This is a genomic window from Curvibacter sp. GW821-FHT09D12 (genome assembly GCF_059416245.1).
In genome coordinates this window covers 406030-462819 of sequence record NZ_JBWKOU010000004.1, presented here as the reverse complement: position 1 = coordinate 462819, position 56790 = coordinate 406030, and the positions used below count along the sequence as shown (strand labels likewise).

52 protein-coding genes, 3 tRNA genes, 1 other RNA gene and 1 pseudogene (1 of these 57 only partly in view) are annotated in these 56790 nt (G+C 63.1%); 25 read left to right on the top strand and 32 right to left on the bottom strand.

The genetic code is table 11. The features are described from left to right. On the bottom strand, positions 1-571 hold the 5' portion of the coding sequence (locus tag AC07PT_RS09330; RefSeq protein ID WP_494656513.1) for a sodium-dependent bicarbonate transport family permease. 455 nt of this gene lie to the left of the window's left edge; 571 of the gene's 1026 nt are visible here — the first part of the coding sequence; its start codon is at positions 569-571; the stop codon falls past the left edge of the window. Positions 572-657: 86 nt separating this feature from the next. On the opposite strand from AC07PT_RS09330, the gene AC07PT_RS09325 reads away from it, so the two are divergent. The 3 genes from AC07PT_RS09325 to AC07PT_RS09315 all read left to right on the top strand — a co-directional run bounded on the left by AC07PT_RS09325 (position 658) and on the right by AC07PT_RS09315 (position 2432). Then, positions 658-1614, top strand: a complete 957-nt coding sequence (locus AC07PT_RS09325; protein ID WP_492347038.1) for a LysR family transcriptional regulator — start codon at positions 658-660, stop codon at positions 1612-1614. Positions 1615-1700: 86 nt separating this feature from the next. Beyond that, positions 1701-2051, top strand: a complete 351-nt coding sequence (locus AC07PT_RS09320) for a hypothetical protein (protein ID WP_492347037.1) — start codon at positions 1701-1703, stop codon at positions 2049-2051. A gap of 63 nt (positions 2052-2114) precedes the next feature. After that, positions 2115-2432 carry a hypothetical protein gene (locus AC07PT_RS09315; RefSeq protein ID WP_492347036.1) on the top strand — a complete coding sequence of 106 codons (318 nt, stop codon included), beginning with the start codon at positions 2115-2117 and terminating at the stop codon, positions 2430-2432. A 60-nt stretch (positions 2433-2492) separates the two neighbouring features. Here AC07PT_RS09315 and AC07PT_RS09310 read toward each other — a convergent pair whose 3' ends face one another. Together AC07PT_RS09310 and AC07PT_RS09305 are read right to left on the bottom strand one after the other, a co-directional pair. Then, on the bottom strand, positions 2493-3023 hold the full coding sequence (locus AC07PT_RS09310) for a hypothetical protein (RefSeq protein ID WP_492347035.1): 531 nt from the start codon (positions 3021-3023) through the stop codon (positions 2493-2495). Positions 3024-3210: 187 nt separating this feature from the next. Then, entirely contained in the window at positions 3211-4389 is a 1179-nt protein-coding gene (locus tag AC07PT_RS09305; protein ID WP_494656512.1) for an NAD(P)/FAD-dependent oxidoreductase, read from the bottom strand. A 123-nt stretch (positions 4390-4512) separates the two neighbouring features. Between AC07PT_RS09305 and AC07PT_RS09300 the strand changes: the two genes are divergently transcribed. From AC07PT_RS09300 to AC07PT_RS09285, 4 genes and pseudogenes are all read left to right on the top strand, one after another. Then, on the top strand, positions 4513-5139 hold the full coding sequence (locus AC07PT_RS09300) for a helix-turn-helix domain-containing protein (protein WP_494656511.1): 627 nt from the start codon (positions 4513-4515) through the stop codon (positions 5137-5139). Between the two features lie 171 nt (positions 5140-5310). After that, positions 5311-5544, top strand: coding sequence for an antitoxin (locus AC07PT_RS09295; protein WP_492347032.1), 234 nt, complete (start codon positions 5311-5313; stop codon positions 5542-5544). Next, entirely contained in the window at positions 5541-5942 is a 402-nt protein-coding gene (vapC, locus tag AC07PT_RS09290; protein ID WP_492347031.1) for a type II toxin-antitoxin system tRNA(fMet)-specific endonuclease VapC, read from the top strand. The genes AC07PT_RS09295 and vapC overlap by 4 nt, the downstream gene beginning before the upstream one ends. Positions 5943-5974: 32 nt before the next feature. Further along, positions 5975-6256 (top strand): annotated as a pseudogene (locus tag AC07PT_RS09285) (cupin domain-containing protein); the annotation flags it as partial. A 181-nt stretch (positions 6257-6437) separates the two neighbouring features. Here the strand turns inward: AC07PT_RS09285 and AC07PT_RS09280 are convergent. From AC07PT_RS09280 to AC07PT_RS09250, 7 genes are all read right to left on the bottom strand, one after another. Next, positions 6438-7460 (bottom strand): type II toxin-antitoxin system HipA family toxin, encoded by a 1023-nt coding sequence (locus AC07PT_RS09280; protein ID WP_494656510.1) that lies wholly within the window; start codon positions 7458-7460, stop codon positions 6438-6440. Next, the gene (locus AC07PT_RS09275) at positions 7411-10698 is read right to left on the bottom strand and encodes a helicase-related protein (RefSeq protein ID WP_494656509.1); all 3288 of its coding nucleotides are present in this window, start codon (positions 10696-10698) and stop codon (positions 7411-7413) included. Before AC07PT_RS09275 ends, AC07PT_RS09280 begins: the two co-directional genes overlap by 50 nt. Before the next feature lie 575 nt (positions 10699-11273). Then, on the bottom strand, positions 11274-11483 hold the full coding sequence (locus tag AC07PT_RS09270; protein ID WP_494656508.1) for a hypothetical protein: 210 nt from the start codon (positions 11481-11483) through the stop codon (positions 11274-11276). Between the two features lie 697 nt (positions 11484-12180). Further along, entirely contained in the window at positions 12181-13125 is a 945-nt protein-coding gene (locus tag AC07PT_RS09265) for a hypothetical protein (protein WP_494656507.1), read from the bottom strand. Between the two features lie 57 nt (positions 13126-13182). Continuing rightward, positions 13183-14088, bottom strand: a complete 906-nt coding sequence (locus AC07PT_RS09260) for a hypothetical protein (RefSeq protein WP_494656506.1) — start codon at positions 14086-14088, stop codon at positions 13183-13185. A 69-nt stretch (positions 14089-14157) separates the two neighbouring features. Then, positions 14158-14343 carry a hypothetical protein gene (locus AC07PT_RS09255; protein WP_494656505.1) on the bottom strand — a complete coding sequence of 62 codons (186 nt, stop codon included), beginning with the start codon at positions 14341-14343 and terminating at the stop codon, positions 14158-14160. A 459-nt stretch (positions 14344-14802) separates the two neighbouring features. Beyond that, positions 14803-15342, bottom strand: coding sequence for a hypothetical protein (locus AC07PT_RS09250; protein WP_494656504.1), 540 nt, complete (start codon positions 15340-15342; stop codon positions 14803-14805). 111 nt (positions 15343-15453) lie between these two features. On the opposite strand from AC07PT_RS09250, the gene AC07PT_RS09245 reads away from it, so the two are divergent. After that, positions 15454-16116 (top strand): recombinase family protein, encoded by a 663-nt coding sequence (locus AC07PT_RS09245; RefSeq protein WP_494656503.1) that lies wholly within the window; start codon positions 15454-15456, stop codon positions 16114-16116. A gap of 17 nt (positions 16117-16133) precedes the next feature. On the opposite strand, the gene AC07PT_RS09240 is transcribed toward AC07PT_RS09245, so the two are convergent. The 6 genes from AC07PT_RS09240 to ompA all read right to left on the bottom strand — a co-directional run bounded on the left by AC07PT_RS09240 (position 16134) and on the right by ompA (position 20919). Then, positions 16134-16670: a hypothetical protein gene (locus AC07PT_RS09240; RefSeq protein ID WP_494656502.1), complete on the bottom strand. Its 537-nt coding sequence runs from the start codon at positions 16668-16670 to the stop codon at positions 16134-16136. After that, positions 16667-18271 (bottom strand): tyrosine-type recombinase/integrase, encoded by a 1605-nt coding sequence (locus AC07PT_RS09235; RefSeq protein ID WP_494656501.1) that lies wholly within the window; start codon positions 18269-18271, stop codon positions 16667-16669. Before AC07PT_RS09235 ends, AC07PT_RS09240 begins: the two co-directional genes overlap by 4 nt. Before the next feature lie 105 nt (positions 18272-18376). Beyond that, positions 18377-18753: a transfer-messenger RNA gene (gene ssrA, locus AC07PT_RS09230) on the bottom strand. A gap of 13 nt (positions 18754-18766) precedes the next feature. Then, positions 18767-19438 carry an HAD family hydrolase gene (locus AC07PT_RS09225; protein WP_494656500.1) on the bottom strand — a complete coding sequence of 224 codons (672 nt, stop codon included), beginning with the start codon at positions 19436-19438 and terminating at the stop codon, positions 18767-18769. Between the two features lie 20 nt (positions 19439-19458). After that, positions 19459-20193: a bifunctional 2-polyprenyl-6-hydroxyphenol methylase/3-demethylubiquinol 3-O-methyltransferase UbiG gene (ubiG, locus tag AC07PT_RS09220; protein ID WP_494656499.1), complete on the bottom strand. Its 735-nt coding sequence runs from the start codon at positions 20191-20193 to the stop codon at positions 19459-19461. 72 nt (positions 20194-20265) lie between these two features. Beyond that, positions 20266-20919, bottom strand: coding sequence for an outer membrane protein OmpA (gene ompA / locus AC07PT_RS09215; RefSeq protein ID WP_494656528.1), 654 nt, complete (start codon positions 20917-20919; stop codon positions 20266-20268). A 224-nt stretch (positions 20920-21143) separates the two neighbouring features. Here ompA and gyrA point away from each other — a divergent pair, with 224 nt between their 5' ends. From gyrA to AC07PT_RS09165, 10 genes are all read left to right on the top strand, one after another. Further along, positions 21144-23798 (top strand): DNA gyrase subunit A, encoded by a 2655-nt coding sequence (gyrA, locus tag AC07PT_RS09210; RefSeq protein WP_494656498.1) that lies wholly within the window; start codon positions 21144-21146, stop codon positions 23796-23798. A 73-nt stretch (positions 23799-23871) separates the two neighbouring features. Further along, a complete protein-coding gene (serC, locus tag AC07PT_RS09205; protein WP_494656497.1) occupies positions 23872-24978 on the top strand; it encodes a 3-phosphoserine/phosphohydroxythreonine transaminase in 1107 nt (368 codons plus the stop codon). Positions 24979-25003: 25 nt separating this feature from the next. Next, positions 25004-26110: a prephenate dehydratase gene (gene pheA, locus AC07PT_RS09200; protein WP_492347013.1), complete on the top strand. Its 1107-nt coding sequence runs from the start codon at positions 25004-25006 to the stop codon at positions 26108-26110. Between the two features lie 30 nt (positions 26111-26140). Further along, complete coding sequence (locus tag AC07PT_RS09195) at positions 26141-27019, top strand: prephenate dehydrogenase (RefSeq protein WP_492347012.1); 879 nt, start codon at positions 26141-26143, stop codon at positions 27017-27019. Next, positions 27019-29031 (top strand): bifunctional 3-phosphoshikimate 1-carboxyvinyltransferase/cytidylate kinase, encoded by a 2013-nt coding sequence (locus tag AC07PT_RS09190; RefSeq protein ID WP_494656496.1) that lies wholly within the window; start codon positions 27019-27021, stop codon positions 29029-29031. The genes AC07PT_RS09195 and AC07PT_RS09190 overlap by 1 nt, the downstream gene beginning before the upstream one ends. A 196-nt stretch (positions 29032-29227) precedes the next feature. Next, positions 29228-30913: a 30S ribosomal protein S1 gene (gene rpsA, locus AC07PT_RS09185; protein ID WP_492347010.1), complete on the top strand. Its 1686-nt coding sequence runs from the start codon at positions 29228-29230 to the stop codon at positions 30911-30913. A 79-nt stretch (positions 30914-30992) separates the two neighbouring features. Then, positions 30993-31301 (top strand): integration host factor subunit beta, encoded by a 309-nt coding sequence (locus tag AC07PT_RS09180; RefSeq protein ID WP_027477601.1) that lies wholly within the window; start codon positions 30993-30995, stop codon positions 31299-31301. A gap of 82 nt (positions 31302-31383) precedes the next feature. Then, entirely contained in the window at positions 31384-31710 is a 327-nt protein-coding gene (locus AC07PT_RS09175) for a LapA family protein (protein ID WP_492347009.1), read from the top strand. Beyond that, positions 31700-32857, top strand: a complete 1158-nt coding sequence (lapB, locus tag AC07PT_RS09170; protein WP_494656495.1) for a lipopolysaccharide assembly protein LapB — start codon at positions 31700-31702, stop codon at positions 32855-32857. The genes AC07PT_RS09175 and lapB overlap by 11 nt, the downstream gene beginning before the upstream one ends. A 142-nt stretch (positions 32858-32999) precedes the next feature. Beyond that, positions 33000-33335 (top strand): ComEA family DNA-binding protein, encoded by a 336-nt coding sequence (locus AC07PT_RS09165; RefSeq protein WP_494656494.1) that lies wholly within the window; start codon positions 33000-33002, stop codon positions 33333-33335. A gap of 60 nt (positions 33336-33395) precedes the next feature. On the opposite strand, the gene pcp is transcribed toward AC07PT_RS09165, so the two are convergent. The 4 genes from pcp to AC07PT_RS09145 are packed head-to-tail and all read right to left on the bottom strand — an operon-like array spanning position 33396 to position 39033. After that, a complete protein-coding gene (gene pcp, locus AC07PT_RS09160) occupies positions 33396-34037 on the bottom strand; it encodes a pyroglutamyl-peptidase I (RefSeq protein WP_494656493.1) in 642 nt (213 codons plus the stop codon). 15 nt (positions 34038-34052) lie between these two features. Then, positions 34053-37745, bottom strand: a complete 3693-nt coding sequence (locus AC07PT_RS09155; RefSeq protein WP_494656492.1) for a hydantoinase B/oxoprolinase family protein — start codon at positions 37743-37745, stop codon at positions 34053-34055. 2 nt (positions 37746-37747) lie between these two features. Then, the gene (locus AC07PT_RS09150) at positions 37748-38479 is read right to left on the bottom strand and encodes an aspartate/glutamate racemase family protein (protein WP_492347004.1); all 732 of its coding nucleotides are present in this window, start codon (positions 38477-38479) and stop codon (positions 37748-37750) included. Between the two features lie 5 nt (positions 38480-38484). Beyond that, positions 38485-39033, bottom strand: coding sequence for a winged helix DNA-binding protein (locus AC07PT_RS09145; RefSeq protein WP_492347003.1), 549 nt, complete (start codon positions 39031-39033; stop codon positions 38485-38487). 147 nt (positions 39034-39180) lie between these two features. Here AC07PT_RS09145 and AC07PT_RS09140 point away from each other — a divergent pair, with 147 nt between their 5' ends. From AC07PT_RS09140 to AC07PT_RS09125, 4 genes are all read left to right on the top strand, one after another. Next, the gene (locus tag AC07PT_RS09140) at positions 39181-40173 is read left to right on the top strand and encodes a TRAP transporter substrate-binding protein (RefSeq protein ID WP_494656491.1); all 993 of its coding nucleotides are present in this window, start codon (positions 39181-39183) and stop codon (positions 40171-40173) included. Further along, positions 40173-40706 carry a TRAP transporter small permease gene (locus AC07PT_RS09135; protein WP_494656490.1) on the top strand — a complete coding sequence of 178 codons (534 nt, stop codon included), beginning with the start codon at positions 40173-40175 and terminating at the stop codon, positions 40704-40706. Before AC07PT_RS09140 ends, AC07PT_RS09135 begins: the two co-directional genes overlap by 1 nt. Before the next feature lie 30 nt (positions 40707-40736). Then, entirely contained in the window at positions 40737-42047 is a 1311-nt protein-coding gene (locus AC07PT_RS09130; RefSeq protein ID WP_492347000.1) for a TRAP transporter large permease, read from the top strand. A 161-nt stretch (positions 42048-42208) separates the two neighbouring features. After that, complete coding sequence (locus tag AC07PT_RS09125; RefSeq protein WP_494656489.1) at positions 42209-43855, top strand: methyl-accepting chemotaxis protein; 1647 nt, start codon at positions 42209-42211, stop codon at positions 43853-43855. A gap of 8 nt (positions 43856-43863) precedes the next feature. Here AC07PT_RS09125 and AC07PT_RS09120 read toward each other — a convergent pair whose 3' ends face one another. Both AC07PT_RS09120 and AC07PT_RS09115 read right to left on the bottom strand, forming a co-directional pair. Beyond that, the gene (locus AC07PT_RS09120) at positions 43864-44817 is read right to left on the bottom strand and encodes a M14 family metallopeptidase (RefSeq protein WP_494656488.1); all 954 of its coding nucleotides are present in this window, start codon (positions 44815-44817) and stop codon (positions 43864-43866) included. Positions 44818-44853: 36 nt separating this feature from the next. Continuing rightward, positions 44854-46107: an MFS transporter gene (locus AC07PT_RS09115; protein WP_157443661.1), complete on the bottom strand. Its 1254-nt coding sequence runs from the start codon at positions 46105-46107 to the stop codon at positions 44854-44856. Positions 46108-46204: 97 nt separating this feature from the next. Here AC07PT_RS09115 and AC07PT_RS09110 point away from each other — a divergent pair, with 97 nt between their 5' ends. After that, positions 46205-47068: an LOG family protein gene (locus AC07PT_RS09110; protein WP_492346997.1), complete on the top strand. Its 864-nt coding sequence runs from the start codon at positions 46205-46207 to the stop codon at positions 47066-47068. A gap of 55 nt (positions 47069-47123) precedes the next feature. Here the strand turns inward: AC07PT_RS09110 and AC07PT_RS09105 are convergent, their stop codons facing one another. From AC07PT_RS09105 to AC07PT_RS09080, 6 genes are all read right to left on the bottom strand, one after another. Beyond that, the gene (locus AC07PT_RS09105) at positions 47124-48287 is read right to left on the bottom strand and encodes an MFS transporter (protein WP_494656487.1); all 1164 of its coding nucleotides are present in this window, start codon (positions 48285-48287) and stop codon (positions 47124-47126) included. Next, a complete protein-coding gene (locus AC07PT_RS09100; RefSeq protein WP_492346995.1) occupies positions 48284-49660 on the bottom strand; it encodes a DNA recombination protein RmuC in 1377 nt (458 codons plus the stop codon). The genes AC07PT_RS09105 and AC07PT_RS09100 overlap by 4 nt, the downstream gene beginning before the upstream one ends. A gap of 10 nt (positions 49661-49670) precedes the next feature. Further along, positions 49671-50654 (bottom strand): 2-hydroxyacid dehydrogenase, encoded by a 984-nt coding sequence (locus tag AC07PT_RS09095; protein WP_492346994.1) that lies wholly within the window; start codon positions 50652-50654, stop codon positions 49671-49673. Between the two features lie 92 nt (positions 50655-50746). Further along, the gene (gene pncB, locus AC07PT_RS09090; RefSeq protein WP_492346993.1) at positions 50747-51916 is read right to left on the bottom strand and encodes a nicotinate phosphoribosyltransferase; all 1170 of its coding nucleotides are present in this window, start codon (positions 51914-51916) and stop codon (positions 50747-50749) included. Positions 51917-52132: 216 nt separating this feature from the next. Beyond that, positions 52133-52594 (bottom strand): acyl-CoA thioesterase, encoded by a 462-nt coding sequence (locus tag AC07PT_RS09085; protein ID WP_492346992.1) that lies wholly within the window; start codon positions 52592-52594, stop codon positions 52133-52135. After that, positions 52591-53520 carry a histone deacetylase family protein gene (locus AC07PT_RS09080; protein ID WP_492346991.1) on the bottom strand — a complete coding sequence of 310 codons (930 nt, stop codon included), beginning with the start codon at positions 53518-53520 and terminating at the stop codon, positions 52591-52593. The genes AC07PT_RS09085 and AC07PT_RS09080 overlap by 4 nt, the downstream gene beginning before the upstream one ends. Before the next feature lie 180 nt (positions 53521-53700). Between AC07PT_RS09080 and AC07PT_RS09075 the strand changes: the two genes are divergently transcribed. Beyond that, a complete protein-coding gene (locus AC07PT_RS09075; RefSeq protein ID WP_492346990.1) occupies positions 53701-54255 on the top strand; it encodes a phasin family protein in 555 nt (184 codons plus the stop codon). 162 nt (positions 54256-54417) lie between these two features. On the opposite strand, the gene AC07PT_RS09070 is transcribed toward AC07PT_RS09075, so the two are convergent. Beyond that, complete coding sequence (locus tag AC07PT_RS09070) at positions 54418-55365, bottom strand: patatin-like phospholipase family protein (RefSeq protein WP_494656527.1); 948 nt, start codon at positions 55363-55365, stop codon at positions 54418-54420. A 189-nt stretch (positions 55366-55554) separates the two neighbouring features. Between AC07PT_RS09070 and AC07PT_RS09065 the strand changes: the two genes are divergently transcribed. Further along, positions 55555-56313 carry a 3-hydroxyacyl-CoA dehydrogenase gene (locus tag AC07PT_RS09065; protein WP_494656486.1) on the top strand — a complete coding sequence of 253 codons (759 nt, stop codon included), beginning with the start codon at positions 55555-55557 and terminating at the stop codon, positions 56311-56313. A 177-nt stretch (positions 56314-56490) separates the two neighbouring features. On the opposite strand, the gene AC07PT_RS09060 is transcribed toward AC07PT_RS09065, so the two are convergent. The 3 genes from AC07PT_RS09060 to AC07PT_RS09050 all read right to left on the bottom strand — a co-directional run bounded on the left by AC07PT_RS09060 (position 56491) and on the right by AC07PT_RS09050 (position 56788). Beyond that, positions 56491-56567 (bottom strand) — tRNA-Asp (locus AC07PT_RS09060). A 48-nt stretch (positions 56568-56615) separates the two neighbouring features. Beyond that, a tRNA-Glu gene (locus tag AC07PT_RS09055) sits at positions 56616-56691 on the bottom strand. Positions 56692-56712: 21 nt separating this feature from the next. Next, a tRNA-Ala gene (locus AC07PT_RS09050) sits at positions 56713-56788 on the bottom strand. Positions 56789-56790: the final 2 nt, after the last annotated feature.

Below are 56790 nucleotides of genomic sequence, written 5' to 3'. Positions count from 1 at the left end.
CGGTGAAAGACTCGTGCAGCAGGTGGCCGATGCGATGGCCCGGTGCCCCACCCTGGCCGCCCCAGCCCCCCGCGCTGAGGCTGGCGGTACCGCCCCCATTGAGCTGCACCGTGGCGGCGGTGCGGCCTTGGCGCAGGTGGTTGGCCATCAGCACGGCCAACACGATGGCCGGCGACTCCATCAAGGCCATGGCGGCGGCCATGTGGCCGCCATAGGGCAGGCCATTGCGCTCCAGGTAGGCCACGGCGGTGATGAAGGTCACCGCGCTGACCGAACCATAGGTGCTGGCCACGGCCAGGGCATCAAAGGGCTTCAGCAGGCGGCGCAACACCAGGTAGCCGAGCGCCGGCACGGCCAGGGCCAGCAGCACGGCACTGAGCAGGCTGGCCAGCACCTCGCCACTGAAGCCCGAGTGGGCCAGCGCGAAGCCGCCCTTCAGGCCCAAGGCCATCAGCAGGTAAAGCGACAGAAAACGCGACACCGCCGCCGGGATCTCCAGATTGGAGCGCACCAGGCCGGCCATCACCCCGAAGACAAAAAACAGAATGGCTGGATCCAACAGGTTTTGCATGAATGACTCCTCAATGCAGCGATGTTAGAAAAGCCAACCCATTAAGTAAAATCAGTTTTAAGGCCATCAACCATCGATAAAACCCTATGCATGTCAGCTTTCGGCAGCTTCAATTGTTCTTGGCCCTGGCCGAGCAGGGCAGCATCAGCGCCGCCGCCCGGGCCTGCCATGTGACCCAGCCCACGGTGTCGATGCAGCTCAAGGAGCTGAGCGAATCGCTGGGCCTGCCCTTGTACGAACAGGTGGGCAAACGCCTGTTTCTGACCCAGGCCGGCGAAGAGCTGGCGCGCAGCGCGCGCAACATGGTGGATGAGTGGAGCGGCCTGACCCAGCGCATCGACGCCATGAAAGGCCTGCAGCGCGGGCGCCTGCGCGTGTCGGTGGTGAGCACCGCCAAGTACTTTGTGCCGCGCATGCTGGGCGCCTTCTGCCAGCGCCACCCCGACATCGACATCGCCCTGCAGGTGCTGAACCGGGACGGCGTGCTGCAGCGCCTGCGCGACAACCTGGACGACCTGTGCATCATGTCGATGCCGCCCACCGACCTGGACATCGAACAGCAGGTGTTCATGCCCAACCCCCTGGTGGTGATTGCCCCGGCCTCGCACCGGCTGGCTGGCGTGAAACGGATCGAACTGAGCGAACTGGCCCACGAGCGCTTCATCTTGCGCGAGCGCGGCTCGGGCACCCGCCTGGCCGGCGACGCCCACCTGAGCCGGCTGGGCTTTCAGCCCCAGGTGCGGCTGGAGCTGGGCAGCAACGAGGCCATCATGCAGGCCGTGGCCGGCGGGCTGGGCCTGGCCCTGGTGTCGGAACACGCCCTGGGCGAACACCGGGTGGACGAGGCCCTGACCGTGCTGGACGTGAACGGCTTCCCGATGCACGCGCACTGGTACATGGTCTACCTGAAGGGCAAGCGCCTGTCGCCGCTGGCAGCCGCATTCCACAGCTACCTGGGCGCCCAGGCCGCGGCGCAGCGCGCCGCGCAAGCCGGTAGCGCGCCAGGCGCTGTGGCCGCAGGCGAGATTTCGTCGCCTTCTTGACGGTTCGGGCTGGCAAGTGTCACGCAAGACTGGTAATTTGAGACCGATAGCCGTTCAATTAACACCTTTAACCGCTCGTACCTCTGATGACCTTGAAACACATTCCCGATCCGACCGACACCCGCAGCCAGCGCATGGTTTACGCGCTCAAGCAATTGCTGCAGTTCAAGCCGGCCCAAGAACGCGAAATGGCCATCCATGTGCTGAGCGGCGTGGTCGTGACCCCGCTGGACGACCCCCAGCGCGAAGGCCACGGCCTGCTGAACCTGAGCTTTCCGGGCGGGCGCAGCGAAGCCGTGATGGGCGACGCCTACCTGAAGCTGCAGATGATCGAGCACTGCCGGCTCGAACGTGACGGCCTGGAGGGTGAAGGCCCGGTGGCCGCGCGTGTGCAAGACCTGGCCCAGAAGCTGGCCCAGATCTACGAACTGGGCTGAGCCCCGGCCGGCCCTGCCCGGCCCGCGCCCAACCGCATCCCCCCAACTGACCGGAGCCCGACCATGAGCCAGCCACTGTCAATCGACGACATGCTCAAGATGCCCAATACCTTGCTGTACGACCCGGTGAGTGAGGTGGGCGCCGCCTACGACGGCCTGCACCGCCTGATCACAGAAAAAGCCAGCCACGCACTGGTGCACTACGCCCTCAACGACGGCTATCAGGATGCCCCCTGGGACCCCGCCAAACACGACCCGAACGGCGACTGGAACCCCCTGCCCTCGTGGCTGCAAGGCGAGGCGCTGCACCGCTGCGTGCTGTACTGGATCAAGAGCGGTGACGAAACCGACGAAGACCTGCTGAAGATCCCCGCGGCTTGAAACGCCCGCGTGAAGTGACCGCGTGAGGTGACCGCGTGAAACGATCGATCGGCAGCCCGCTCAGGGCTTGCCGACCGCCACCGGGGCCATGGTGACCCGGGGCATGGGCTTGAAGTCTTCCAGAGCCGTGACGCTGAACCCCACCCGGCCGTTGTCCCAACCCCGGTTGGGCGTGAAGCCCACACGGGTGACACGGCCCAGGTTGCCGATCACCTTGGGCGGTACATCCACCAGGCGGTCGTAATCCACAAAGGCATAGGCCCGCCAGGTCATGCCGGCCTTGGGCAAGGGCTCGTTGGACAGGTTTTCGGCCACCCAGGCATCCTGCACCCAGCATTGGGGCCCGGGGCGGATGGGGTCGATGATCTCGGTGACCACCTGCATCTCATCGCGTTTTTCACGCTCTTCCTTGAGCGTGCGGGCCGTCGTGAAGCGGATCACACCATCCAGCACCAGCGTGCCGCGCGCATCGGGCCCGACCGGCGTGTTGGCATCACGGCACAGGCGCACCTGGCCCGACTCGCCCCGCGCCTGCACGCCACCGGCCGCCAACAGGGCCGACACACACACCACACCGATCAGAAACTTCATGGGAACCCCTCAGCGGCCTGGGCCTGCCCCCGTCTTGATCAGGGGCCCAGCCTGGCACATCGATTATTTGTAACTGGCTGGCATTTCATCACAAATCGCCCAGGCAGAGCCACCGCTGCAACGCCCAGGGCGGACTTGTTGCACATGAGCGGGGGAGAAATTTCAGGCCAGGCCCCAGCGCCTGCTCTCAGCCCCCGACCGGCCGCAGCCGGGCCGGTGACAGCATCTCGGCCGTCAAGCCAAACCCGGCCAGCCGCTCGGGCAAGGGCAGGCCCCGCGCCAGTGCCGCACAGGCCTCGCCCATGGCGGCCGAGGTTTGAATGCCATAGCCCCCCTGCGCCGCCACCCAGAAGAACCCCGGCAGCTGCGCATCAAAGCCGCCCACCAGATCGCCGTCGGCCACAAACGAGCGCAGCCCGGCCCAGGTGCGCGCCGGTCGGCGGATGCTCAGGGTGGTGGCCTCTTCGATGCGGTACAGCGCCAGGGCAATGTCCATCTCTTCGGGCTGCACGTCTTGCGGCGGCACCGGGTCGGCATTGGCCGGCGAGCCCAGCAACATGCCGGCATCGGGCTTGATGTACCAGTCTTCGCCGGCCCCGATCACCGCCGGCCAGGCCGCCACATGGGCACCCGCAGGCGCCGCAAAGGTAAAGGCCGAACGCCGGCGCGGCTCCAGCCCCAGGGGCTGCGCCCCCGCCAGGGCCCCCAGCACATCGGCCCAGGCGCCCGCGGCATTGAGCACCACCGGAGCCTGGTAGACCACGCCACTGGCGCGCACCTGCCACACCGAACCCACACGCTGCAACTGGTCCACCTCGGCGTTGCACACCAGCTGGCCGCCCGCCTGGCGCATGCTGCGCAGGTAGCCCTGGTGGATGGCGTGCACATCCATGTCGGCGGCATCGGGCTCGTAGACCGCACCCACCACCTGCTCGGGCCGCAGCGCGGGCACCATGGCACAGGCCTGCTCGGGGCTGAGCTGGCGCGCATTGGGCGCCATGGCCTGCAGCACCGCCCAATGCGCCGCCAGCTCAGCCTCTTGCCCCGGGGCCGCCACAAACAGCACGCCGCGCGGGCTGAGCAAGGGGTGCTCGCCAAACGCGGCCGGCGGCTGCTCAAAAAACGCCCGGCTGGCCAAGGTGAGCGCCCGCACCTGCGGCGTGCCATAGCTCTCCATGAACAAGGCCGCCGAGCGGCCGGTAGAGTGGTAGCCGGGCTGGTCTTCGCGCTCCAGCACGATCACCTTGCCATGCGGCGCCAGCCAATGCGCCACCGAGGCGCCCGCAATGCCGGCCCCCAGCACCAGAAAATCGGCATGCACCGGGGAGGAAGGGCTTGAGGACGATGAAGAAGTGGGGGTAGTCATGGCGCCCAGTCTAGGCATAAATTTGCATATACGCAAATTTTCAAGCCAAAGACAAGGCACAACGGCACCCACCGTGCACCACTAGCCCCTGGCAGAATCACCGCACAACCACCCCCACCCACCATGCCCGCCCCCGCACAACAAAACGCCCTGGACCGGGACACCTTTGGCCAACGCCTGCGCCAGGCCCGCAAACAAAAAGGCTGGACGCTGGCCCAGGTGGCAGAGCGATCGGGCGTGTCGATCACCACCATCTCGCGCGCCGAGCGCGGCCAACTGGCCCTGGGCTACGACAACTTTGCCGCCCTGGGCCAGGCCCTGCAGATGGACATGGGCTCGATGTTCTCAGACACCCAGCACCCGCCCCCCAGCCCCTTGCAACAAGGCCCCGTGCTGACCCGCGCCGGCCAGGGCGTGGTCTACCAGGGCCCCGCCTTTGCCTACGAGTTTCTGGGCACCCAGGCCGTGGGCAAAAAGATGATCCCCACCCTGGGCACCGTTCACGCCCGCCGCATCACCGGCCCGCAAGACTTTGCCCGCCACCCCGGCGAAGAGTTTGTCTACGTGCTCTCAGGCGCCATCGAAGTGCACTTTGAAGACGGCCAATGCCTGCCCCTGGGCCGCGGCGACTCGCTGTACTTCGACAGCCGCCTGGGCCACGCCTACATCAGCGTCAGCCGGCAACTGGCCAAGGTGATTGGGGTGGTGACGGATGAGAGTGGGTTGATGAGGGAGGCGCGGGGGGAGTGAGGGGCATTCGGCGCTCTCCACGGTGCTTTGAATCCCAGGCGACTCGGGGCAGAAGCCCTTTTGGAGAGACGCAGGAGGCGATTCCACCCGCTGCAGTGAGGCCGCCGGCATCCTGCTGGACAACGCCGCCGAAGGTACCTACCATTGATCATTACCATCAAGGAGCCCTTTATGGACACCGCACGCCTCTTTCAATCTGGCCGCAGCCAAGCCGTACGGCTCCCCAAGGCATACCGCTTCGCAGGCACCGAAGTCGTGGTAAAGCATTTTGGCAACGGGGTACTGCTGCTGCCCGCAGACGACCCCTGGCAAACCCTGCAAGCCGGGCTGGCCACGTTTGAGCCTGGCTTTGAACTTGTTCGGGAGCAGCCTGAAACCCAGCAGCGGGACGAGATTGGCCCATGATCCTGCTGGACACCAACATCTGTATCTACATCATCAACGCCAAGCCCCCTGCCGTATTGGCGCGTTTTCAGCAGTACCGCATGGGCGATGTCGGACTGTGCAGCGTGGTCGCGGCCGAACTGGCATTTGGTGTGGCCAAGAGCGGCTCGACCCGCAACCGCCAAGCGTTGGAGATGTTTTTGGCCCCACTCTCCATCCTGCCGTTTGACGACGCAGCGGTGTGGGCCTACGGCGATCTGCGTGCAGACCTCGAACGGCGTGGCACCCCCATTGGGGCGCTGGACACCATGATTGCCGCCCACGCCCTGAGCCAGCAGGCCCTGCTGGTCACCAACAACACCCGAGAATTTGCCAAAGTGCCAGGTCTGCAGCTAGACAACTGGGCCGCCGCCACCTGATTGTCAGATCGAGGTCGCCACAAGCCCCTCCGGGCACCGTGCAGGCCCGCCGCATCACCGGCCCGCAAGACTTTGCCCGCCACCCCGGCGAAGAGTTTGTGTACGTGCTCTCAGGCGCCATCGAGGTGCACTTTGAAGACGGCCAATGCCTGCCCCTGAACCGAGGCGACTCGCTGTACTTCGACAGCCGCCTGGGCCACGCCTACGTCAACGTGGGCCGGCGGCTGGCCAAGGTGATCGGGGTGGTGACGGATGAGAGCGGGTTGATGAGGGAGGCGCGGGTGGGGCAGAACCCAGCGCACCACGAGCACTGAAAGCTCGCAATATCGAGATTTTGGTAAGTTGCGAAAGCCACGGCGCGAGCCCAAACCGGGGATTGACAGCCCCAAAGCTGCGGACGCTCGATGCCGTCGTGATCTCCGGTGGGTTGGCCATAGGGCTATGAAACCGCTGCTGACTCCATTGCCATTTGCGAAATCAAACCCGCGTCCGCATTCAGTCAGGTGCAGCACTGCCATCGTCCGGTTGGGTGAGCCGCCGAATCGTCAAAGCGCAGCGCTGCTCAATCAAGACATTGATTTGCTCAACCACGGCGTTTCCGGCAAAACCGTGCCCAGAGTCAGACTGGAGCTTGCGTGCCATGGCTGGCAGCGACTTAGCCAACTCCAAAATGCGCCTTCTGGCCAGCGCTTTGGTCAGCCCGACGCTTTCAGCGAACCGCTCCCAATGCCTGGCCTGGATCTCGCTGAATTTGTATTTGCCTCCGATCTTCATCGCCATCTTGGGCGTCAGCGTTGGATATACCGCGGTCGAAAGTGTGTCGTAGAACGGTGCCAGAACAGGGGCCTTGCCTGAATACAGCAGCGAGAAGTTTTTGGCGTGCGCATCATGATTGCCGATCAACGCATTGAAAATCACGCAGTCGAGCAGTCGCAGGATCTGCGGCGCACTGGGCCGCGTCGCGCGGCGAACAAAATCAAAGCACTGGGCCAGATCCGGGCCCCCCTCATTCTGGTACTTCATCTCTGGCACCACCCCCAGTGCCTGGCAGAAATCCTCTTGATGAAGGCGTTGTCGGTACCCTTGGCCATCGATGAGTCGGTCGTAGCGCTCAACGAGCAGAAACGAGCGATCCAGCACCCGATGCACTTTTGATTTCGCTGGTTTGAGCTGCATGGCCTCAGCCAGTGCCATGCAGAATCCCTCGTTGATCACGCTATCTTGAACGGCGTGAATGGCGGGTTTCAGGATGTGAGAGCTGGGCGCGCCGCCCATCGGCAGCCCGATACGGGCACCATCAAAAACCACCGGCAGCTTGTCTTGGGCGCCAGCCAGTGAAAGTCGCAACCCGTCTTTGCCCGCCAGCATGGGGCGGCGAGGTAATTCATCCAGGATGGCAATGACTTCGTCGTCGCTCAGCCATTGAACGTCATCGTTACCCGTCGCCGCAGGCAAGGCCTGCCCGGGCTCAAGCAAGGTCACGGCTCCGGCGCACTCGCCGCCAATGTGGTCCAGCAAGGCAAAGTCGTTCTGGCCGGACACCCGTGCCGGGCAAGATCACCATATAGGCCAGCACCTCGAAGTCATTGGAGCCCGCGAACTCGCCCTTCATAGCGTGTGTGCCGCCCGGCGAAAACAGGCTGGCCACGGCGCGTTCTTCAGACTTGCCGACGATGGATGCCACGCTGGCGGACAACAGCTTTTGGGCGTGGCGCATGTCTTCGCCATACTTGGTGGCACGGTCGAATCGAGCGCAGGCAGAAGCGTCTGGAAGGTCGCGCCCCAAGGCCATGCGCTTGAGTCGGTCGAGCGTGGTTTTTGCCTGGGTGTAAGGCAGCAATACTATGCCTTCGTCACTGGCGTGCACCAAGTAGTGCGGGGCCAAGGGGTAGCTTGGGTCGATGGCCTTCTCGGCCGCAGCGTCTTCAGCGCGCAAGCAGAAGATCACGCCAGGTGGGATGTCCACATCGTTGCTCGTGGTAACGGCAAACGCACCCATGGGCAGGCCGCCGAGCTTGCCGGGGTGCAGTTTGTTGAACTCGGCCAAGTCGATGCGGAAGTCGGTCAGTGTCAGGTCGGTGATGGCTACGCCGCTGGAAAGGTCTTCCAAATCAATGACGCTGTCTTGCATCCTCAACAACTGGTTGCGGCGGTATTCCAGATCGTTCATCTGGTTGCCAGACTGTTGTTCGATGATGTTCTCTTCGCCAGTGGCTGAGATGTCCAAGAGCACCATGCGGCCACTAACGCGCTGCTCCAAGTTGATGTATTCCTCCAGCTCCATGTTGGGCCAGAAGTTCACCAGTTGAATGCAGGTGTTGCGCGAGCCGATGCGGTCAATGCGCCCGAACCGCTGGATGATGCGAACGGGGTTCCAGTGGATGTCGTAGTTCACCAGCCAGTCGCAGTCTTGAAGGTTCTGGCCTTCGCTGATGCAGTCGGTGGCTATCAGCAAGTCCAACTCGCCTTCGTGTGCCAAGTCTTGCGGGCGCTCCTTCGAGCGGGGGGAGAAGGCCGTCAAGATGCTGCTGAGGTCGCGGCGCAGTGGCAATGTCGATTGGTTGCGGCCCGAACCAGTGACCAAGGCACTTTCGATACCCAACTCAGACTTGGCCCAGCCAGACAGTTGCTCGTAGAGGTAAGTGGCCGTGTCTGCGAACGCGGTGAAGATGATGACCTTGCGGTTGCCCGCATTGATCGGGTTCCTGCACTTGTTGGCGATCAGGTCACGCAGGCGGAGCAGCTTGTCATCGCGCGCGGCGCTGACTTGTTCTGCAGCCGCATACAGGGTGGCAAGCCGGTTGCGGTCCTCGATGAGGTCTTGTTTCCAACGTACCAAGTCCACGTCACTGAGTAGCACCTTGACCTTACGGCCCACGAGCAAGGATTCAAAGGTGGGGTCGTCAACGTCCACATCGGCGATGTCAAGTTCTTCGATCTCTGCAGGGTGCGAATCGATGCGGGCCAAAGTGGCTTCCACATCTTCCAGCTGGCGATGTACCGTGAGTGCGAAAGACGAGACGGCGCTTTCCATGCGCTTAAGCACGTTGACGCGCAGCAGGTGAATCAAGCTCTCTTCACGGTCAACTTGCCGGAAAAAGCTTTCGCCACCGCGAATCTGGGTGCTGTACTTCTGGTCATAGGCCTCCTGCTTGTGTGGTAGCACGTAGCGCAGCGGAGCATATGCGGCAAGGTTGAGGCGGCGAATCTCAAGGTTGATTTCGCGGATGGATCGGAACTCGCCTGCGCGGTCCACGTCTGCCTTGATGTTGATGGGAGGCAGTCGATCCGGGAATCGGCCGGTTTCAGACGTGCCGTAGTACCGCTCGATGTGCCTGCGTGAACGGGCAATGGTCAGGTGGTCGAGCAAGGCGAAGTAATCGAAGCCCAGCATTTCGACCAATAGCGCGGGTGTCTTTTCTTCGTTGGGCAGCTCCAACCAGCGGTTGAAGGCCTTTTGTGCGCGGCGGGTGGTGCTGTCAATGCTGGCAATGCCGTGGTCAAACAAAGCGGTATCGTCGCCTTCTGTGACGAATGCAATCTGGTTCTTAAGGTCAGCCAGACGGTTGTTGACTGGGGTGGCTGACAGCATCAGCACACGGGTCTTCACGCCTTCGCGGATGATCTTGCGCATCAGGCGGTCATAGCGCGTTTCGGTGCCCTGGCGTGGGGATTTCTTATTGCGGAAGTTGTGGGATTCGTCGATGACCACCAGATCGTAATTGCCCCAGTTCACGTGGGACAGGTCGATGTCGCCTGACAAGCCGCCGTCTCGCGATAGGTCTGTGTGGTTTAGAACGTCGTAGTTAAAGCGGTCAGACGCCAGGACGTTGCGCTTGTCGTTGGCTTTATAGAGCGTCCAGTTATCGCGCAGGCGTTTGGGGCAGAGCACCAGCACGCGGTCATTGCGCAGCTCACAGTACTTGATGATGGCCAAGGCCTCGAAGGTCTTGCCCAGGCCAACACTGTCGGCAATGATGCAGCCGCCGAAGCGTTCCAGCTTATCGATGGCTCCGACCACGCCGTCACGCTGGAACTTGTACAACCTCTTCCAGACCACCGTGTTGCGGATGCCCGTGGCGGATTTGACGATGCGCTCTTCGTCCATACCTTCACCGTTAGAGGCAAAGAGATGCTGGAGCATGAGCGTGTAGACGCTGGTAGCATCCCGATGTGTGCTCAGCTCCTTGACCGATGCGATCAATGCGGTCTTGGCTTCGGGCTGGTCGTTGAGGGCTCCCCACTGAGTGTCGAACCATTGGCTCAGCATCTGGGCTTCTGCCGCGCTCTCGGAAGTCTGAATCAGGCTCAGCGGGTTGCCGGGCGTAATTCCAAGGCCTTCTGTGCTGAAGGCGAACGAGCCTAACACTGCTTGCTGTGCAGTACCTTGGTCATCGCGCAAGACCATGGTGCCTTGGGGAATGGCACCAGATGCATGCCGAACCTGTGCCTTGGCATCAAGCCAAGCAGCGAACTTACGGGCGAGCCACGGGGCCTGAAGCTTGTTGCGAGTGGCTCGGTCTGCCTTGCTGCCCAGCAGTTCCAGCTGTTCGTGAACACTGACCGAGCCTTCTTTGGGTCGATGCGCGGGAACGACCAAACGTGCATTGGCGAGGCGAGGCACGTCTGCGAGGATTTCGGCGAATGCGAACAGCGAGAAGGACGGCGACACCACATCCAATTGGTGGTTGGGCTTCAGCCAAGGGCGAACCAGGTCAACGACACGATCTGTGCCCGCATTACTGACGAACTTCATGTATCGATCCCCTCCCCGAAGCTTTTTACAACATTATCTGCGCCGAGCTACTCAATCATCCCGAGGGCAACGAAACTATTTGAGTGCGCCAACCGCATTGAATCCGAGTCAAAGAAAAACCGGGGATTCAACCACCTTCAGGACATATCGAATGACATGGGGTGTTTCGAGGAAAACATGCCGAGGACAAGGAGAACGATCACGGACAAATGCAGTAAAGCCAACCAGGCGGCCACGCAGTGATGCTGACACACACCGAATCGCCCCCATCGAGAGCAAACACAGGCCAAAAGAAAACGCCCGCCAAAGTGACAACTTTGGCGGGCGTTAGTGCATCTGGTGGAGCTGGGGGGAAGCGAACCCGCACCATCCACCCCAATAAAATCAATGACTTAGAGAGCTTTCTTGCACAAGACGGCACACCTGGACGGCACACCGCGACGGAAAGCCCGATCCTATCAGGTGCCGGTGTCATCTGCGGATTTGAACCCGCGTCCGCAACCTGAATCAGAGGTGCCGCGCAAGCTCATCAGCACGGCCCTTCCTCAGAACTGCTCGGGGCAGGTGTGGAGCGCTTAAGCGGTCTCCAACTCAGCGGGGTAACGCTTGAGGCGCTTAAGCACTCCGTCAGTCTTGACCCGATAGACAGCGAGGACACTGCTGACATTGCGCAGCACCACGTAGTCCTTTCCGGCCACCGTAGCCGGCCCGGACATGCTGGCCGGTTGCTCCGTGCCTCCAGTTTTCAAGTAAGCAGCAAATGCGCGACGTGTCAGGTCATCCATGTTTTTCTCCAATGTCAGCTTTAGAAGCTCATATTGTAGTGATCAGATTCTTATTTTGAGATCAGGCCAAGTGACATGCGCCGGTAGCCTGATCAGGGGTGCCGCGCAAGCTCAGAACGGCCTCACAACCGCCTGAACTGCTCGGGAAATGCTTGGGCACCGGGATGCCTCTTCAGGCGGTTTTGAGGGCTTCTGAGGCGCCCTGCCTGGCCCGGCGTGGCGCTCCTATAAGGTTCGCCAAAATTTCCCCAAAAATATTGAACGGTATCCCTTCGAGGGGTCGCGATTTTTCTAGGACTTCGATGTCTGAGGGGGGGGCTCATCCCGACCCGTTCACCTGGGCAACCTGGCGGAAGCCTGGTTGCCGGTGTCGTTCGTCATGGGGATGGTGTCATGCGGGCGCCGATGCGGCAGATTGGCAAGTCCGCTTCGCTGAAGCCGCTTGCGGCTTTGGCGCGGTCATGCCGTCTTGCCTCATGGCCTGTCTTTGGGTTGCGTCTCGACCTTGTGCATCAAGGCGAGCAGCGCGAGCCGTTGGCTTCGCTTCTTTCGTTTTGTATGCTCTGCTTCACCATGAAGTAGGTTACACATTCTGAAAGGTGAGTGCCCTTCCTCCTCATTATCAGAAGGTGCCCGCAAACCCGCATGAAACCTAGATTCTTGCAATTTCCGCGCACGCAAAAATGTTCCATTGCGCTCAGCGCGCCCAGGCCTTTGAAAGTTTCGCCAACCCAAGCCGAGCGGCTTCAGTCAGCGCCCGGTCTTGGACAACCGATGGCCGGTGTTCGTTGAGGCCCGGTCGGTATCGACCAACGGCCTTTGATGACCGGCGTCTGAACTGCCCTGGTGCGCCCAACTGGCGACCAGACCAGAAGCCGCGCTCATGGTTCAGCGCATGCGCAACCGCTGGGGGCAGATCGTCTCTGAGCTTCGCGAACCGGAACAACCGCGCCAGCGATCCGAACCCATCGGCGCACATCTGCTCGACCGATGACCAGGGCAGGCCCAAGCCCTGCAACGTCACCTCAAACCTTGCCCGCCACGCACTGGCCTTCAACTGCTCGGGTTGCCGGGTGAGTCGGCTCACTTGGTTGCTCACCTTGATGTAGGCGTGCGCCCTGACTGGCGGGTGCCTTGCCTTCTGAATGTCTGTCAGTTGCCAGCCGTCCGCAAGGCGGCGGCGCAGATCGCGCAGGCTCAAGCGGTCAGGGCTGAAGTCGGGGCCGTCCGTCACGGGCGCGTCTGCATTCAAGGCGAACGCGCCTTCACCTTGTCGGCGGTACAAGTGCCACGCGCCAGCGGGTTGAGCTTGCCAGAATCGGTACATATCGGCAGCAACCCGCGCCAGCTCGGGCACTGTGTTTTGACCATCGGCGCGGCTGACATCGAAGGCGACTTCGAGCAGGGATAAACGCCCGTGCCGCTGGTCACGCTGGACAAAGTGCGGGTCAGTAAGCATGCCTTTCACCTGGCTGGGCAGCGGGTCCTGGATACGGATGCTGAAGTGCCGCCCCGCCGCATCAAGCGGGGTCACATCGGCCTTGATGTCTGGGAACCGTTCGCGCACATGGCGGGCCTGTGTCGGTGCGACGGTGAAGACTTCGACGGTGAGGCAGTCAATAACAACTTGTTTGCTATACAATTTGTAGCGATACTTGTTTTGCCGCCGCTGGTCTTGTGCCTGCTGGCGGCATTTCTTTTAGTGGGTCGGGGCACGGTACACCGTGCGCCAGGTAGCCCCATCGTCATCTGACGCCTCGATCACTGCGAACTCGTCCATGTCAATCGGAGCGTAGGCTTCGTAGTCGTGCGCACTTGAGTGATGCTGATGCATCCATCCCGCATACCCGAACCGCATCCAACGCCCCGAGCCATCATCAGAGCCCGCAACAAGGTGAACCGCGCCAGCACCTGGCACCTGATCGGTGAAACGGGTGACTGGGCGAGGGGTGATTCTGCCGTCTTGAAGGTAGGTCTGCGCCTCACGGCGCGAGACATAGTGCCACTTCGGCGGCATGGCCTCGATGCGCGGTGCCTTTGGGGCTTTGCCGCCTTGAATGAGTTGCCAGGATGCCCCGTTGTCCTGGGTGACTTCGATCAGGCAATGGCGCACATCAATCGGTTTGTCAGCAACCAGATAAATGTTTCGCGTCCAGTAGTCCAGAACCTTCAAGTCTCTTGGAGGCAGGCCCCGCGCATCTCGCCAGACCTTTTCCAGCGTAGCCCCGAGCGTCAGGCTTTCCCACTTCGAAGTGTCGGGCTTCAGCAGGAGGATTGCAGGGTATCCGAGCCTGGCCCATTGACCATCGGCCTTTGCCACCTGGTGTGGGGCATTGACCAGGGTTGAACTCAAGTCTGTTGACGTGGTGAAGAAGGCCCATTCCGGTTCATGTCGGCGGGCCGCAATGTCGGCGGGCTGAGGGAGCAGAAAGCCGGATTCGACCAGGTCGCCCAATCGGCAAAGCGGGGTGTAGTGCCACGCCACAGCCCCATCAGGGAAGTCCGTTGCTGGCTTTGCTTGGGTGAAGTCAAAGCCTGCCGGGTTGTTCGCCGCGTTTTGATAGGCGAAGCACAGGGAGGCGACGGAATTTGCAGAAGGCAACATGAATCAGTCAGCAGTTACTTACTTTGAAGACGGCAAGGGAAGGTTCAAACCTTGCCTTGCTGCCCTCTATCAGTTGGGCAGGCGCGCCACGAAGTGATCCCCCTGTACCTCGTTGGCATCGCTGATCAAGATGAATTCCTTGCCGTGCTGGTCAACGCCGAACGTGACGCAAAAGCGGGGGCTGACCAGGTTCAGGCTTTGATCAAGGGCGTCTTCGAGGATGTCTGCGGCCTGGCTGAAAGTGATGCGCTGCAAGTGAAGGTTCTCCAATGATTGGGGCGGAATCGAACCCCGCCGCCCTGGTCGGGGATATGTGATCTCAGTGCGCCAGCGAATGACTGGGCAGCGCAAAGCCGATGGCCCGCCGTGCCCACGCGATGGGATGGCCGTTGCGGTCGAACTTCTGGACTCGCCAGCCCATGCCTGGGACCAGTGCCAGCGTCTTTGGCTTGATGCGAGTTGGCCCCGCCGTGGGCTCCAGCCGCTTAACCCGGAGAACGAATGTGGCAATGTCGGCTTGTGAGTACAGGGGCCGGAGGTGGCCCGTTCTGTCCACCTGGCGGGCGCAAGGCATGAGCTTCAAACCCCTGAAGGTCTGATGCCCGCGAATGCAGTCAGCCAGAAAATCACCCCATGCCCTCAAGGGGCCGAGCTTGGCAAACAGGATGACCGCGGCCTCTTGCGCGGTGACGGTTTGGGTATCGACTCGCATGCTCAACCCCCCTTCGCCAGGAACAGGTGAAGCCCGCCCTTCAGGCGGTTCTCAATGCACACGAACGCCCCGCCGCCAAAGCTCTTAGCCCGGCGGCCAACGATCAGCGTGAAGCCCTCGAAGCTGTCATCCCTGCTGACGATTTCCGCGCCCTCAAGCTCAGCGGCAAGGGTTTCGTCATTCAGGCGGTGATACCCATCGCCGATGATAGGGTGCCACTCGGGAAGCTCTGCGGGGCCTGATACGGCCTCACCCGCCAGCGCCTGGAACTGCTCAGCCATGAGCGCATCAGCAAGGGCAAGGCGGATTGCCGCCGTCTTGCTCATTGCACCAGGCCTTGCCTCGATTGCCTGAGCGGCCCACTGGGGCCATGTCATGTTCGCCCTGGTGGCAACCAAGTCGATTGCCGCCCAAGTCTCACTATCGAACCGAAAGGACGTGCGCCCGGTGCCGCCGATGACCGCCGCCCTGGTCTTCAGGACTTGCTCAGCGACGTCTGCAAGCACTTCAGTCCGCTGCTCAGAAGGTGTCTGTTTGTTCATGTCAGCATTAGAGCATAACAAAGCATAATTGTAAATGCTTTTTTATGTTTCGAGGTATACTGTGTCAACTCTAAACGGTCGTATAGACCTGACACACCGGAGCAACCGCACATGAAACAAGTCATCTCTTACCGCCGCGTCAGCACTGACAAACAAGAGCGCTCAGGCCTGGGCCTTGAGGGACAGGCGCAATCAATCACCCGCTTTGCTGAGGCTGAGGGGTTTGAACTGGTGGCCGACTACCAGGACGCAGCCAGCGGGGGCGCCCCACTTGAAGAGCGCCAGGGGCTCAAGGCCGCGCTTGCACACGCAGCCAAGCTCAAGTGCCCAGTGATCGTGTCAAAACTGGACCGGCTGAGCCGCGATGTGGCATTCATCAGCGGCCTGATGGCAAAGGGTGTGCCGTTTATCGTGGCAGAGCTTGGGGCCGACGTGGACAGCTTTGTTCTGCACTTGTATGCCGCTCTGAGCGAAAAGGAGCGCCGCCTTATTGGTCAGCGCACCCGCGATGCGCTGGCGGTTAAACGCGCTAGCGGCGTGAAGCTGGGCAACGCGACAAACCTCAAAGAGGCTCAGGCCGAAGGGAATCGAAGAATGATTGCGGCCTCTCGGGCATTCTCCGAGAAAGCCGCGCCATTGATTCGCCACCTCCAGGCAACCGGCATGAGCATGAACCGGATTGCTCAAGAGTTGAACAACAATGGAATGCCCACCATGCGCGGAGGGAAATGGACAGCAAAGGCAGTTATTCGAGTTATCGAAAAATCAAACTAATAGCTCAGACAACAAGGTCATTCAGCTTTCTTCTTCAAGGAGTTCAAAAACGCCTTCGCATAATCACCATCAATTCTAAACGTCATATAGTCACCATTACCCTCCACTTTAAACTCAACCTCTTTCTTCTTGGAATATCTTACAAGGTCAGCCTCAGTGACGTTCAAGCCAAAGACCTCATTGTACAAACACTCTCCACCCCCACGGCAAGACTCGACATTTCTATCAATACCTGAAAAACCCAAAAGACGTCCGCCATCATCATACCCACGAGAATATCTAATATATCTACTCGAAGTGTAGTGGGTATCGACATAAATTTGAATCCATTTTAGGCGCCCACCTGCCTTAGTGGCACGCAAAAGTATCTCATGCCAATAATAATTTCCCGGCCTCATCACTCGAATAGACGATCCTGTGTATTTCGTCTCTTGCTTAAATTTATCGAACTCAACATCAATCCCCGCCTCATAGTCCGACACAGACTCAGCTAGAGCCGATACGCTAGCGCAAAGAACAAAAAAACCAAAAAAAGCAGAAAACAAAGCCCTCATTTAGCTACCCTCCTATATCGAGACTCAACAAACGAAACATCTTCAATAGCCGGTATCAGCGCCAGCACCTCAGCATCAAGCACAAAGGCATCAACAGTCGGTTTTCGCTTGGTTGCATCTCTCCGGTTCCAGTAAACCTGCCCGGTTATCAATTTAGCTTCATGCCCTACAATTGGCGCCACGGTGTGTTCTGACACCCCGCCATCAAGCAGCGTGGTAATGAACTGGTGTCGGAACGAATGGAAAACAGTCTCTTGTTTTTCAACAAGTCCCACCTTCTTTCTAAAGCGCTGAAACCAGTTAGAGGCCGCATGACCTGGCCCATCCCGCCGAGTGCGGCTCAGCTCAGGGAACAAATGCACCTGGCGCTTTGCCCTCATCTGCTCAACATAGCGAAGCAGGCCCAAACGGATCAACTCCGGGTGTATGGGCACCAGGCGCTTTGCGTTGCGGGTCTTCAGCCTCTTCCCTCTCTTGGAATTATCGGACCCATCATCAAGGTCATCAGGGGCGTCGATGTCGTTTATGTCAATGCAGGGTATGCCATCAACCTCGACAAAGTCAGCCAGGTCTAATTGACACAACTCGCCAAGCCGAGCCCCTGTGAATAAAGCTAACGGAATGAGCCAATAGCTATAGACTGAATCAAATTTTCGATTCACAAAAGACTTGTGGCCAAATAGCTTTTTCAGCTCGTCAGAGGTGAAAGGCCTTCTTTCCGCCGACACAGATTCAGCCTGAGAAAAACCGGCGAAGGGGTTGGAATCAATCCCCCACTTCCTTTTCTCTTCTAAAGCCCACTTAAATATACCGCTGAGAACAACCATCTTCCCCGAGATGGTCACTTCAGACTGAGGCTTTGGAGCAGGTTTAATGCTCAGAATCTCATTGATTGTCTTGTCTCGATAGGCAGGAGACTTGTTGATGTTAGGAGGCAGCCTCTTCAGAAGTCTGAAATACTCCCCAGTCACCTCTCGGTCGATGGCACCTATCCGCACATCCCCCATTACCCGAATAAACAGCTCAATGTCTTTACGGTACTTCTCTTGGGCTTTCTCAGAAGGCGGTTTCTTTCGCCCACCATCGGCACGATGATTGAGACCATTCAGGTACGCCTTACCAAGCTCTGAAAATAGACAGGTACGCTCAGGCGACCACGGAAAGATAAGCCTCTCTTCAAGCTCAATCCGGCCTTTGAGCTGGCCTTTTTCATGCGCGATCTTCAAGGCTTTACTTGCCGTCTCTTTGGGCACCGCCTGTGATAGCTGCTCACGAAGCTCATTTATTTCTTCGTTGAGCAGTTCAACCTTCTTGCGTAGCGCTGAGCTTCTGAATATCTCTTCTCGCCATTTGATGAAATAGTCATCAGGCGCTGTCTGATCCTGGTCGGCCATATGCCGCAACTCTCCCAACAAGCGCGGCCAATCAGCCGCCAAAAATCTTGCAAGGATTATGGCGGCACTTCTGACCTCGGTTTGTAGGCTAAGACGAACTTCTGACCGCTTTGCGACATGGCGCAAGGGAGCCGGTAGCGCGGCACGAAAGCACCAGGCGCTACCGTGGCGGTTGCGTTGTAGATGGGCTGGAGTCCAGACCGGCATGAGGCGACCTCTCAAGCGCGGCACACCTGGACGGCACACCGCGACGGAATCGCTCGCTAGTCAGAGAGAAAAAACCAAGTCGAATCAACGACTTAGTGAGGGATATGGTGGAGCTGGGGGGATTTGAACCCCCGTCCGCAAGCCTTCTTCGAACAGTTCTACATGTTTAGCGATCTGATTTGAGTCTCACACCCTGTACCGCGCAGTCGCACGCTGTACAAGACGCCAGCACCCTACTTTCTCGCCCCATGCCAAGGTACCCGACACAGAGCCAGCCAATGAAAATTACCCCACAGCCTGGACGCCTTGCGGCACCCTTGCCCAGCCCATTGGCCGACTGTTGTGAGGCTCACCGGTGTTTAAGCGGCGAGTGCGAAACGTTCGTCGTTTGCAGTTAGTTTTTTTCAGCTGTTTAACGAGGTGACTGAACCTCGACATGCCCTGCTGCGCGTCCGAACCCACGTCGAAACCAGTGCAGCCCCAGAGTTCTCTATTTTAGGCTGCGGGCAGCCATTGCAAGAGCTCGAGCGGAGATTTAATTTCGGCGTGGGCGCCCCACTGGGCGGTGTCGATGCGCTGGCCCAGGTAGCCGTAGCAGGCGGCCACGGTGCCCATGCCGGCGGCCAGGCCGGCGATGATGTCGCGCTCGTCGTCACCCACGTACAGGCATTTTTCGGGGGGCACGCCCAGGCGGCGGGCGGCCTCGAACAGGGGCTCGGGGTGGGGTTTGGCGTGGGGGGTGGTGTCGCCGCTGACGATGGCCGAGGCGGTGCTGAACAGCGGCATGGCGCGGGTGAGCGGCTCAGTAAAGCGGGCCGACTTGTTGGTGACCACGCCCCAAAGCAGTTGGCGGCCCACCAGTTGGGCCAGCAGCTCGGGCACGCCATCAAAGATGGTGGTGGCCTGGGTCAGGCGGCTTTCGTAGTTTTGAAAGAACTCTTCGCGCAGGGCGGCAAAGTCGGGGTGGTCGGGGGTCACGCCAAAGGCCTCGCCCAGCATGCCGCGAGCCCCGGCGCCGGCCATGGGGCGGTAGCGCTCGTAGGGCAGCGAGGGCAGGCCGCGGGCCAGGCGCATCTGGTCGGCGGCGGCGCCCAGGTCGGGGGCGCTGTCGATCAGGGTGCCGTCCAGGTCAAACAGAACGGCTTGGAGGGTGGGGTCAAACAACATGCAGGAGGCCTTCTTCTGCTTCAGGCGGCGGCGGAGCGGCGGGTCGAGACCATGTAGTTCACGCTGGTGTCGTCGTTCAGCCAGTACCGGCGGGTGAGCGGGTTGTAGCCCAGGCCGCGGGTTTGCTGCCAATCAAGGCCGGCGGCACGCGAGTAGGCGGCCAGCTCGCTGGGGCGCACCAACTTGGCGTATTCGTGGGTGCCGCGGGGCAGCAGGTTCAGCACGTATTCGGCGCCCACGATGGCCAGCAAAAAGGCCTTGGCATTGCGGTTGATGCTGGAGAAGAACACATGCCCGCCGGGCTTGACCAGGGTGGCGCAGGCTTGCACAACCGAAGCGGGGTCGGGTACGTGCTCAAGCATTTCCATGCAGGTGACCACGTCAAACTGGCCGGGTTGCTCCAGGGCCAGGGCTTCGGCGCTGATTTCTCGGTATTGCACGCCGGTGGTGCCAGCTTCGAGTGCGTGCAATTGGGCCACGCGCAGCGCCTTCGAGGCGAGGTCGATGCCCAGCACGTCGGCGCCTTTGCGGGCCATCGAATCCGACAGAATGCCGCCGCCGCAGCCGATGTCGACCACCTTGCGCCCGACCAGCGGGGCCTGGGCGTTGATCCAGTCCAGGCGCAGCGGGTTGAGCTGGTGCAGGGGGCGAAACTCGCTCTCGGGGTCCCACCAGCGGTGGGCCAGATCTGAAAACTTGGCCAGTTCGGCCGGGTCGGCATTGAGGGTGGGCGCGGAGGTCTGTGCTTCAGTCATGGGGCAATTGTGATTCAAGCAGACATAAAAAAAGCCCCGTTGCCGGGGCTTTTTGTTGTAACCCGAAGGGGATTACTTGGCGGCGCGGGTGCCAACCACTTCGATTTCCACGCGACGGTTCTTGGCGCGGCCTTCGGCGGTCTTGTTGTCAGCCACAGGCTGGCTCTTGCCCTTGCCTTCGGTGTACACGCGGTTCTTTTCGATGCCCTTGGACACCAGATAAGCCTTCACGGCTTCAGCGCGGCGAACCGACAGCTTCTGGTTGTAGGCCACCGAGCCCACCGAGTCGGTGTGACCGACGGCGATGATGACTTCCAGGTTGATGTCCTTGACCTTGCCGACCAGATCGTCCAGCTTGGCCTTGCCTTCAGCCTTCAGAACCGACTTGTCGAAGTCGAAGAAAGCGTCAGCAGCGTAGGTCACCTTGGTTGCAGCCACTGCGGCCGGTGCGGCAGCAGGAGCGGCAGCCTTCGGAGCGGCCGGAGCAGCTGCGGGGGCAGCAGCAGGAGCGGCAGCCGGAGCAGCCTTCGGAGCGATAGCGCCATCGCAACCAGCCACGGCAGTTGCCGGGGTCCAGTTGGCATCACGCCAGCACAGTTCGTTGGTGCCGTTCTTCCAGACGAGTTCGCCGGTGCCGTTTTTCCAGTTGTCGACGGTTTGAGCGCCAGCAGCGGTTGCAAGGGCAGCGGAGGCAAACAACATCGCCACTTTGTTCAGTTTCTTCATGGTTCTCCTCTTGGGGAAAAAGCCGCAGCCGCGCGGCAAATACGTACGCTTCCAGTGACCACCACCAAAAACGTTGTTTAAATTGTGCCACACCCGTTCGCCACGGCTCAGGGTCTGGCTCAAGCTGCGTGCAGGACAAGCGCGCAATATGCACGGTTTGTTGCTAGTTCGCGACAGGGCGTTGCCCGTAAAATGAGCCTTTCCTGCCGCAAACACCACCTCTCATGACCCAGTTCGCCAAAGAAACTCTGCCCATCAGTCTCGAAGAGGAAATGCGGCGCAGCTACCTCGATTACGCGATGAGCGTGATTGTGGGGCGTGCGCTGCCCGATGCCAGAGACGGCTTGAAGCCAGTTCACCGGCGCGTGCTTTTTGCCATGCACGAGTTGAACAACGACTGGAACCGGCCCTACAAGAAGTCGGCGCGTATCGTGGGCGACGTGATCGGTAAATACCACCCGCACGGTGACAGCGCGGTGTACGACACCATTGTGCGCATGGCCCAGGATTTTTCCCTGCGCCATATGTTGGTGGATGGTCAAGGTAATTTTGGATCGGTGGACGGCGACAACGCGGCAGCGATGCGGTACACCGAAATCCGCCTGGCCAAGATCGCCCACGAGATGCTGGCTGACATCGACAAGGAAACCGTCGATTTCGGGCCCAATTACGACGGCAGCGAAAAAGAACCCCTGGTGCTGCCCAGCCGCTTGCCCAACCTGCTGGTGAACGGCTCGGCCGGTATCGCGGTGGGCATGGCGACCAACATCCCGCCGCACAACCTCAATGAGGTGGTGGATGCCTGCCTGCACATGCTGCGCCACCCCGAGACCACGGTGGATGACCTGATGGAGATCATCCCGGCGCCTGACTTCCCAACGGCCGGCATTATTTACGGCATCAACGGCGTCAAGGACGGCTACCGCACGGGGCGCGGCAAGGTGGTGATGCGCGCGCGCTGCCACTTTGAAGACATCGACCGCGGCCAGCGCCAGGCCATCATCGTGGACGAGCTGCCCTACCAGGTGAACAAGAAGACTCTGCAAGAGCGCATGGCCGAGCTGGTTCACGAAAAGAAGATCGAGGGCATCAGCCACATCCAGGATGAGTCCGACAAATCAGGCATGCGCCTGGTGATCGAGCTCAAGCGCGGTGAAGTGCCCGAGGTGGTGCTGAACAACCTGTACAAGCAGACCCAGCTGCAGGATACCTTCGGCATGAACATGGTGGCCCTGATCGATGGCCAGCCCAAGCTCTGCAACCTGAAGGACCTGATCGAGGTCTTCCTGCAGCACCGCCGCGAGGTGGTGACACGCCGCACGATCTTCAACCTGCGCAAGGCCCGCGAGCGCGGCCACGTGCTGGAAGGCCTGGCCGTGGCGCTGGCCAACATCGACGATTTCATCGCCATCATCCGCAACGCCCCCACCCCGCCGGTGGCCAAGGCCGAGCTGATGCTCAAGAGCTGGGACAGCAAGCTGGTGCGCGAGATGCTGACCCGTACCCGTGCCGATGGTGGCGTGGTCAACGCCGACGATTACCGCCCCGACGGGCTGGAGCTGCAGTTCGGCATGCAGGCAGACGGCCTGTACCGCCTATCTGAAACCCAGGCCCAAGAGATTCTGCAGATGCGACTGCAGCGCCTGACCGGCCTTGAGCAGGACAAGATCGTGGCCGAGTACAAGGACGTGATGGCCGAGATCGATGATTTCCTCGACATCCTGTCCAAGCCAGAGCGCGTGTCGACCATCATCGGCGACGAACTGAGCGTGGTGAAGACCGAGTTCGGCCAGACCAAGCTGGGCGCCCGCCGCAGCGAGATCGAGCACAGCGCCCAAGACCTGAGCACCGAAGACCTGATCACGCCCACCGACATGGTGGTCACGCTCAGCCACAGCGGCTACATCAAGAGCCAGCCGCTGTCCGAGTACCGCTCGCAAAAGCGGGGGGGCCGCGGCAAGCAGGCCACCGCCACCAAGGAAGACGACTGGATTGACCAGCTCTTCATTGCCAACACGCACGACTACATCCTGTGCTTCTCCAACCGGGGCCGCATGTACTGGCTCAAGGTGTGGGAGGTACCGGCCGGTTCGCGCGGCTCGCGTGGCCGCCCGATCGTCAACATGTTCCCGCTGGCCGAAGGCGAAAAGATCAACGTGGTGCTGCCGCTGACCGGTGAAAACCGCAGCTTCCCGGCCGATCACTTCATCTTCATGGCCACCAGCATGGGCACCGTGAAGAAGACCCCGCTGGACGAGTTCAGCAACCCGCGCAAGGGCGGCATCATTGCCGTGAACCTGGACGAGGGCGATTTTCTGATCGGTGCTGCGCTGACCGACGGCAAGCACGACGTGATGCTGTTCAGCGACGGCGGCAAGGCGGTGCGCTTTGACGAAAACGACGTGCGCCAGATGGGCCGTCAGACGCGCGGCGTGCGCGGCATGATGCTCGAAGAACACCAGCGCGTGATCGCCATGCTGGTGGCCGAAGACGAGCAGCAAAGCGTGCTCACCGCCACCGAAAACGGTTACGGCAAGCGCACCTCGATCACCGAGTACACCCGCCACGGTCGCGGCACCAAGGGCATGATTGCCATCCAGCAAAGCGAGCGCAACGGCAAGGTGGTAGCCGCCACGCTGGTGCATGCCGATGACGAGATCATGCTGATCACCGACAAGGGCGTGCTGGTGCGCACCCGCGTGGGCGAGATCCGCGAACTGGGCCGTGCCACCCAAGGCGTGACCCTGATCGCGCTGGACGAAGGCTCACGCCTGTCCGGCCTGCAGCGCATTGTTGAAAACGATGCCAATGCCCCGGCAGCCGATGGCACAGACAGTGCCGACGGCGAAGAGGGTACTGAGCCCACCGGCGAGGCCTGACCCGCAAGCGCCCTTTGATGCCCACCCGCCGGGGCCCGCTGGGCCCCGGGTCTTTTTGTTACAGGTTCTGTTCATGACGCGTCCCTACAACTTCTCGGCCGGCCCGGCCGCGATCCCCGAAGAGGTGCTGCAGCAAGCTGCCGCCGAAATGCTCGACTGGCACGGCAGCGGCATGAGCGTCATGGAGATGAGCCACCGCGGCAAAGAGTTCATCAGCATCTACGAACAGGCCGAAGCCGACCTGCGCGAGTTGCTGGCGGTGCCGGCGAACTTCAAGATCCTGTTCATGCAGGGCGGTGGCCTGGCTGAGAACGCCATCGTGCCGCTGAACCTGTCTCGCGGCGAATCGGCTGATTTTGTGGTGACCGGCGCCTGGAGCGACAAAAGCCAGAAAGAAGCGGGCAAGTACTGCGAGGTGCACATTGCCGCCAGCAACCAGGCCGACGGCCACACCAGCCTGCCGGCCCCGGCCAGCTGGCAGCTCAGCAAGGCGCCGCGTTATGTGCACCTGTGCAGCAACGAGACCATCCACGGCGTGGAGTTTCAAGAGCTGCCCGATCTGAAGGCCCTGGGCTGCGACGCCCCGCTGGTGATCGATTTCTCGTCGCACGTCGCGTCGCGCCCGGTCGACTGGAGCCGCGTGGGCATGGCCTTTGGCGGCGCACAGAAGAACATCGGCCCCGCCGGCCTGACCCTGGTGGTGGTGCGCGAAGACCTGCTGGGCCATGCGCTCAAGGCCTGCCCGAGCGCTTTTGACTACAAGTTGGTGGCCGACAACCAGTCGATGTACAACACGCCACCCACCTACGGCATCTACATCGCCGGCCTGACCTTCCAATGGCTCAAGCGCCAGACCGAAGCCGGCCTGAGCGGCGTGGCCGCCATGGAGGCCCGCAACAAGGCCAAGGCCGAGCTGCTGTACGGCTTCCTCGACCGGTCGCAGCTCTACACCAACCCGGTGGCCCTCGAAGGCCGCTCGCGCATGAACGTGCCTTTCCGCCTGCGCGACGAATCACTGAACGACGCCTTCCTGGCCGGCGCCAAGGCACGCGGGCTGCTGCAGCTCAAGGGCCACAAGTCGGTGGGCGGCATGCGGGCCAGCATCTACAACGCCATGCCGCTGGCCGGCGTGCAGGCGCTGGTCGACTACCTGCGCGAATTCGAAAAAACCAAGGCCTGAGCGCCCCAAGCCCAGAGACACCGCCATGACCCAGCCCTCCAACGCCCCTTTGCCCACCCTGGGTGAGTTGCGCGTCCAGATCGACTCGCTCGACCAGCAACTGCTCAGCCTGCTCAACCAGCGTGCCCATGTGGCCGAACAGGTGGGCGAGGTCAAGAAGCGCGAAGGCACGCCCTTCTTCCGCCCCGACCGCGTGGCCCAGGTGATCGAAAAGATCAAGACCGCCAACCCCGGCCCGCTCAAGGATGAGCATGTGGCCGCCATCTGGCGCGAGATCATGTCGGCCTGCCTGGCCCTGGAGTCGCCGCAGCGCGTGGCCGTGCTGGGCCCTGCCGGCACCTTTTGCGAGCAGGCCGCCATCGAGTTCTTTGGCGGTGCCGCCGACCTGATGTACTGCGCCAACTTTGACGAGGTGTTCCACGCCACGGCCGCGGGCAGCGCCCAGTACGGCGTGGTGGGGGTCGAAAACTCGGTCGAAGGCGTGGTCACCCGCTCGCTCGACCTGTTCCTGCACACCCCCACCCATGTGATCGGCGAGGTCAGCCTGCTGGTGCGGCACAACCTGCTGCGTCAGAGCGCCTCGCTCGATGGCATCGAAGCCGTGCTGGCCCACCCGCAGGCTCTGGCCCAGTGCCAGGCCTGGCTGTCCAAGCACCTGCCCCATGCCGAACGCCGCCCGGTGTCCAGCAACGCCGAGGGCGCCCGCCTAGCGGCCACCAACCCGGCCTGGGCCGGCCTGGCCAGCGAGCGCGCCGCCACCTTGTTCGGCCTGCACATCGTGGCCCACGCCATCCAGGACGAGGCCTACAACCGCACGCGCTTTGCCGTGATCGCCTTGCCGCAGACCCTGGCCACCCCACCTGCCACGGGCCGCGACTGCACCAGCCTGGTGGTTTCGGTGCCCAACCGGCCCGGCGCAGTGCACGACCTGCTGGTGCCGCTGAAGACCCATGGCGTGTCGATGACCCGCTTTGAATCGCGCCCGGCCCGCACCGGCCACTGGGAGTACTACTTCTACATCGACCTCGATGGCCACCCCTCGCAACCCAACGTGGCCAAGGCCCTCGAAGAGCTGAGCGGCCTGTGCGCCTTCTACAAGGTGCTGGGCTCCTACCCCGTCGGGGCTGCCTGATGACGCCCACACCCCACACCGGAGCAGGCCATGTTTGAGCAACTGGGCCTGATCGGCTGCGGCCTGATGGGCGGCTCGTTTGCGCTGGCCCTCAAGCGTGCAGGCCTGGTCAAGCGGGTGGTGGGCTACAGCAAGTCGCCCTCCACCACCGAAAAAGCCCGCCAGATGGGCGTGATCGACCTGGCCGCACCCTCGGCACTGCTGGCCGTGGCCGGGGCCGACATCGTGATCGTGGCGGTGCCGGTGTCGGCCACCGAGGCCACGCTCAAGGCCATCAAGCACCTGGTCACGCCCGACATGCTGATCATGGACGTGGGCTCCACCAAGACCGACGTGGTGCAAGCGGCCCGCACGGCCTTGCGCGACCAGATCGGCTCGTTTGTGCCGGCCCATCCGATTGCAGGCAAAGAGGTGTCGGGCATCGAGCATGCCGACGCCGACCTGTACAAAGGCCGCCAGGTCATCCTGACCCCGCTCGAAAAGACGCTGACGGCCCACCTTCAAAAGGCCGCCACGGTGTGGACGGCGATCGGCTCGCAGGTAATCCACATGTCGCCCGAGCAGCACGATGCCGCCTTTGCGGCGGTCAGCCATCTGCCCCACCTGCTGGCGTTTGCATACATCAACGGCATTGCCAACCAGCCGACGGGTGACGATTTTCTGGCCTTGGGTGGCCCCGGGTTCCGGGATTTCACCCGCATTGCGGCCAGCGACCCCAAGGTGTGGCGCGACATCCTGCGCTCCAACCGGCAAGAGCTGTTGACCCAGATGCGCCACTTCAAGGCCGCACTGGCCGAGTTTGAAGCCCAACTTGAAGCCGATCAGGGCCCCGCCCTGGAATCCCTCATCGACCGCGCCAGCCAGGTCCGTGCCCAATGGCGCCTGGCAGCCCCCCGCACCGCCAAATAATGTTCAGCACCGAATTCCTCGACCTGCCCCCGCTCGCCAGTGCTGGCGGCGCCGTCACCCTGCCCGGCTCGAAAAGCATCTCCAACCGCGTGCTGCTGCTGGCGGCCCTGAGCGCGGGCACCACGCGCATCCATGATCTGCTCGATTCGGACGACACCCGCGTGATGCTCGATGCGCTGCGCACTCTGGGCTGCGGCCTGCGCCAGCAAGGCAGCGTGCTCGAGATCGACGGCCTGGGCGGGCAACTGGGTCAACGCCAGGCCAAGCTCTTCATGGGCAATGCCGGCACCGCCATGCGTCCGCTCACGGCCGCGCTGGCCCTGCTGGGCGGTGATTTCGAGCTGAGCGGCGTGAAGCGCATGCACGAGCGCCCGATCGGCGACCTGGTCGACGCCCTGCGCGAGCTCGGCTGCCAGATCGACTACACCGGCAATGAGGGCTACCCCCCGCTGCACATCCACCCGCCCAAGCTTCAGCTCGATCGCCCCATCCCCGTGCGAGGCGATGTGTCCAGCCAGTTCCTCACGGCCCTGCTGATGGCCCTGCCGCTGGCGGCCACGCAGAACATCGTGATCGAGGTGGTGGGCGAGCTGATCAGCAAGCCCTACATCGAGATCACACTCAACCTGCTGCAACGTTTCGGCATCCAGGTGCAGCGCGAGGGCTGGGCCCGCTTCACGATCCCGGCGGGCAGCCGCTACCAGTCGCCCGGTGACATCCACGTCGAAGCCGATGCTTCTTCGGCCAGCTATTTTGTGGCGCTGGGCGCCCTGGCCCAGCCCCATCAGGTGGGCGGCAAGGTGCGTATCCAGGGCGTGGGGCTGGACTCAATCCAGGGCGACATCCGTTTTGTAGAGGCAGCACGCCTGATGGGCGCCCAGGTGGATGGCGGGGCCAACTGGCTGGAGATCTCGCGCCAACACTGGCCGCTGAAGGGCATCGACCTCGACTGCAATCACATCCCCGACGCCGCCATGACACTGGCCGTGATGGCCTTGTATGCCGACGCCCCGACCACCTTGCGCAACATCGCGAGCTGGCGTGTCAAGGAAACCGACCGCATCGCCGCCATGGCAGCCGAACTGGGCAAGCTGGGCGCCACGGTCGAAGAAGGCCCCGACTGGCTGCGCGTGCACCCACTGCCCGCCGGCCAATGGCGCAGCGCCAGCATCCACACCTACGACGATCACCGCGTGGCCATGTGCTTCTCGCTGGCGGCCTTCAACCCCGATGGCGTCAGCGTGCGCATCGAAGACCCCAAGTGCGTGGCCAAGACCTTCCCGGACTATTTCGAGGCCTTGTTCGACCTGGTCAGCACCCCGGCCCAACGCATCCCGGTGATCTGCATCGACGGCCCCACGGCTTCGGGCAAGGGCACCGTGGCAGCGGCGGTGGCCGCCCGCCTGGGCTACCACTTTCTGGATTCGGGGGCCATGTACCGCATCACCGCGCTGGCCGCGCTGCGCGCCGGCCTGACCATCAGCACCGAGCACGAAACAGCGATTGCCGAGCTGGCCCGCACCCTGCCGGTGCGCTTTGACGATGGCAAGGTGTGGCTCGGCAACGACGATGTGACCGAAGCCATCCGCACCGAAGAAGCCGGCATGAACGCCTCCAAGGTCTCGGCCCTGCCCGCAGTGCGCCTGGCCCTGGTGGACCTGCAGCACAGCTTCCGCGCCCTGCCGGGTCTGGTGGCCGACGGCCGCGACATGGGCACGGTGATCTTTCCAGACGCCCCCTACAAGCTCTACATGACGGCCAGCGCGGCCTGCCGCGCCGAGCGCCGCTACAAGCAATTGATTTCAAAAGGGATCTCTGCTAATCTCAGCGAGTTGCGCGCGGACCTCGAAGCCCGTGACGCCCGGGATCAAAACCGGGCCGTCGCCCCTTTGAAGCCCGCGCCTGATGCGCAGTTGCTCGACAACTCCGAGTTGACCATCGAAGAATCGGTGTCTCAGGTGTTGAAAGGCTGGCTGCAACGCCAGGCCATCGGCCCCACAGCCGCCACCTGAGCAAAACCGAGCCGCGCGATTGTCATTGTCATAGCACGGCCGGTGAAGGCCCCCACAGCCCCCTTCGCGCGTCAGCGCACAGGCGGTGGGGTTCGTCAACGTAACCCGCGGGTCAGCCCGCAAAAAACCGCCGCAATCAGCCCCTAGCGATGGCAATGGTGCCTTCGCATTTCCTGCTTGCGGACTAGGAAATTTCATGTCTGAATCTTTTGCCGCCCTTTTTGAAGAATCTCTGCAACGCTCTGAAATGCGTGCAGGCGAAGTCATTACCGCCGAAGTCGTGCGCATCGAGCACAGCTTCGTGGTCGTGAACGCTGGCCTCAAGTCGGAAGCCTATGTGCCTCTGGAAGAGTTCAAGAACGACAAGGGCGAAGTCGAAGTCCAAGTGGGTGACTTCGTGTCGGTGGCCATCGACGCCATCGAAAACGGCTACGGCGACACCATCCTGTCGCGCGACAAGGCCAAGCGTCTGGCCTCGTGGCTGGCCCTGGAAAAGGCCCTGGAATCCGGCGAATTCGTCACCGGTACCACCAGCGGCAAGGTCAAGGGCGGTCTGACCGTCCTGGTCAACGGCATCCGCGCCTTCCTGCCGGGTTCGCTGATCGACACCCGTCCGATCAAGGACCTGTCGCCCTTCGAAAACAAGACCCTGGAATTCAAGGTCATCAAGCTGGATCGCAAGCGCAACAACGTCGTGCTGTCGCGCCGTGCCGTGGTCGAAGCCTCGATGGGCGAAGAGCGCGCCAAGCTGATGGAAACCCTGAAAGAAGGCTCCATCGTCAATGGCGTGGTCAAGAACATCACCGAATACGGTGCATTCGTTGACCTGGGCGGCATCGACGGTCTGCTGCACATCACAGACATGGCATGGCGCCGTGTCCGCCACCCGAGCGAAGTGGTGCAAGCTGGCCAAGAGATCACTGCCAAGATCCTCAAGTTCGACACCGAAAAGAACCGCGTGTCCCTGGGCCTCAAGCAAATGGGCGACGATCCTTGGATGGGCGTCAACCGTCGCTACCCGCAAGGCACTCGCCTGTTCGGCAAGATCACCAACATCGCCGACTACGGCGCGTTTGTTGAACTCGAACCCGGCATCGAAGGCCTGGTGCACGTCTCCGAAATGGACTGGACCAACAAGAACATCGCCCCCAGCAAGCTGGTCACCCTGGGCGACGAAGTCGAAGTCATGGTTCTGGAAATCGACGAAGACAAGCGCCGCATCAGCCTGGGCATGAAGCAGTGCAAGGCCAACCCGTGGCAAGAGTTCGCGCAAAACACCAAGCGCGGCGACCGCGTCAAGGGCCCGATCAAGTCGATCACCGACTTCGGCGTGTTCGTGGGTCTGGCTGCCGGCATCGACGGCCTGGTTCACCTGTCCGACCTGTCGTGGAACGAAGCTGGCGAAGCCGCTGTCCGCAACTACAAGAAGGGCCAAGAAGTCGAAGCCATCGTGTTGGCCGTGGACGTGGACCGCGAACGCATCTCCCTGGGCATCAAGCAGCTCGACTCCGACCCGTTCACCACCTTCGTGACCGTGAACGACAAGGGCCAGACCGTGACCGGCAAGGTCAAGACGGTTGATGCCCGTGGCGCTGAAATCGATCTGGGCGAAGACATCGTCGGCTACCTGCGCGTCAGCGAAATCTCGCGTGACCGCGTGGAAGACGCTCGCAACGTGCTGAAGGAAGGCGACGAAGTGACCGCTGTGGTGGTGAACGTGGATCGCAAGACCCGCAACATCCAGCTGTCGATCAAGGCCAAGGACGCTGCTGACCAGCAAGAAGCCATGGCTTCGCTGAGCCAGCAATCGGCCCGCGAAAGCGCCGGCACCACCAGCCTGGGCGCTCTGCTGCGCGCCAAGCTGGACGGCGGCAACAACTGATCCTGACGGATCAGCCGGCCCCGGGGCCGGTTTTGCACATGTTGCAAAACCGGCCCTTTTTCTTTTTCAGACTGAACCCATGACCCGATCCGACCTTGTTGAAGAGCTGGCCAACCGGTTCAGCCAATTGACACACCGGGACGCCGAACACGCCGTCAAGACCATTCTTGACGCCCTGGGCGATGCACTGGTGCGTGGCCACCGGATCGAGATCCGTGGCTTCGGCAGCTTCTCGATCAACCACCGCCCGCCCCGCATGGGTCGCAACCCGCGCAGCGGCGAAAGCGTGGCCATCCCGAGCAAGCGCGTGCCCCACTTCAAGCCGGGCAAGGCCCTGCGTGAGGCCGTGGACAAGCGCACCGAGGAACTGGGCCAAGAGCCCAAGTGACCCAAAGTGATGCCCCGACGATGCAGCAAGGCCTGCATGCCGGTCATCCCTCGTTAGAATCTCCTCGTCACTGAGGAGATGAATGAAATACCTCATGTGGCTGCTCAAGGCAGCCATTTTTTTTACCCTGTTTGCCTTCGCGCTGAACAACCAGCAAGACGCAACCGTCCACTTCTTCTTCGGCACCCAATGGCGGGCGCCGCTGGTTCTGGTGGTACTGTCCGCCTTCACGCTGGGTGTGGTGGCGGGCGTGCTGGGCATGGTGCCCCGATGGTGGAAACACCGCAGTGCCGCACGCAAGCACCAGGATCAAACCGCCCAACAGCCGGCCGCCCAGGCAGCCCCTCCTCAAGCCCCGGTGGCCCCCCCACCCTCTGTCGACGAGCACGAACCCCCTCATGGAATTTGATCTCAGCTGGCTCTTGCTGGGCCTGCCGCTGGCCTTTGTGCTGGGATGGGGCGCCTCACGCTTCGATATCCGCCAATTGCGCCTGGAAAACCGCCAGGCGCCCAAAGCCTATTTCAAGGGCCTGAACTTTCTGCTGAACGAGCAACAGGATCAAGCCATCGACGCCTTCATCGAAGCCGTCCAAAACGATCCGGACACCTCGGAGCTGCACTTTGCCCTAGGCAACCTGTTCAGGCGGCGTGGCGAGTACGAACGCGCCGTGCGCGTGCACGAGCACCTGCTCAGCCGCGCCGACCTGAGTCGCACCGACCGTGAGCGTGCTCAGCACGCGCTGGCCCTCGACTTCCTGAAAGCCGGCCTGCTGGACCGTGCCGAAGCGGCGCTGCACAAGCTGGAGGGCACCCCTTTCGAGAGCCAGGCCCGCCTGGCCCTGCTGGCCATCTGCGAACGCTCGCGCGACTGGCCCCAGGCTGCCGGCATTGCCCAGCGCATGGACCAGGCTGGCCAAGGTCGCTTCAATGCCCGCCAGGCCCATTACCTGTGTGAGCAGGCCCTCAGCCTGGTGGCGCAACAGGATGTGCCGGGCGCGCTGGAACGCTTGGCGGAAGCCCGCACCACAGCCCCCGAGGCCCCGCGCGCCTACATCGAAACGGCCCGCCTGCAGGCCCTGCAAGGCCAGCACAGCGACGCCTGCGACACCTTGCAGCACATGGCCCGCGTGGCCCCCAGCCACCTCTCGCTGGCAGCGCCCCTGTGGGCTGACTGCGCCCAGGCCGCCAAGCGCGGCCCGGAAACCCTGGCCCAGCTCGACGCCATCTACCAGGAACACCCCTCACTGGACCTGCTGGAAGCGCTGGTCACCCTGAGCCAGGCCCAGGGCGTACCAAGTGAAGTGGCCCGCGAGCGCTACGTGCAACACTTGGACAAAGAGCCCTCACTGGTGGCCGCCGCGCGCTGGCTGGCCGGGGAGCAGCTCAGCCACGAACAGTTCCACCCCCAGGTGCAACGCGCCCTCGACCACGCGGCCAAGCCGCTGGTCCGCTACCGCTGCGCGGCATGCGGCTTTGAAGCCAAGCAGTACTTCTGGCAATGCCCGGGCTGCCAATCATGGGACAGCTACCCGGCCCAGCGGGTCGAGGAACTGTGAGCTGAGTGTCCACTCGGGCGTTGTCTGAAAGACGCTTGAACGGGGTTTTCAACCGCACACCATTGGCGTGGCGGTGCAAGCCCCCAGGGGGGCAGCAACACGCCTTTAATCAAAGGCTTCGCCACCTCCTGGAGAGCCCCCCATGTCCAACCTGTTGCGGCACGGCTGCCGGCCACTGATTCGCACCCTGCTCGGCGCCTGGGCCCTGAGCCTGTTTCTGGGGACAACGGCCCATGCCGAGCTCGAAATCAACCAGGCCAGCGAGGCCCAGCTTGACAGCCTGCTGCATGTGGGGCCGGCCCTGTCGCAAAAAATCCTGAGCCAGCGCCAGCAAAGCCCCTTCGCCGATTGGTCGGACCTGATCCGCCGCGTGCCTGGTATCGGCCCGCGCCGGGCCCGGCAGCTTTCACACCAAGGACTGACTGTGCAGGGTCAGGCCTACCCCGGCACACCCCAGCCGGAGGGCAGCAAGCCCTGATGCTGTTCAGCGCCGTGAGGTCGCAGCCCCAAACGGGGCCATCTGACCCCACGGGCCCCTTCAGTCGAGGGTGCCCCCCACCATCACGGCATCGTGCTGGTGGGCCAGCGCGGCCTCCAGAGCCGCTTGCACGGCCTTGAGCTGCACGTCGATGGGCACGCCCCCCTGCCCTGCCTCATGGCCGAACGGCGGCACATGCATGAAGCCCCCACGCAGGCCCGGGTGCTGCTCCAGGTAGTCACTCAACAGAAACAGCAATTGATTGCACACAAAGGTGCCGGCGGTATAGGACACCGCCGCAGGTGCGCCCACGGCCTGCATGGCCTGCACCATGGCCTTCACCGGCAGGCGACTGCGCCAGGCCAGCGGTGCCTCGGGCAGGATGGGCTGATCCAACGGCTGCTCACCCGCGTTGTCGGGGATGCGCGCATCCACCCAATTCAGCGCGACCCGCTCCATGCACAACTCGGTGCGTGAGGCCGCGAGGCCCAGCGCCATGACCAGCGAGGGGGCAGGCCCGGCCTCGATGGCCTGGCGCAGCACCGGCCACGCCGTGCTGAAAACACAGGGCAGTTGCAGCGCCTGCACACGCTGCCCGCCGGCCAGCACGCAGCCGTCCAGTTGGCGCGCCACCTCCCAGGAGGGGTTGAGCGGGTCCCCACCAAAGGGCTCGAAGCCTGTGAGCAAGACCGTGCCGAACATGGTGGCCCTGCCTTTTCAGCGGGCCGCGTCGGCCGGGCCGTAGCCACCGCCGCCGGGGGTCTGGATCTCGAACACATCGCCGGCCTTCATCTCGGCCTGGCCGATGTGCTCCAGTGTCTCGACACGACCGTCGCTGCGCAGCACGCGATTCACGCCCACGGCACCGGCCTCGCCACCGGCCATGCCAAAGGCACCGCGCAGGCGGCCGTTGGACAGGATGCTGGCGGTCATGTCTTCCAGGAAGCGCAAGCGGCGGACGCCACCGTTGCCGCCATGCCAGCGCCCGGCACCGCCCGATCCCTGGCGGATCTCATAGCTTTCCAGGCGCACCGGGTAGCGGAACTCAAGCACCTCTGGATCGGTCATGCGCGAATTGGTCATGTGCGTCTGGACCACGCTGGTGCCGTCGAAGCCGCCCGTGACCTGGCCCTGGGCATCAAACACCGCACCGGCGCCGCTGCCACCGCTGATGGTTTCGTAGTACTGGTAGCGTGCGTTGCCGAAAGTGAAGTTGTTCACCGTGCACTGGCTGGCCCCCATCAGGCCCAGGGCGCCGATCAAGGCGTTGGTGATGCAGGTGGAGGTTTCCACATTGCCCGCCACCACCGAGGCCGGCGGGCGGGGGCTCAGCATCGAGCCCTCGGGGATGATCACCTTCAGCGGCTTCAGGCAGCCTGCATTGAGCGGGATGTCGTCGTCCACCAGGGTCCGGAACACGTACAGCACCGCGGCCATGCAGACCGCCGTGGGGGCGTTGAAGTTGTTGATCTGCTGCTCACTGGTGCCGGTGAAGTCGATCTCGGCGCTGCGCTCGGCCCCGTTCACGCGGATGCTGACGGCGATCTGGGCGCCATTGTCCAGCGGCAGGGTGAAGCGCCCGTCCTTGAGGCGGGTGATGGCCCGGCGCACCGATTCTTCGGCGTTGTCCTGCACGTGGCCCATGTAGGCCTGCACCACGTCCAGCCCGAACTGGGCCACCATCTTGCGCAGCTCCTGCACGCCTTTTTCGTTGGCAGCGATCTGCGCTTTCAAGTCGGCCAGGTTCTGGGCCGGATTGCGGCTGGGGTATTCGCCGCTTTGCAGCAGGGCCACCATTTCGGCCTCGCGCAAGGCACCACGATCGACCAGCTTGAAGTTGTTGATCTGCACGCCCTCTTCTTCGATGCGGGTCGAGAACGGGGGCATCGAGCCGGGCGTGATGCCCCCGATGTCGGCGTGGTGCCCACGCGAGCCCACATAGAACAGCGGCTGCTCGTCGGCGGCCTGGCCCAGGTAGACCGGGGTGATCACGGTCACGTCAGGCAGGTGGGTGCCGCCGTGGTAAGGATCGTTCAGGGCATACACGTCGCCGGGCTGCATGCGACCGGCGTTTTCGCGAATGACGGTCTTGATGCTCTCGCCCATCGAACCCAGGTGGACCGGCATGTGCGGGGCATTCGCAATCAGGTTGCCTGCGGCATCGAACAAGGCACAGCTGAAATCCAGCCGCTCCTTGATGTTCACCGAATAGGCGGTGTTCTGCAGTTGCAACCCCATCTGCTCGGCGATGTTCATGAAGAGGTTGTTGAACACTTCCAGCAGCACCGGATCGGCCGTGGTGCCTGCCGCGTAGGTGATGGCCCGCGCCTCGCGGCGCTCCAGCACCAGGTGGTCCAGGGCCGTGAGCGCGGCCTCCCAACCCGGCTCGACGATGGTGGTGGCGTTCTTCTCGGCAATGATGGCCGGCCCCGGGATCACATCGCCCGGACGCAGGTCTTCACGCACCACCAGGGCGGCATCGTGCCACTGGCCACCCGAGTACATGCGCACGGTTTCGCGGTGCGGTACCTCGCGCACCGGGTTCAGGGCATGGCGCGGCTCGGCAGGGGCATCGCCAGCCACCACCGATTCGACCGACACGGCCTCGACCACCAGGCCCTTGCCCGCCATCAGGAAGGCAAAGCGTTGCCGGTAAGCCTGCTCGAAGCCCGCCTGGATGGCCGCCAGCGTCTGCTCAGCCGTGTCGCCGGGCCTATATGCCACCACCAGGGCCGAATCGCTGCCCTCATAGCGCACATGAACGCGGCGGTGGGTGGTGATGCCGCCAGCGCTGACCTGCTGGCGGCCCAGCTCGGTCTCAGCTCCCTGGGCCAGGGCGTCCAGCCGGGCCTGGATGTCGGGCAGGGCCTTGGCCTGCAGACGCGATTCCACCGCCTGTTCGCGGATCAGGCTCTGGTCGGCCAGGCCCATGCCATAGGCCGACAACACACCGGCCAGCGGGTGCACAAACACCCGAGTCATGCCCAGGGCATCGGCCACCAGGCAGGCGTGCTGCCCGCCCGCACCGCCAAAGCACTGCAGGGTGTAGCGGGTGACGTCATAGCCCCGCGCCACCGAGATCTTCTTGATCGCATTGGCCATCTGCTGTACCGCGATCTGAATGAAGCCTTCGGCCACCTCTTCGGCCGTGCGTCCGGCGCGCTGGGCCAGCTCGGCAAAGCGCTGCTGCACCACCTCGGCATCCAGCCGCTCGTTGGCCTGCGGGCCGAACACCGACGGGAAGTAGCGTGGCTGCACCTTGCCCACCATCACGTTCGCATCGGTCACGGCCAAGGGGCCGCCACGGCGGTAGCTGGCCGGGCCGGGGTTGGCCCCGGCGCTTTCAGGGCCCACCCGGAAGCGCGCGCCATCAAACTGCAGGATCGAGCCGCCACCAGCCGCCACGGTGTGGATGCTCATCATGGGCGCGCGCATGCGCACCCCGGCCACCTGGGTTTCGAACTCGCGCTCAAATTCACCTTGCAGGCCGCCCCGGAAGTGGCTGACATCGGTGGAGGTGCCCCCCATGTCAAAACCGATCACATCGTCGTGCCCCGCCAGCCCGGCGGTGCGGGCCATGCCCACAATGCCCCCGGCCGGGCCGGACAGGATCGCGTCCTTGCCCTGGAACACGTGGGCATCCGTCAGACCGCCCGACGACTGCATGAAGAACAGGCGCACACCCGGCATTTCAGAGGCCACCTGGTCCACATAGCGGCGCAGGATGGGCGACAGGTAGGCGTCCACCACCGTGGTGTCGCCACGGCTGACGAATTTCATCAGCGGGCTGGTTTCGTGGGAGCTGCTGATCTGCGTGAAGCCGATCGCGGCCGCCAGGGCCTGGGCGGCTTTCTCGTGGGCGGTGTAACGGTACCCATGCATGAAGACAATCGCGACACTGCGCAGCCCCCGGTCGTGAGCGGCCTGCAGGTCGGCGCGCAGACGGGCTTCGTCGAGCGCCTGCACCAGCTCACCCTGAGCACCCACACGCTCGTCGGCTTCGATGACCTCGGTGTACAGCAACTCGGGCAATACGATGTGGCGGTCAAACAGGCGCGGCCGGTTCTGGTAGGCGATGCGCAAGGCATCGCGAAAGCCCCGGGTAGTCACCAGCAGCGTGGGCTCGCCCTTGCGCTCCAGCAGCGCATTGGTGGCCACGGTGGTGCCCATCTTCACGCATTCAACCTGCTCGGGCGTGATCGGCTCGCCGGCCTTCAAGCCCAGCAGATGGCGAATACCCGCCACTGCCGCATCGCGGTATTGCTCGGGGTTTTCAGACAGCAGCTTGTGCGTGACCAGGGTAAAGCCCCCATCAGCCAGTGGCTTGCGCGCCACGATGTCGGTGAAGGTGCCCCCACGATCAATCCAGAATTGCCAGCGATGGGGAGGGGTCGAGACAGAGGCTTGCATGGTCAGAAGTCGGCTTCAAGTGGGTTGATGAAGGGGGCTTGCGCCAGCGCCCGATCGCCCAACAGGCGACGGGATTGCAGCAAGGTACTCAGTTGCCAGGCTGTGGCGTCGGCCACAGCCTGGGCATAGGGCGGCAGGTTGGTGCATTCCAACACCACCTGGCGCAGATCCGGGGCCCGGGCCTGCAAAGCCTGCGCCGCCTGCACCACTTCGAGGCGGGCACGGGCTTCGTCAAGGGCGATGGCATTGCCCAGAATCGAGGTCACAAAATGCCCGTCCTCGGGCAGGTCTTGCAAGACCACGTGGCCCAGGCGGTCGGCAGGCACCCCCGCGGCCCTCAGGTGCTCGGGGCCCAGCCGATCGGCGCGGATGGTCAAGACCCCCACACGGGGCTGGCGGACCAACAGCGCGGGCAAGGCCAGCAGGCTGGAGCTCAGCACCGGCACGGGAACCGAGGCCTGAAGCTGAGCCTGCAGCAGCACCAGAAAGCCGCAGCTGGTGGTGATGGCATCCGCCCCGTCAGCCACCAATTGGCGCGCCGCTGCCACAAAACGTTCAGCCAGCCCGCTGTCACGCAAGGCCTGCGCCGAGCACACCACCTGGGCCGGCACAGCGCCTGGCACGACCTGAGTGATCACGGGCCAGGGGTAGCTGTCGGGCCGCCCCAAGTCGCCCGGCAAGCGCGGGAAGCGCGTGTCCAGCAGGATCAAGCCCAGCCGTCTTGGCGCTGCCATGGTGTTCACAGCGAGGCCGCCGCTCGGGCTGCCTGGTCGTACATGCCCGAGAGCACGCGCAGCAACCGCGCCAGATCGCCGATGTCCCGATTCAGTGCATCGTCGGCCTGCAAGGCACCAATCAGGCACGACTCCCGGATCTCCCGGTAGCGGGCCACCCGGGCCAGCCCTTCTTCGGTGCAGGCGTAGGTCACTTCTTTGCCGTTCTTGCTGGCCATCACCACCCCCAGGTTCTGCAGCTTCTTCAACGAGTAGTTGATGAGGTGGGTGTCCTCGACATTCATGATGAAACAGATGTCGGCCAGGCGCTTGTTGCGGGCACGATGTGTCACGTGATGTAACACCAACACATCCAGCGGGGTCAGGTCCTTCAGCCCGGCGGCACTCATGCAATGCACGATCCAGCGGTGGAATGCATTGCCAGCCACCACCAGCCCGAACTCGAACTCGCTCATCTCGGCGCTCTGCTCGGAAACCAGATGCGCAGAGGACACAATGAGGGCGCGCTCGGTGGCGCCTGCGGGGGAAGCGGTGGGCTTGGCTGTCATGGTCATCCTCCCGGTTGGCATTGATGTTGCATGCTCAGATTGTAGGCAGCACCATGACAATTTACCAACGTTTTGTTGACATTAAGTAATTACCCCCATGATGTCGATCTGCCGGCCGATTACATTCACGTCAAACTTTTTTCCGGAGCACACATGAAGCGTCGCTATTTCTCTTTCACGGCTCTCAGTTTGGTGCTGGCGTCCGGCGCCACCATGGCGCAGACCAAATGGGATCTGCCCACCGCCTACCCCGCCAACAACTTTCATGTCGAAAACCTGAGCCACTTTGCCCAGGACGTGGACAAAGCCACGGGCGGCAAGCTCAAGCTGACTGTGCACGCGAATGCCTCGCTGTTCAAGGCCAACGAAATCAAGCGCGCCGTGCAAGGGGGCCAGGCTCAGATCGGTGAGATCCTGCTGGCCAACTTCGAAAACGAAAACCCCATCTATGGCACCGACGGCGTGCCTTTCCTGGCCTCGTCGTACGCCGAATCCAAGCGCCTGTATGACGCCCAGAAGCCCGTGCTGGAAAAGCTGCTGAATGCCCAGGGCATGAAGCTGCTCTACACCGTGCCATGGCCCCCGCAAGGCATCTACACCAAGAAAGAGATCGCCTCGGTGGCCGACCTGCGCGGCATCAAGTGGCGCGCCTACAGCCCGGCCACCGCCAAGGTGGCTGAGCTGATCGGGGCCCAGCCCGTGACCATCCAGGCCGCCGAGCTGTCGCAGGCCCTGGCCACCGGCGTGATTGAAAGCTACATGAGCTCGGGCTCGACGGGCTATGACTCGAAGACCTACGAAAGCCTGAAGTACTGGTACGACACCCAGGCCTGGCTGCCCAAGGACGCCATCATCGTCAACAAGAAATCCTTTGATGCCCTCGACCCCGCCACCCAGGCCGCGGTGACCAAGGCCGCCGCTGAAGCCGAGACCCGCGGCTGGGCCTTGAGCCAGGAAAAGAACGACTGGTACAAAAAAGCCCTGGCCGAAAAGGGCATGAAGATCATGCCGCCGCCGGCCAAGCTGACCGCTGACCTCAAGCAGGTGGGCGACATCATGCTGAGCGACTGGATCAAGAAGGCTGGCCCGGACGGTGAAGCCATTGTTGCCGCCTACCGCAAGTCCGCCCCTGCGGCCAAGAAATGATGCGACGCTTTCTCGACCGCCTCTACCTTGCCAGTGGCGCCCTGGGCGCCAGTTTCATCGCGCTGATCTGCGTGCTGATGATCGCGCAGAGCGTGCTGCGTGAATTCGGCGTGCGCACCGGCGCCATGAACGACGTGGTGGCCTGGTTCTGTGCCGCTGCGGCCTTCTTTGCCATGCCCCATGCCTTCAAGCACGGCGATTTTGTGCGTGTGACGCTGCTGCTGGAAAAGGTACCCAGCCGCCAGCGCCGCATGCTGGAGATCCTGTCGCTGGTGATCGGCTCGGTGGCCACGGCCTACCTGGCCTGGTCGGCCTGCCAGTTCACCTACGAAAGCTGGGAGTTCAACGACATTGCCCAAGGCCTGCTGCCCATCCCGATGTGGATCCCGCAGATGAGCTTTGCCATCGGCTCGGTGCTGCTGCTGGTGGCCGTGGTGGACGAACTGCTGATCGTGCTGCGCGGCGGCGTGCCCACCTTTGTGCGCGAGGTCGAAGAGCGCCATGCGCGCGGCGACTTCTCGTCCGAAGTTTGAGCACGTCCCCCTCCATAACGAAAGTACAACATGGATATATTGATGGTGGGTGGCATCTTGCTGCTGCTCATGATGGTGCTGCTGTCGGGCGGCGTCTGGATCGCCATGACGCTGGCCATCTGCGGCTGGGTCGGTCAGGCTTTCTTCACCAGCACGGCGCCGGGCAAGAACCTGTTCTCAGCCTTCTGGGAAAGCAATGCCAGTTGGGAGCTGGCGGCCCTGCCCCTGTTCATCTGGATGGGTGAAATCCTGTTCCGGACCAAGCTCAGCGAAGAAATGTTCGAGGGCCTGCGCCCTTGGCTCAACCGGGTTCCCGGCCGCCTGATGCACACCACCATCCTGGGGTGCGGCATCTTTGGCTCGGTGTCCGGCTCGTCTGCAGCCACCTGCGCCACGATCTCGAAAGTGGCCTTGCCTGAACTGATGAAACGCGGCTACGACGAGAAGCTGGCCCTGGGCTCGCTGGCCACGGCCGGCACACTGGGCATTCTGATTCCGCCCTCGATCACCATGGTGGTGTACGCGGTGGCGGCAGATGCTTCGATCATCCGCATCTTTCTGGCTGGCTTTCTGCCGGGCTTTTTGCTGATGGGTCTGTTCTCGGGCTACATCGGCTGGTGGAGCCTGCGCCACCCCGACAAGGTGCCTGCAGCCGACCCGCCCAGCAGCTTCATGCAGAAGCTGCGCCAATCGGGCAACCTGATCCCTTGTGCGGCCCTGATCGTGTTCATCTGCTGGGTGCTGATTGCCGGCTATGCCACCGCCACCGAATGCGCAGCCTACGGCGTGATGGGCTCACTGGGCCTGGCCTTGTGGAGCCGCTCGCTGACCTGGCAGAACTTCAAGGAAGGGCTGATGGGCACCACGCGCACCAGTTGCATGATCATGTTCATCCTGGCAGGCGCCGCCTTCCTGACCAAGACCATGGCGTTCACCGGCATCCCGCGCGAGCTGGCCGAGTGGGTCGAGTCGATGCACCTGTCGCCCTTTGCGCTGATCAGCGTGCTGGTGGTGGTGTACCTGGTGTTGGGCACGGCCCTGGACGGCATCAGCATGATCGTGCTCACCAGCGCGGTGGTGCTGCCCATGATCCAGAAGGCGGGCTTCGATCTGGTCTGGTTCGGCATCTTCATTGTGCTGCTGGTTGAGATCGCCGAGGTCACGCCACCGGTGGGCTTCAACCTGTTCGTGTTGCAGAACATGACGGGCAAGGACAGCAACGTGATCGCCAAGGCCGCAATCCCCTTCTTTGCCTGCCTGGTGGTGTGCATCGTGCTGATCACAGTGTTCCCCGACATCGTCACCATCCTGCCGGATCTGGTGATGGGCAAAGAGAAATAGGCCCCCACCCGGCCTTGGGTCAACAGCCCCGCGTCGCCTTGCCCTGGCGACCTGGGGCTGTTTGCTTTGAGGCACCAGCCACGACCCTCCCCCCCATCACCTGGCATGGTTCTGGCAGTTTCTTTTTTGTTGATTCCATCCCACCTCCCGCCCGATTTCGCATGACCCAACTCATCGCCTCGCACGCCCACCCCCGCCTGAGCCCTGAGCCAGGCAACAGCCCCTTGAGCCACAACCCGGGGTCCTCAGCACCGCCGCTCCCAACCACGCGCCATGGCTTCAGCATCGGCCAGAAGCTGGGCCTGAGCTTTGGCTTGCTGGGCCTGGCGGTGGCCCTGCTGGGGGCAACCACCTGGTTGACCGGCGATGCCACCACCACCCAGGCCCAGCGTCTGGCCCAGCAACGCTGGCCGCTGGAGCGCGCTGTGCGCGACTGGAAGACCCAGTCGATCAAGCTGGGTGAACTGGCGCTGCGGGCCACGGGCTCGAACGATGTGTTTCCGGTGGCCAATGAAATGCGCAGCGAGGCGCAACATGACGATGCGCTGGTCCAATCGATTCAGCAGCAGGCGGGCAGTGCCGATGCCGCCACCCAGCAGGCGGTCGAGAGCGCCCTCAAGCAACGGACAGCCTATGTGCAACTGCGCCAACAACTGGTGCAGAACGCATTGGAGTCCAAGGTGATCAGCCAGAAGGAAATCAGCGATCACGCGGCCGTGCTGAAGAGTTACCTGACCAGCCTGGACACCTTGCTGAGCCTGTCGGAAGCCAGCGCGCGCGCCGATGCCGACAGCATGATCGCCAACGCCCAACGCGCCCAATGGATCAGCGCCATCGCCGTTGCAGCAGTGCTGTTGCTGGCTGCGGCCTGTGCCTGGCTGCTGCGCCGCTCCATCGTGCAGCCGCTGGCCGAGGCCTCGCGCGCCGCGGCCCGCGTGGCTGCGGGCGACCTGACCGTGCGCATGGACCACCAGCGCCAGGACGAGATCGGCAGCCTGCTGCAAGCCCTGAACCGGATGGTGGGCGCCCTCAACCAGGTGGTGGTGGAAGTGCGCGATGCGGGCGAGTCCATCCACACGGCCAGTGCTGAAGTGGCCCTGGGCAACCAGGACCTGAGCCAACGCACCGAGCACACCGCCAGCCGGCTGCAACAAACCGCCGCCAGCATGGACCAGCTCAGCCACATGGTCGGCACCCATGCCGAGAACACCCACCAGGCCACGGCGCTGGTGCGGGCTGCCACCGAGGTGGCCGGGCGCGGAGGGGCGGTGGTGCAGCAGGTGGTGGGCACCATGAACGAAATCCAGGCCCGCAGCCAGAAGATCGGTGAAATCGTGGGGCTGATCGACGGCATTGCCTTCCAGACCAATATCCTGGCCTTGAACGCCGCCGTCGAGGCCGCCCGGGCCGGTGAACAAGGCCGCGGCTTTGCCGTGGTGGCCGGTGAGGTGCGCAGCCTGGCCCAGCGCAGCGCCGCGGCGGCCCACGAAATCAAGCACCTGATCGGTGCCAGCGTCGAGAAGGTGCGCGACGGTACCACCCTGGTCGGCACAGCGGGTAGCACCATGAATGAGTTGGTGGCCAGCGTGCAGCAGGTGAGCGCACTGATGGCCGAAGTGAGCGCCGCCACCGCCGAGCAGACGCAGGAACTGCACCGGGTGAGTTCAGCCATCGGCGAACTGGATCAGATGACCCAGCAGAACGCCGCGTTGGTCGAACAAGGCGCCGCCGCCGCTCAGAGCCTGACCGAGCAGGCCACCCGCCTGAGCGCTTCGATGGCGCAGTTCACCCTGCAGAAAGGCCGTTGAGGCGCCCCTCAGAGGGGGCGTGTCAGGTACACCGCTTCGCGCCCCACCACCGGGGCCCGGGTGGGCATCATCACGGTGCAGTCATCGCACAGGGCCCGTATTTCGTGCGGGCCATCGCGGGCGATCAGTTCACCCTGGGCAAAGCTTTCAAAACCGACCAGGGGCCGCGTGAAGGCGAAATCAGAGGTCTGCACCAGGCAGGTCTGCAGCAATTCGAAGCGCCGGGGGGTGGGCCGTTCGCGGGCGGCCCCGTTGGGGGCCTCGACCAGGCCGAAATGGGCCAGAAAGCCCAGGGCCGCTGCGGTGGCGGTGTCGGCAGCCGACTGCCGAAAGTGCTGGCCGCATTCCACCACCAAGGCAGCGCCGGCATCGCTGGCCGCCTCGCCGTGGCGCCCGTGCTGGATCAGCGGGGTGCCCGAACCCAGGCCGCTGGGCATCACCATGTGCACCGGCGGCAAGCCCACGGCCAAGGCCACTTCAGCATTGCGCGCATAGGCGGGGTACACCCAGAAGGGCTGCACATCCTGGCTGGTCGAGTGGATGTCCAGAATATGGTCAGCGGCAGACACCACCGGCCGCAGCTCACGGGCCCGGCGCAACTCGGGGCTGTCCTCGCGGCCCTCCAGCTCGGCGGCCGACCAGACGCGGTTGAGGTTGTGCACCAACTGGCGGCTGTCGAAGGGGCGTTCGATGTCGAAGCTCTCGTAGGCGGCGACGTTGGCAAACGACACCGTCAGCGTGCCCCGCAGAGGCCGCACGCCGCTGTCCAGCAAATGAGTGGCGGCCACCATGCCGCACAACTCATTGCCGTGCGTCAGGGCATTGATCAGCACGTGCGGGCCAGGGCGGCCCGACTCGAAGCGGTGCACATAGTCAATGCCCACATTGCCTTGCCGATAGGCGCTGAGATCGCGTGGCAGCACCTCGAACAACGGTGCCGCAGACTGCTTGGAATCGTTCATGTTCAAAACCCTTGTTGACGGTGAAAACAGCGGTACTCAGCGACGGGCCTGCATGTGGTCACGTTGCGCCAGTTGCGGAAAGCCCTTGAACCACAAAGCGGCCACCAGCACGGTGCCCACCCCGCCCAGCACCACCGAACCCACCGGGCCCAGCAAGGCAGCCGTGGCCCCCGATTCGAATTCGCCCAGTTGGTTGCTGGCCCCGATGAAGACCGAGTTGACCGCACTCACGCGGCCGCGCATGGCGTCCGGGGTTTCGAGTTGGACCAGGGTCTGGCGCACCACCACGCTGACCATGTCTGCAGCACCGGAGACCGCCAGCGCCGCCAGCGACAGCCACAGGCTGGTGGACACACCGAACACCAGCGTGGCCAGACCGAACACCGCCACAGCCAGCAACAGCTTGCGCCCCACATGGCGGTCCATGGGCCAGCGCGTGAGCAGCACCGACATCAGCAGGGCGCCGGCTGCGGGCGCCGCACGCAACAGGCCCAGCCCCCAGGGTCCGACGTGCAACACGTCTTTGGCATAGATCGGCAACAGGGCCACAGCACCCCCCAGCAGCACCGCAAACAGGTCGAGTGACACCGCCCCCAGCACCACCTTGCGCTCCCAGATGAAACGAACCCCGGCCATCAGCGTGCCCAAGGACACCGGCTCCTGGGGCGGCGGGTCGTGCTCATAGTGCACCCGCAGGATCTGCACGATGCCCAAGGCGAACAGGGCCGCGCAACACAGGTACACCGCGGTGGCGCCGGCCACAAAGATCACCCCGCCCAGTGCGGGCCCGCCAATGATGGCTGCCTGCATGCCGGCTGACGAAAAAGCCATGGCCCGAGGCAGCATGGCCGGCGGCACCAGCACGGGGGTCAGGGCCTGCTGGGCGGGCATCTGGAAGGCCCGCGCCGTGCCCAGCACCACCGACAGCCACAGCAGCCAGTCGCGGCTGACCCAGCCACCCAACGTGGCCACCACCAGCACAGCAGCCACCAGGCCCTGCGCCAGCACGCAGGCGGCCACAATGCGGGCCCGGTGCACCCGGTCGGCCACATGGCCGGCCACCAGGGTCAGCAGCAATGCGGGGAGAAACTGGTACAGCCCCACCAGGCCCAGGTCCCAGGCCTGGCCCGTCAGTTCATACATCTGCCAACCCACGGCCACCATCAGCATCTGATTGCCTGTGGTGGCGCTGAGCCGCGTGAACCAGAACCGGATGAAGGCGCGCTGTTGCAACAGCTCGGAAAAACGGGGCGCGCCTGCAGCGCCGGCCCCTGCAGCCGCATTTGTCATGGGTGGCAGCATAGCAGTCAACCACCCTGTGGCGCCTAAGCAAAAACCGTTGTGCACTGCACATAAAACGCATAAAGCAGCGGCACAATGAATCTCCATGGAAGCCAATACCCAACTCAATGACCGTCGCCTGGCTGATGCCTGGGCCGAACTGCAAAACCATGCCAACAACGGCTATTCGCTTGACGAAGACGCCTACCGTCTGGCCTTCGCAGACCCGGAGTTCCTGTTGCGCCGCGAGACGCGGGGGATCCGCTTCCAGTTGGAGATGCTCAAGCCCGACCTGGCCCATGCGGCCCAGGGCATCAACAACACGGTGGTCGTGTTTGGCAGCGCCCGCTACCTGGCCCCAGACGAAGCCCAGGAAGCACTCGACAAGGCCCAGGCCGCTGGCGAACCACGGGCCATTGCCCGAGCCGTTCAGGCAGTGCGCAATTCACGCTACTACGATCTGGCCCGGCAGTTCGCCCGCCTGGTCGCCGCCGAGAGCGACAAGCGCCCCAAGGAAGACCGGCTCTACATCTGCACTGGCGGTGGCCCCGGCATCATGGAGGCCGCCAACCGTGGGGCACACGACATGGGCGCCCTGAACGTGGGGCTGAACATCGCCCTGCCCCATGAGCAAAAAGGCAACCCCTACATCTCACCCAGTCTGTGCTTCAAGTTCCACTACTTCGCACTGCGCAAAATGCACTTCATGATGCGCGCCAAGGCCCTGGTGGCGTTTCCGGGGGGCTTTGGCACGTTGGACGAACTGTTCGAAGTGCTGACCCTGGTGCAGACGCGCAAGGCCAAGCCCGTGCCCATCGTGTTGTTCGGCACCGATTACTGGAAGCGCCTGATCAACTTTGATGTGATGGTCGAAGAAGGCACCATTTCACCGGAAGACCTGGCCTTGTTCCATTTCGCCGACGAGCCGCTGCAGGCCTGGCAGCAGATCCAGGCTTTTTACGGGCTTTGAGTTGCAGGGCTTGCGCGGCAGACGGGGGGCTCGAAGCCCCACGACACCCCATCCGTCAGGGATGATGTGGCCCGCCACGCATGCCCCACGCCAATTTGGAGCCGGCGCCCACCAGCAGGCCCGAGGCCCAGAACACCGACCCCACCCCGACCAGCGCGCCGGCTGAGCCAAACAGCATGGGCATCAATACACTGGATGCATTGATGGTCATCAGCCGCAGGCCCAGCGCCTCGCCATGGCGATCGTGGGGTGTGATCTGGTGCAGGGTGCTCATGATCATGGGCTGCACCGAACCCAGGGCAAAGCCAGCCAGTACCGAGCACAGGCCCATGGCCCAGGGGCCTTGCAGCAGCGGATAAACCCCGAACAGCAAGGCCGTGGTCAACATGGCCGTCATGATCACGGCCCATTCGTGCACCCGCTCGGCAAACAGGGGCAGCAACATCCGCACGCCCGAGGCCGACACGGCAAACGCCCCAAGGATGGTGCCGATCACCGAAGCACTGAGCCCGCGCTCATGGCCCAGCAAGGGCACGACAAAGGTGTGCACATCCCAACAAGAGGACAGGCACCAGTTGATCAGCAGCAGGCGCCTGAAGCCCACGTCGCGCAACAGCTCCCAGGCCGGCCGCTGGCGGTGCTCAGGCGGTGGCTCCACGGCGGGCAGCGCCCGCACCGAACGCGACCACCACCAGGACATCAGGGGCAGGAAGGCCATCAGACCAAAGGCGGCGCGATAGCCGAAGTGATCGATCATCAGGCCGGCAAAGAAGGGCCCCACAAAATTGGACACCGCCGGCCCCAAGGACAGCCAGCTGAAGACTTTCTTGAGCTCGGTCGGCCCCTCGGCCAGGCGCCCCACATGGCGCTGCAAGGCAATGACGGCGGCCCCGGCGGCCCCCCCGGTGCACAGCGCCGCCAGGCACAAAGACGCAAAGTGCGGCCAGGCGACCGCCACAGCCGATCCCGCAAAGGACACGCCCACGCAGATGGCCAAGGGCCGGTGCAGGCCATGGCGGTCGGCAAAGCGGCCTGCGGGCAAGGCCAGAAACACCTGGGTCAGAGCGAACAGCGCCAGCAGCACCCCGACCGAGGCCGCGCTGTAGCCCTGTTGCAAGGCCAGCAAGGGTGTGGCCATGCGCATGCCCGCCATGGCGGCATGGATGCAGACCTGGGCCGTGATCAGCCGGGCCAGTTCCTGGTTGAGACGACGCTTCAAGAGGGCTCACCTCCCCCATCCAGTGCGTCTGGTGACGGCAGTGCACCGGGCTGGGCCAACTCAGGCAGCCAGCGCGCGGCCTCGGGGTCGGGCAAGGCCTCGACCTTCTTGAGGGCCCGGTTCATGACATTGCTGCGGGTCTGGGCCCGGTCCAACGTGTTGAGCACGGTCTGGGTCTGCTCCTTGACCTTGCTGAGCACCTCACCAAACTTGTTGAATTCGGTCTTGACGGCCCCCAGCACCTGCCAGACTTCGCTGGAGCGCTTCTCGAGGGCCAGTGTGCGAAACCCCATCTGCAGCGAATTGAGCATGGCCATCAGTGTGGTGGGCCCGGCCAGCGTGATGCGGTGCTCACGCTGCAAGACCTCGATCAGGCCCGGGCGGCGCAACACTTCGGCATACAGGCCTTCCGAGGGCAGGAACAGGATGGCGAAGTCGGTGGTGTGGGGGGGCTCGATGTACTTTTCTGCGATGGAGCGCGCCTCGGTGCGGATGCGCAGCTCCAGGGCCCGGGCAGCCAGTTCAGCGGCGGGCGCATCGGCACGCTGCTGGGCATCGAGCAGGCGCTCGTAATCCTCGTTGGGGAATTTGGCGTCGATCGGCAGCCACAGCGGCGCGCCATCCTCGGACCGCCCGGGCAGGCGGATGGCGAAGTCCACCGGGTTGCGGCTGCCGGGGCGGGTAACCACCTGCTCGGCGTATTGGTCGGGGGCCAGCACCTGCTCCAGCAGGGCAGCCAGTTGCGCCTCGCCGAACATGCCGCGGGTCTTGACGTTGGTGAGCAGGTGTTTGAGATCACCCACGCCCTGGGCCAGGGTCTGCATCTCGCCCAGCCCCTTGTGCACCTGATCAAGCCGATCGGCCACCTGTTTGAAGCTCTGCCCCAGGCGGGCTTCGAGGGTGCTTTGCAACTTCTCGTCGACGGTCTGACGCATCTCGTCGAGCTTGGCGGCATTGCTTTGCTGCAACTGGGCCAGCGCGGCCTCCAGGGTGGCGCGCAGCTCGCCCAGGCGACGGGCGTTGGCCTCGCTCAGGCCTTGCACCTGCTGGGCGAGGGTGTCGGTGAGCAATTTCTGCAGCAGGGTGAGTTGCTGGGCAAAGGCGTCGAGTTGGGCGTTCTGGGTGCGGGTGGCCTCGGCACCCTGGCGCAACAGGGTCTGTTGGAAGGTGGCCAACGACTGGCTCAGCTCCTGGCGGGTGCCGCGGGCACTGTCCGCCAATTCACGCCGCAGCTCACGCTCGGTGCGCTCGGCGCTGGCCGCGATGGCTTCCAACACCGCCTCGGCCGCCTGAGGGGGGCGGCGCAACAGGAGCACCAGCAGCAAGACGAGCAGGAGCCCATACAGGGCGCCGAAAATCAACAGGTCCACCATGCTGCCGGGGTCAGGCGCCCAAGACGGCCGGGTTCAGCGGGGTCAGGGGCTTGCCGTGCACCAGGTAGCCGATCAGGTTGTCGGCGGCCAGATCGGCCATGGCGCGGCGCGTCTTGATCGTGGCACTGGCGATGTGAGGCGTCAGCACCACGTTGGGCACCGTGAGCAGATCCGGGTGCACTTTGGGCTCGCCCTCAAACACGTCAAGCCCGGCAGCCGCAATGCGGCGCTCACGCAAGGCCACAGCCAGCGCGGCATCGTCAACGATGCCGCCGCGGGCGATGTTGATCAGCGTGGCACTGGGCTTCATCAAGGCCAGTTCCGGCGCGCCGATGGTGTGGTGCGAAGCGGCACTGTAGGGCACCACCAGCACCACGTGGTCGGCACGGCGCAGCAACTCTTCTTTGCCGACATAGCGGGCCTTGCACTCGGCTTCAAGCTCGGGCGACAGGCGAGAACGGTTGTGGTAGATCACGTCCATGCCAAAACCCAAAGCACCACGGCGGGCAATGCCCTGCCCGATGCGGCCCATGCCGATGATGCCCAGGGTGCTGCCATGCACTTCGGTACCGGCAAACATGTCGTAGCTCCAGCGGGTCCACTCGCCACGGCGCAGGAAGTGCTCGCTTTCGGTCACGCGGCGTGCCGTGGCCATGAGCAGGGCAAAGCCGAAATCCGCGGTGGTCTCGGTCAACACGTCGGGAGCGTTGGTGCCCAGCACGCCACGGGCCGTCATGGCGTCGACATCGAAATTGTTGAAACCCACCGCCATGTTGGCGCAGATCTTGAGGGCGGGACAAGCGGCCAGCAGCCCCTCATCAATGCGCTCGCTGCCCGTGGTGAACACACCCTGCTTGTCGGCCAGGCGGGCCTTCAGCTCCTCCGGGGTGAAAAGCACATCGGCCTGGTTGGCGTCGACCTCGAAATGGGCACTGAGGCGTTCCAGGGTTTCAGGGAAGATGGCGCGGGCCACCAGGATCTTGGGTTTGGACATGGCAATCAACGTGCGGGCTGCGGGCAGGCGGTTGGGCAAAAATGGTGCTGGCCAGGCATCAAGGCCGCCCAGCACCCCGTGGGCGTGTGGATTCAGGGCGGGGCGATCTCGAACACCTGGCGCAGGTAGGCCAGGTATTTCTCGTCGTCGCACATGTTCTTGTTGGGGCTGTCGGACAGTTTGGCCACCGGCTGGCCGTTGCAGCGGGTCATCTTGATGACGATCTGCAAGGGCTCGCAGCCCAGGTCGTTGGTCAGGTTGGTGCCGATGCCAAAGGCCAACAGGCAGCGGCCACGAAACTGCTGGTAAAGCTCGATGGTGCGCGGGATGGTCAGGCCGTCACTGAAGATCAGGGTCTTGGTGCATGGGTCGACACGGTTGTTGCGGTAGTGTTCGATCAGGCGTTCACCCCAGGCGAAGGGGTCTCCGCTGTCGTGACGTGCGCCATCGAACAGCTTGCAGAAATACATGTCGAAATCGCGCAGGAAAGCATTGATGCCGTAGACGTCGCTGAGCGCAATGCCGAGGTCACCACGGTATTCCTTGGCCCATGATTCGAACCCGAACACCTGGCTGTCGCGCAGACGTGGCCCCAGGGCCTGGCAGGCCTGCAGGTACTCGTGGGCCATGGTGCCCAGCGGGGTGATGCCCAGGCGCATGGCGGCCAGCACGTTGCTGGTGCCCGCGAACTGATGACTCAGGCGGCTGTTCAGCACGCGCAGCACTTCTTCGTGCCAAGCCCGCGAAAAGCGGCGCCGGGTCCCGTAGTCGGCAATCTTGAGGTTGGACAGGCCTTCACCTTGCAACTGGGCGATCTTCACGTCGAGGCGGCGGCGCCCCTCCGGAAAGTCGGGTACGGGCTGGGTGTTGCGAAAGTAGACCTCGTTGACGATGGCCAGCACCGGGATCTCGAACAGGATGGTGTGCAGCCAGGGCCCGCGGATCGTGATGTCGATCTCGTCGCTGGGCAGCGGCGTGATGGTGATGTACTTTTCATTGAGCCGGAACAGGCCCAGAAAATCGACAAAGTCGCTCTTGATGAAACGCATCGAGCGCAGGTAGGCCAGTTCGGCATCCTGGAACTGCAGGCTGCACAGCGAGCGGATCTCGTCGCGGATCTCGTTGGCGTAGCGCGCAAGGTTGACGCCAGGATTGCGGCACTTGAACCGGTACTCGACCTGAGCCCCCGGAAACTGGTGCAGCACCACCTGCATCATGGTGAACTTGTACAGGTCGGTGTCGAGAAGGCTGGTGATGATCATGGTGTGTCGCGGCTGGCCTGCCGCAGCGGTTCGGGGTGCGCCGGGTGGAAGGCCACGGTGCACAGCGGGGAATCTGTCTCTGTTGTCTTGAGGGGCTCGAGGCCCTTGCCAACCCTCATTGTGGCACCTGCAGGAGAGCCTGCGCCGAGTGGGCCTGCGCGATGGGCAAAGGCAGGCTTGCCGAGCGGCGAATGCCTGCGGCGACTCTGCCGTCCCTCAACGCTTCAAGCCAGTCAGGACCGCACGCAAGGGCTCGGGCACAGGCACCGGACGGCGGGTCTCCCGGTCGACGTAGACGTGCACAAAATGCCCCTTGGCCGCACACAAGGCTTCGCCCTCGGCAAACAAGCCCACCTCATAGCGCACACTGGAGCTGCCCAGCCGGGCGACACGGATGCCAGCCTCGATGTTCTGCGGGAAAGCCAGGGGCGCAAAGTAGTTGCACTGGGTCTCGATCACCAGACCGATGGTGCTGCCGGCATGGATGTCGAGCACCCCCTGCTCGATCAAGTAGGCGTTGACCGCGGTGTCAAACCAACTGTAGTAGACGACGTTGTTGACGTGGCCGTAAACGTCGTTGTCCATCCAGCGGGTGGTGATGGTGCGAAAGGCGGCGTAGGCACTGCGGGGCTCAGGGCTGGGCCGGGCCGCAGCGGTGGGGTTGGCATCGGTGTTCATCGCCGACGATTTTGCCAGCGCGCATGAAATTGCGCAGCCACATGGTAAGTGTTGAACTGGGCACGGACTGTGGTCTGCAGATCGTGGCCGTAACCACCGCCCATGGCAAAGGCCAGGGGCAGGCCACGCTCGAAAGCCCAGCTGAACACCCTGCGGTCACGGGCCTCCAGACCATCATGGCTCAACTTGAGGCGCCCCAGACGATCGCCCTCATGTGGGTCGGCACCGGCCAGGTACAGCACAAAACCCGGATCAAAGCGGTGTTCCACCTCCTGCAAGGCGTGCTCCAGGGCCTGCAGGTACTCATCGTCGCGACAGCCGTCTGGCAGGTCCACATCGAGATCTCCGGGAACCTTGCGAAACGGAAAGTTCTTTTCGCCGTGCAGCGAGAGGGTGAAGACCGTCGGATCGTCCCGAAAAATGGCCGCCGTGCCATTGCCCTGGTGCACATCCAGATCAATCACCAGCACCTGCAGTGCGCGCCTGGAGCGCCGGAACCATTCGGCCTGCATCAGACGGGCGGCCACCGCCAGATCGTTGAACACACAGAACCCGCCGCCCTGCGCCACCCCGGCGTGATGCGTCCCCCCGGCCAGGTTGGCGGCAATGCCCTCCGAAAAAGCCATGCGGCTGGCGGCCACCGTGGCACCGACCGAGCGACGCGAACGTTCGGCCATGGCCTCGCTCCAGGGAAAACCGATCTCGCGCTGAGCCGCCGCCGAGAGGCTGCCCGTCTGCACGGCGTCGACATAGGCCGGATCGTGGGCCAGGGCCAGTTCGCCATCGGTCGCCCGAGGTGCCTCGCACAGCACCACCTCGGGCAACTCGTCCACCAGACGGTCCCTGAGCAAGCGATATTTCTGCATTGGGAAGCGGTGCCCTTCGGGCAATGGCAGGACAAAGTGATCCGCGTAGAAGGCTTGCATGAAACGTTGGTGTCCGATGTGAGTAATTAGAAAATGAGATCTAAATTGTTGCAACGCAGCAAAAAACACTTGCCAAGGCGAATTAGCACCCGCATACTTCAACCCATGCTGCACTGCAACATGACTAAGTCGGTTCAGGGCAGAGGAAATTCCAATTCACATTTTTTAATAGGAGTCCCTATGTCTCTGACCACTGAACAAATCCTGGCTGCTCACAAGGCCAACGTTGAAACCCTGTTCGGCCTGACCACCAAGGCTTTCGAAGGCATCGAAAAGCTGGTTGAACTGAACGTGACCGCCTCGCGCGCTGCTCTGCAAGAAGCCGCCAGCCACACCCAAGCCGTGCTGAACGTCAAGGACGCCCAAGAACTGCTGGCTCTGCAAGCCAGCCTGTTCCAGCCCCTGGCTGAGAAGACCGCTGCTTACAGCCGTCATCTGTACGACATCGCTTCGGGCACCGGCGCCGAGTTCGGCAAGGCCGTCGAATCCAAGACCAGCGAAGTTCAAAAGTCGTTCGTGGGTCTGGTGGACAACGCCTCCAAGAACGCCCCCGCCGGCTCTGAAACCGCCGTGGCCGTGATCAAGAGCGCTGTGGCTGCTGCCAACAACGCTTTTGAATCGGTGCAAAAGGCCGTCAAGCAAGCTTCCGACGTGGCTGAAGCCAACTTCAACGCCGTGGCTGCCACCGCTGTGAACGCCGCCAAGACCGGCACCACCGCTGCCAAGAAGCGTTGATGGTTCTCCGCTGGCGCAAGCCAGCGGGACCACAGAATTCGGAGCCTGGTTTCGCAGTTGTCTCCTCGGGTCTTTTCGATGCCTTCGGCTCAGGGATCCATTCAAAGCCCAGTCAGTGACTGGGCTTTTTTTGTGCATTGATCCCTCCCGCAGCAACACCATTCAGGGCTGACGGGCCATTGCCAACGCCGCCTTCAAGCCTGGCAAAGCCTGCTGCATGGCCAGACGGCCTGCCTCAATGGAGCGGCGACGAGCGCCAAAATCGGCGCTCTTCACGCCCGACAATGCCGGCCGAACCACCAGGTCGGCCTCCTTGAGCTCCCAGTTGTTGATGCTCTTGGACATGATGGCAAAGGTTTGCAGCAGGATCTGCAGCGAGTCATTGGCCTGATTGCCCTCAGGCGGGCTGGAGATGTCCACAGCCACCACGTAGGTGGCCCCCATCTGCCGGGCGTAGCGCACGGGCACAGGCGACACCAGCCCGCCATCCACATAATCATGACCCCCAATGCTCACCGGCTGGAAGACCGACGGCACAGCACTTGATGCACGCACCGCCGTGCCTGTGTTACCTCGGCGGAACAACACGCCCTGCCCGGTCTGCAGATCGGTCGCCACAACGCCCAGCGGCAGTTTCATGTCCTCGATCGAGCGATTGCCCAGCAAGCCGTTCACATACCGTGCGAGGGCTTCGCCCTTGAGCATGCCCCGGCTGAACAAGGGCAGCGTCCAGTCGGTGATAGCCGCTTCTTCCATGGTTTCAGCCACCTGCTGCATCTGGGGCCCGGTCTTGCCGCTGGCATAAAGCGCGGCCACAACACTGCCCGCCGACGTACCCACCACCAGATCAGGCTTGATGCCCGCTTCTTCCAGCACCTGAATCACGCCAATGTGGGCAAAACCGCGGGCCGCCCCCCCTCCCAAAGCCAGACCGACCTTCAGGGGAGGACGGGGTGGCGGCTCTGGGACAGCGGGCGGCACAGGCAAAGTGCTGCCGTCACTGCGGGCAGTGCCTGGTTTGATTTCAGGCGCCGTCGAACAGGCGGCCAGCAACAGCGCGGCACACAGGCCGAGCACCCCGCAACGGGCGCGCGCAGGCACGGCCTGCATCAAGGCATTCAAGACAGATTTCATGGAAAGATTCAAAACGAACAGATGCAAACGAGCCCATCAAGCGCACAGGACGCGTCATCAGGGCAAGCCCGGCATTGTGCCGTCAAGAACTTGCCCGCAGGGTTGGCAATGCCATAATTGACGTTTACGTAAACGTCACTCATCACTTCCCATCAAGGAGACAACATGCAGATCAAGGATCGGGTTTTCATCGTCACGGGCGGCGCCTCGGGTTTGGGCGGAGGCACAGCACGCATGCTGGCTGCCAACGGCGCAACCGTGGTCATTGCCGATATGCAAGCCGACAAAGGCGAAGCGGTGGCACGCGAAATCGGTGGTGCCTTTGTCAAATGCGACGTCAGCCAGGAGGCCGATGGCCAAGCCGTGGTGGCCAAAGCCACCTCTTTGGGCAAGTTGGTGGGACTGGTGAACTGCGCAGGCATCGCCCCCGCTGAAAAGACCGTTGGCAAAAATGGCCCCCACGCCTTGGCCGTCTACTCCAAGACCATCATGGTCAACCTGGTCGGCACGTTCAACATGATCCGCCTGGCGGCCGATGCCATGTGCAAGAACGAACCCGAATCCACCGGAGAACGTGGGGTGCTCATCTCGACGGCTTCTGTGGCGGCATACGACGGGCAGATCGGCCAAGCTGCGTACAGCGCTTCCAAGGGTGGCGTGGTCGGCATGACCCTTCCGATCGCGCGCGACCTGGCACGCAATGGCATCCGCAACATGACCATCGCCCCAGGCATTTTCGGCACCCCCATGCTGTTCGGCATGCCACAAGAAGTGCAAGATGCCCTGGCCGCCAGCGTGCCCTTCCCTTCTCGCTTGGGCACACCCAATGACTACGCCCGCCTGGCCCAGCACATCATTGAGAACGACATGCTCAATGGTGAAGTGATCCGACTCGACGGTGCGATTCGCCTGGCCCCACGCTGAGTGGCTTGCCTGCCAGACCGGGTAACCAAGCAATCCGGCCTGAACGACTCAACAAAAGTCGCTGCGCTGGATGGCATGCCATCAGCGCAGGCCAGCATCAAGCACTGAAGGGTCACGTCGATAGAACAGCAGAAATAAAAAAAGGGTCACAGACGAATCTGTGACCCTTTTCAGGTTTGGCGGAGTGGACGGGACTCGAACCCGCGACCCCCGGCGTGACAGGCCGGTATTCTAACCAACTGAACTACCACTCCTGGCAGACAGCTTTTGCGCTCTGCGAACAGAGCCAAGTGCTGCAAACTTGGCGACCCTACGGGGATTCGAACCCCGGTACTCACCGTGAAAGGGTGATGTCCTAGGCCTCTAGACGATAGGGTCAAACCTTGGACTAACCGAAATTGGTGGAGGTAAACGGGATCGAACCGATGACCTCTTGCATGCCATGCAAGCGCTCTCCCAGCTGAGCTATACCCCCAA

Coding starts and splice junctions, on each gene's coding strand:
- AC07PT_RS09325 (WP_492347038.1), top strand. CDS start 658: ATGCATGTCAGCTTTCGGCAGCTTCAATTGTTCTTGGCCCTGGCCGAG.
- AC07PT_RS09320 (WP_492347037.1), top strand. CDS start 1,701: ATGACCTTGAAACACATTCCCGATCCGACCGACACCCGCAGCCAGCGC.
- AC07PT_RS09315 (WP_492347036.1), top strand. CDS start 2,115: ATGAGCCAGCCACTGTCAATCGACGACATGCTCAAGATGCCCAATACC.
- AC07PT_RS09310 (WP_492347035.1), bottom strand. CDS start 3,023: ATGAAGTTTCTGATCGGTGTGGTGTGTGTGTCGGCCCTGTTGGCGGCC.
- AC07PT_RS09305 (WP_494656512.1), bottom strand. CDS start 4,389: ATGACTACCCCCACTTCTTCATCGTCCTCAAGCCCTTCCTCCCCGGTG.
- AC07PT_RS09300 (WP_494656511.1), top strand. CDS start 4,513: ATGCCCGCCCCCGCACAACAAAACGCCCTGGACCGGGACACCTTTGGC.
- AC07PT_RS09295 (WP_492347032.1), top strand. CDS start 5,311: ATGGACACCGCACGCCTCTTTCAATCTGGCCGCAGCCAAGCCGTACGG.
- vapC (WP_492347031.1), top strand. CDS start 5,541: ATGATCCTGCTGGACACCAACATCTGTATCTACATCATCAACGCCAAG.
- AC07PT_RS09275 (WP_494656509.1), bottom strand. CDS start 10,698: ATGAAGTTCGTCAGTAATGCGGGCACAGATCGTGTCGTTGACCTGGTT.
- AC07PT_RS09270 (WP_494656508.1), bottom strand. CDS start 11,483: ATGGATGACCTGACACGTCGCGCATTTGCTGCTTACTTGAAAACTGGA.
- AC07PT_RS09260 (WP_494656506.1), bottom strand. CDS start 14,088: ATGTTGCCTTCTGCAAATTCCGTCGCCTCCCTGTGCTTCGCCTATCAA.
- AC07PT_RS09250 (WP_494656504.1), bottom strand. CDS start 15,342: ATGAACAAACAGACACCTTCTGAGCAGCGGACTGAAGTGCTTGCAGAC.
- AC07PT_RS09245 (WP_494656503.1), top strand. CDS start 15,454: ATGAAACAAGTCATCTCTTACCGCCGCGTCAGCACTGACAAACAAGAG.
- AC07PT_RS09240 (WP_494656502.1), bottom strand. CDS start 16,670: ATGAGGGCTTTGTTTTCTGCTTTTTTTGGTTTTTTTGTTCTTTGCGCT.
- AC07PT_RS09235 (WP_494656501.1), bottom strand. CDS start 18,271: ATGCCGGTCTGGACTCCAGCCCATCTACAACGCAACCGCCACGGTAGC.
- AC07PT_RS09225 (WP_494656500.1), bottom strand. CDS start 19,438: ATGTTGTTTGACCCCACCCTCCAAGCCGTTCTGTTTGACCTGGACGGC.
- ubiG (WP_494656499.1), bottom strand. CDS start 20,193: ATGACTGAAGCACAGACCTCCGCGCCCACCCTCAATGCCGACCCGGCC.
- ompA (WP_494656528.1), bottom strand. CDS start 20,919: ATGAAGAAACTGAACAAAGTGGCGATGTTGTTTGCCTCCGCTGCCCTT.
- gyrA (WP_494656498.1), top strand. CDS start 21,144: ATGACCCAGTTCGCCAAAGAAACTCTGCCCATCAGTCTCGAAGAGGAA.
- serC (WP_494656497.1), top strand. CDS start 23,872: ATGACGCGTCCCTACAACTTCTCGGCCGGCCCGGCCGCGATCCCCGAA.
- pheA (WP_492347013.1), top strand. CDS start 25,004: ATGACCCAGCCCTCCAACGCCCCTTTGCCCACCCTGGGTGAGTTGCGC.
- AC07PT_RS09195 (WP_492347012.1), top strand. CDS start 26,141: ATGTTTGAGCAACTGGGCCTGATCGGCTGCGGCCTGATGGGCGGCTCG.
- AC07PT_RS09190 (WP_494656496.1), top strand. CDS start 27,019: ATGTTCAGCACCGAATTCCTCGACCTGCCCCCGCTCGCCAGTGCTGGC.
- rpsA (WP_492347010.1), top strand. CDS start 29,228: ATGTCTGAATCTTTTGCCGCCCTTTTTGAAGAATCTCTGCAACGCTCT.
- AC07PT_RS09180 (WP_027477601.1), top strand. CDS start 30,993: ATGACCCGATCCGACCTTGTTGAAGAGCTGGCCAACCGGTTCAGCCAA.
- AC07PT_RS09175 (WP_492347009.1), top strand. CDS start 31,384: ATGAAATACCTCATGTGGCTGCTCAAGGCAGCCATTTTTTTTACCCTG.
- lapB (WP_494656495.1), top strand. CDS start 31,700: ATGGAATTTGATCTCAGCTGGCTCTTGCTGGGCCTGCCGCTGGCCTTT.
- AC07PT_RS09165 (WP_494656494.1), top strand. CDS start 33,000: ATGTCCAACCTGTTGCGGCACGGCTGCCGGCCACTGATTCGCACCCTG.
- pcp (WP_494656493.1), bottom strand. CDS start 34,037: ATGTTCGGCACGGTCTTGCTCACAGGCTTCGAGCCCTTTGGTGGGGAC.
- AC07PT_RS09155 (WP_494656492.1), bottom strand. CDS start 37,745: ATGCAAGCCTCTGTCTCGACCCCTCCCCATCGCTGGCAATTCTGGATT.
- AC07PT_RS09150 (WP_492347004.1), bottom strand. CDS start 38,479: ATGGCAGCGCCAAGACGGCTGGGCTTGATCCTGCTGGACACGCGCTTC.
- AC07PT_RS09145 (WP_492347003.1), bottom strand. CDS start 39,033: ATGACCATGACAGCCAAGCCCACCGCTTCCCCCGCAGGCGCCACCGAG.
- AC07PT_RS09140 (WP_494656491.1), top strand. CDS start 39,181: ATGAAGCGTCGCTATTTCTCTTTCACGGCTCTCAGTTTGGTGCTGGCG.
- AC07PT_RS09135 (WP_494656490.1), top strand. CDS start 40,173: ATGCGACGCTTTCTCGACCGCCTCTACCTTGCCAGTGGCGCCCTGGGC.
- AC07PT_RS09130 (WP_492347000.1), top strand. CDS start 40,737: ATGGATATATTGATGGTGGGTGGCATCTTGCTGCTGCTCATGATGGTG.
- AC07PT_RS09125 (WP_494656489.1), top strand. CDS start 42,209: ATGACCCAACTCATCGCCTCGCACGCCCACCCCCGCCTGAGCCCTGAG.
- AC07PT_RS09120 (WP_494656488.1), bottom strand. CDS start 44,817: ATGAACGATTCCAAGCAGTCTGCGGCACCGTTGTTCGAGGTGCTGCCA.
- AC07PT_RS09115 (WP_157443661.1), bottom strand. CDS start 46,107: ATGACAAATGCGGCTGCAGGGGCCGGCGCTGCAGGCGCGCCCCGTTTT.
- AC07PT_RS09110 (WP_492346997.1), top strand. CDS start 46,205: ATGGAAGCCAATACCCAACTCAATGACCGTCGCCTGGCTGATGCCTGG.
- AC07PT_RS09100 (WP_492346995.1), bottom strand. CDS start 49,660: ATGGTGGACCTGTTGATTTTCGGCGCCCTGTATGGGCTCCTGCTCGTC.
- AC07PT_RS09095 (WP_492346994.1), bottom strand. CDS start 50,654: ATGTCCAAACCCAAGATCCTGGTGGCCCGCGCCATCTTCCCTGAAACC.
- pncB (WP_492346993.1), bottom strand. CDS start 51,916: ATGATCATCACCAGCCTTCTCGACACCGACCTGTACAAGTTCACCATG.
- AC07PT_RS09085 (WP_492346992.1), bottom strand. CDS start 52,594: ATGAACACCGATGCCAACCCCACCGCTGCGGCCCGGCCCAGCCCTGAG.
- AC07PT_RS09080 (WP_492346991.1), bottom strand. CDS start 53,520: ATGCAAGCCTTCTACGCGGATCACTTTGTCCTGCCATTGCCCGAAGGG.
- AC07PT_RS09075 (WP_492346990.1), top strand. CDS start 53,701: ATGTCTCTGACCACTGAACAAATCCTGGCTGCTCACAAGGCCAACGTT.
- AC07PT_RS09070 (WP_494656527.1), bottom strand. CDS start 55,365: ATGCAGGCCGTGCCTGCGCGCGCCCGTTGCGGGGTGCTCGGCCTGTGT.
- AC07PT_RS09065 (WP_494656486.1), top strand. CDS start 55,555: ATGCAGATCAAGGATCGGGTTTTCATCGTCACGGGCGGCGCCTCGGGT.